The sequence below is a fragment of the Massilia sp. UBA6681 genome (assembly GCF_002454935.1).
In the GTDB taxonomy this organism is placed as follows: domain Bacteria; phylum Pseudomonadota; class Gammaproteobacteria; order Burkholderiales; family Burkholderiaceae_D; genus Telluria; species Telluria varians.
The window spans coordinates 1-55,725 of the sequence record NZ_DKJX01000107.1; the positions used below are offsets into that span (position 1 = coordinate 1).

Annotated in this window: 56 protein-coding genes (1 of these 56 only partly in view); 35 read left to right on the forward strand and 21 right to left on the reverse strand. The window is 66.4% G+C overall.

Features of this window, described 5'->3' with window-relative positions; all coding sequences use genetic code 11:
• The 6 genes from B2R83_RS20050 to B2R83_RS20075 form a co-directional block, all read right to left on the reverse strand.
• Positions 1-273 (reverse strand): SDR family NAD(P)-dependent oxidoreductase (locus B2R83_RS20050; RefSeq protein ID WP_292044351.1); only part of this gene is annotated, 273 nt, incomplete at its 3' end.
• 17 nt (positions 274-290) lie between these two features.
• Positions 291-1,703 carry a glycosyltransferase gene (locus B2R83_RS20055; protein WP_292044354.1) on the reverse strand — a complete coding sequence of 471 codons (1,413 nt, stop codon included), beginning with the start codon at positions 1,701-1,703 and terminating at the stop codon, positions 291-293.
• Positions 1,700-2,671 (reverse strand): glycosyltransferase, encoded by a 972-nt coding sequence (locus tag B2R83_RS20060; RefSeq protein ID WP_292044356.1) that lies wholly within the window; start codon positions 2,669-2,671, stop codon positions 1,700-1,702. Before B2R83_RS20060 ends, B2R83_RS20055 begins: the two co-directional genes overlap by 4 nt.
• A 7-nt stretch (positions 2,672-2,678) precedes the next feature.
• The gene (locus tag B2R83_RS20065; RefSeq protein ID WP_292044358.1) at positions 2,679-3,668 is read right to left on the reverse strand and encodes a glycosyltransferase family 2 protein; all 990 of its coding nucleotides are present in this window, start codon (positions 3,666-3,668) and stop codon (positions 2,679-2,681) included.
• A 206-nt stretch (positions 3,669-3,874) separates the two neighbouring features.
• A complete protein-coding gene (locus B2R83_RS20070; protein WP_292044360.1) occupies positions 3,875-4,192 on the reverse strand; it encodes a hypothetical protein in 318 nt (105 codons plus the stop codon).
• Entirely contained in the window at positions 4,189-4,866 is a 678-nt protein-coding gene (locus B2R83_RS20075) for a hypothetical protein (RefSeq protein WP_292044362.1), read from the reverse strand. Before B2R83_RS20075 ends, B2R83_RS20070 begins: the two co-directional genes overlap by 4 nt.
• 329 nt (positions 4,867-5,195) lie before the next feature.
• Here B2R83_RS20075 and B2R83_RS20080 point away from each other — a divergent pair, with 329 nt between their 5' ends.
• The 5 genes from B2R83_RS20080 (at position 5,196) to B2R83_RS20100 (ending at position 8,953) form a co-directional block, all read left to right on the forward strand.
• On the forward strand, positions 5,196-5,507 hold the full coding sequence (locus B2R83_RS20080) for a KGG domain-containing protein (RefSeq protein ID WP_036206582.1): 312 nt from the start codon (positions 5,196-5,198) through the stop codon (positions 5,505-5,507).
• Positions 5,508-5,684: 177 nt separating this feature from the next.
• Positions 5,685-6,050, forward strand: coding sequence for a hypothetical protein (locus B2R83_RS20085; RefSeq protein ID WP_051996052.1), 366 nt, complete (start codon positions 5,685-5,687; stop codon positions 6,048-6,050).
• Between the two features lie 138 nt (positions 6,051-6,188).
• Positions 6,189-7,310, forward strand: coding sequence for a M14 family metallopeptidase (locus B2R83_RS20090; protein ID WP_209589031.1), 1,122 nt, complete (start codon positions 6,189-6,191; stop codon positions 7,308-7,310).
• 9 nt (positions 7,311-7,319) lie between these two features.
• A complete protein-coding gene (locus B2R83_RS20095) occupies positions 7,320-7,793 on the forward strand; it encodes a CYTH domain-containing protein (protein ID WP_292044366.1) in 474 nt (157 codons plus the stop codon).
• Positions 7,790-8,953, forward strand: a complete 1,164-nt coding sequence (locus tag B2R83_RS20100; RefSeq protein ID WP_292044368.1) for a serine hydrolase domain-containing protein — start codon at positions 7,790-7,792, stop codon at positions 8,951-8,953. The genes B2R83_RS20095 and B2R83_RS20100 overlap by 4 nt, the downstream gene beginning before the upstream one ends.
• A 45-nt stretch (positions 8,954-8,998) precedes the next feature.
• Here the strand turns inward: B2R83_RS20100 and B2R83_RS20105 are convergent, their stop codons facing one another.
• Positions 8,999-9,718 (reverse strand): prolyl oligopeptidase family serine peptidase, encoded by a 720-nt coding sequence (locus B2R83_RS20105; RefSeq protein ID WP_292044370.1) that lies wholly within the window; start codon positions 9,716-9,718, stop codon positions 8,999-9,001.
• A gap of 173 nt (positions 9,719-9,891) precedes the next feature.
• On the reverse strand, positions 9,892-11,145 hold the full coding sequence (locus B2R83_RS20110; protein ID WP_209589035.1) for a DUF2863 family protein: 1,254 nt from the start codon (positions 11,143-11,145) through the stop codon (positions 9,892-9,894).
• A 213-nt stretch (positions 11,146-11,358) separates the two neighbouring features.
• On the opposite strand from B2R83_RS20110, the gene B2R83_RS20115 reads away from it, so the two are divergent.
• Together B2R83_RS20115 and B2R83_RS20120 are read left to right on the forward strand one after the other, a co-directional pair.
• A complete protein-coding gene (locus B2R83_RS20115) occupies positions 11,359-13,701 on the forward strand; it encodes a TonB-dependent receptor (protein WP_292044373.1) in 2,343 nt (780 codons plus the stop codon).
• 89 nt (positions 13,702-13,790) lie between these two features.
• Positions 13,791-14,474, forward strand: coding sequence for a Fe2+-dependent dioxygenase (locus tag B2R83_RS20120; protein WP_292044375.1), 684 nt, complete (start codon positions 13,791-13,793; stop codon positions 14,472-14,474).
• 53 nt (positions 14,475-14,527) lie between these two features.
• Here the strand turns inward: B2R83_RS20120 and B2R83_RS20125 are convergent, their stop codons facing one another.
• The 7 genes from B2R83_RS20125 to B2R83_RS20155 all read right to left on the reverse strand — a co-directional run bounded on the left by B2R83_RS20125 (position 14,528) and on the right by B2R83_RS20155 (position 23,629).
• Positions 14,528-14,674 carry a lmo0937 family membrane protein gene (locus B2R83_RS20125; RefSeq protein WP_292044377.1) on the reverse strand — a complete coding sequence of 49 codons (147 nt, stop codon included), beginning with the start codon at positions 14,672-14,674 and terminating at the stop codon, positions 14,528-14,530.
• Between the two features lie 129 nt (positions 14,675-14,803).
• A complete protein-coding gene (locus tag B2R83_RS20130; RefSeq protein ID WP_292044380.1) occupies positions 14,804-16,897 on the reverse strand; it encodes a hybrid sensor histidine kinase/response regulator in 2,094 nt (697 codons plus the stop codon).
• On the reverse strand, positions 16,897-18,111 hold the full coding sequence (locus B2R83_RS20135) for an ABC transporter substrate-binding protein (protein WP_292044382.1): 1,215 nt from the start codon (positions 18,109-18,111) through the stop codon (positions 16,897-16,899). The genes B2R83_RS20130 and B2R83_RS20135 overlap by 1 nt, the downstream gene beginning before the upstream one ends.
• A gap of 122 nt (positions 18,112-18,233) precedes the next feature.
• Complete coding sequence (gene acnA / locus B2R83_RS20140; protein WP_209589040.1) at positions 18,234-20,942, reverse strand: aconitate hydratase AcnA; 2,709 nt, start codon at positions 20,940-20,942, stop codon at positions 18,234-18,236.
• A 75-nt stretch (positions 20,943-21,017) separates the two neighbouring features.
• Complete coding sequence (locus tag B2R83_RS20145; protein WP_292044384.1) at positions 21,018-21,566, reverse strand: hypothetical protein; 549 nt, start codon at positions 21,564-21,566, stop codon at positions 21,018-21,020.
• A complete protein-coding gene (locus B2R83_RS20150) occupies positions 21,566-22,555 on the reverse strand; it encodes an HpcH/HpaI aldolase/citrate lyase family protein (RefSeq protein WP_036206610.1) in 990 nt (329 codons plus the stop codon). The genes B2R83_RS20145 and B2R83_RS20150 overlap by 1 nt, the downstream gene beginning before the upstream one ends.
• A gap of 84 nt (positions 22,556-22,639) precedes the next feature.
• Positions 22,640-23,629: a malate dehydrogenase gene (locus tag B2R83_RS20155; protein WP_285379355.1), complete on the reverse strand. Its 990-nt coding sequence runs from the start codon at positions 23,627-23,629 to the stop codon at positions 22,640-22,642.
• Positions 23,630-23,887: 258 nt separating this feature from the next.
• Here B2R83_RS20155 and B2R83_RS20160 point away from each other — a divergent pair, with 258 nt between their 5' ends.
• The 14 genes from B2R83_RS20160 to ybgF all read left to right on the forward strand — a co-directional run bounded on the left by B2R83_RS20160 (position 23,888) and on the right by ybgF (position 34,421).
• Positions 23,888-24,652: a GntR family transcriptional regulator gene (locus B2R83_RS20160; RefSeq protein WP_036206616.1), complete on the forward strand. Its 765-nt coding sequence runs from the start codon at positions 23,888-23,890 to the stop codon at positions 24,650-24,652.
• 246 nt (positions 24,653-24,898) lie between these two features.
• On the forward strand, positions 24,899-25,312 hold the full coding sequence (sdhC, locus tag B2R83_RS20165) for a succinate dehydrogenase, cytochrome b556 subunit (protein WP_027866792.1): 414 nt from the start codon (positions 24,899-24,901) through the stop codon (positions 25,310-25,312).
• 2 nt (positions 25,313-25,314) lie between these two features.
• Positions 25,315-25,683: a succinate dehydrogenase, hydrophobic membrane anchor protein gene (gene sdhD / locus B2R83_RS20170; protein WP_036206619.1), complete on the forward strand. Its 369-nt coding sequence runs from the start codon at positions 25,315-25,317 to the stop codon at positions 25,681-25,683.
• A gap of 2 nt (positions 25,684-25,685) precedes the next feature.
• Complete coding sequence (gene sdhA / locus B2R83_RS20175; RefSeq protein WP_292044389.1) at positions 25,686-27,464, forward strand: succinate dehydrogenase flavoprotein subunit; 1,779 nt, start codon at positions 25,686-25,688, stop codon at positions 27,462-27,464.
• 52 nt (positions 27,465-27,516) lie between these two features.
• Positions 27,517-28,227 (forward strand): succinate dehydrogenase iron-sulfur subunit, encoded by a 711-nt coding sequence (locus tag B2R83_RS20180; RefSeq protein ID WP_292044390.1) that lies wholly within the window; start codon positions 27,517-27,519, stop codon positions 28,225-28,227.
• A gap of 231 nt (positions 28,228-28,458) precedes the next feature.
• Positions 28,459-28,749 (forward strand): succinate dehydrogenase assembly factor 2, encoded by a 291-nt coding sequence (locus tag B2R83_RS20185; protein ID WP_292044391.1) that lies wholly within the window; start codon positions 28,459-28,461, stop codon positions 28,747-28,749.
• 63 nt (positions 28,750-28,812) lie between these two features.
• Positions 28,813-30,114: a citrate synthase gene (gltA, locus tag B2R83_RS20190; protein ID WP_027866797.1), complete on the forward strand. Its 1,302-nt coding sequence runs from the start codon at positions 28,813-28,815 to the stop codon at positions 30,112-30,114.
• A gap of 98 nt (positions 30,115-30,212) precedes the next feature.
• On the forward strand, positions 30,213-30,596 hold the full coding sequence (locus tag B2R83_RS20195) for a hypothetical protein (RefSeq protein WP_292044392.1): 384 nt from the start codon (positions 30,213-30,215) through the stop codon (positions 30,594-30,596).
• Between the two features lie 8 nt (positions 30,597-30,604).
• Entirely contained in the window at positions 30,605-31,195 is a 591-nt protein-coding gene (locus tag B2R83_RS20200; protein ID WP_292044393.1) for a GIY-YIG nuclease family protein, read from the forward strand.
• A gap of 25 nt (positions 31,196-31,220) precedes the next feature.
• Positions 31,221-31,628, forward strand: coding sequence for a GFA family protein (locus tag B2R83_RS20205; RefSeq protein ID WP_292044395.1), 408 nt, complete (start codon positions 31,221-31,223; stop codon positions 31,626-31,628).
• Positions 31,629-31,726: 98 nt separating this feature from the next.
• A complete protein-coding gene (locus tag B2R83_RS20210; protein ID WP_292044397.1) occupies positions 31,727-32,605 on the forward strand; it encodes a PhzF family phenazine biosynthesis protein in 879 nt (292 codons plus the stop codon).
• A 39-nt stretch (positions 32,606-32,644) separates the two neighbouring features.
• Positions 32,645-33,178 carry a DinB family protein gene (locus B2R83_RS20215; RefSeq protein ID WP_292044399.1) on the forward strand — a complete coding sequence of 178 codons (534 nt, stop codon included), beginning with the start codon at positions 32,645-32,647 and terminating at the stop codon, positions 33,176-33,178.
• A 126-nt stretch (positions 33,179-33,304) separates the two neighbouring features.
• Positions 33,305-33,667 (forward strand): excalibur calcium-binding domain-containing protein, encoded by a 363-nt coding sequence (locus B2R83_RS20220; RefSeq protein ID WP_292044400.1) that lies wholly within the window; start codon positions 33,305-33,307, stop codon positions 33,665-33,667.
• 31 nt (positions 33,668-33,698) lie between these two features.
• Complete coding sequence (gene ybgF / locus B2R83_RS20225; RefSeq protein WP_292044402.1) at positions 33,699-34,421, forward strand: tol-pal system protein YbgF; 723 nt, start codon at positions 33,699-33,701, stop codon at positions 34,419-34,421.
• Positions 34,422-34,562: 141 nt separating this feature from the next.
• Here the strand turns inward: ybgF and B2R83_RS20230 are convergent, their stop codons facing one another.
• A complete protein-coding gene (locus B2R83_RS20230) occupies positions 34,563-35,807 on the reverse strand; it encodes a b-glycosidase (RefSeq protein WP_292044404.1) in 1,245 nt (414 codons plus the stop codon).
• A gap of 147 nt (positions 35,808-35,954) precedes the next feature.
• Between B2R83_RS20230 and B2R83_RS20235 the strand changes: the two genes are divergently transcribed.
• From B2R83_RS20235 to B2R83_RS20270, 8 genes are all read left to right on the forward strand, one after another.
• A complete protein-coding gene (locus tag B2R83_RS20235; RefSeq protein WP_209589047.1) occupies positions 35,955-36,311 on the forward strand; it encodes a hypothetical protein in 357 nt (118 codons plus the stop codon).
• A 79-nt stretch (positions 36,312-36,390) separates the two neighbouring features.
• A complete protein-coding gene (locus B2R83_RS20240; RefSeq protein WP_292044405.1) occupies positions 36,391-38,367 on the forward strand; it encodes a TonB-dependent receptor in 1,977 nt (658 codons plus the stop codon).
• Positions 38,368-38,439: 72 nt separating this feature from the next.
• A complete protein-coding gene (locus B2R83_RS20245) occupies positions 38,440-38,826 on the forward strand; it encodes a hypothetical protein (protein WP_292044406.1) in 387 nt (128 codons plus the stop codon).
• Positions 38,827-38,902: 76 nt separating this feature from the next.
• Positions 38,903-40,111 carry a TolC family protein gene (locus tag B2R83_RS20250; RefSeq protein ID WP_292044407.1) on the forward strand — a complete coding sequence of 403 codons (1,209 nt, stop codon included), beginning with the start codon at positions 38,903-38,905 and terminating at the stop codon, positions 40,109-40,111.
• Positions 40,108-40,662: a hypothetical protein gene (locus B2R83_RS20255; RefSeq protein ID WP_292044408.1), complete on the forward strand. Its 555-nt coding sequence runs from the start codon at positions 40,108-40,110 to the stop codon at positions 40,660-40,662. Before B2R83_RS20250 ends, B2R83_RS20255 begins: the two co-directional genes overlap by 4 nt.
• Before the next feature lie 2 nt (positions 40,663-40,664).
• Positions 40,665-41,774: an efflux RND transporter periplasmic adaptor subunit gene (locus B2R83_RS20260; protein WP_292044409.1), complete on the forward strand. Its 1,110-nt coding sequence runs from the start codon at positions 40,665-40,667 to the stop codon at positions 41,772-41,774.
• A 7-nt stretch (positions 41,775-41,781) separates the two neighbouring features.
• Positions 41,782-44,880 carry an efflux RND transporter permease subunit gene (locus tag B2R83_RS20265; RefSeq protein WP_292044410.1) on the forward strand — a complete coding sequence of 1,033 codons (3,099 nt, stop codon included), beginning with the start codon at positions 41,782-41,784 and terminating at the stop codon, positions 44,878-44,880.
• 60 nt (positions 44,881-44,940) lie between these two features.
• A complete protein-coding gene (locus B2R83_RS20270) occupies positions 44,941-45,315 on the forward strand; it encodes a hypothetical protein (protein ID WP_292044411.1) in 375 nt (124 codons plus the stop codon).
• A gap of 11 nt (positions 45,316-45,326) precedes the next feature.
• Here the strand turns inward: B2R83_RS20270 and B2R83_RS20275 are convergent, their stop codons facing one another.
• A complete protein-coding gene (locus B2R83_RS20275; protein ID WP_292044412.1) occupies positions 45,327-45,731 on the reverse strand; it encodes a hypothetical protein in 405 nt (134 codons plus the stop codon).
• Positions 45,732-45,873: 142 nt separating this feature from the next.
• Here B2R83_RS20275 and B2R83_RS20280 point away from each other — a divergent pair, with 142 nt between their 5' ends.
• The 5 genes from B2R83_RS20280 to rnk all read left to right on the forward strand — a co-directional run bounded on the left by B2R83_RS20280 (position 45,874) and on the right by rnk (position 51,083).
• Positions 45,874-46,215, forward strand: coding sequence for a TfoX/Sxy family protein (locus B2R83_RS20280; RefSeq protein ID WP_292044415.1), 342 nt, complete (start codon positions 45,874-45,876; stop codon positions 46,213-46,215).
• Positions 46,216-46,439: 224 nt separating this feature from the next.
• Entirely contained in the window at positions 46,440-47,093 is a 654-nt protein-coding gene (paoA, locus tag B2R83_RS20285; protein ID WP_292044417.1) for an aldehyde dehydrogenase iron-sulfur subunit PaoA, read from the forward strand.
• Positions 47,090-48,040, forward strand: coding sequence for an FAD binding domain-containing protein (locus B2R83_RS20290; RefSeq protein WP_292044418.1), 951 nt, complete (start codon positions 47,090-47,092; stop codon positions 48,038-48,040). Before paoA ends, B2R83_RS20290 begins: the two co-directional genes overlap by 4 nt.
• 15 nt (positions 48,041-48,055) lie before the next feature.
• On the forward strand, positions 48,056-50,314 hold the full coding sequence (paoC, locus tag B2R83_RS20295; protein WP_292044421.1) for an aldehyde oxidoreductase molybdenum-binding subunit PaoC: 2,259 nt from the start codon (positions 48,056-48,058) through the stop codon (positions 50,312-50,314).
• Positions 50,315-50,675: 361 nt separating this feature from the next.
• Positions 50,676-51,083, forward strand: coding sequence for a nucleoside diphosphate kinase regulator (gene rnk / locus B2R83_RS20300; protein ID WP_036205760.1), 408 nt, complete (start codon positions 50,676-50,678; stop codon positions 51,081-51,083).
• Here rnk and B2R83_RS20305 read toward each other — a convergent pair.
• The 4 genes from B2R83_RS20305 to B2R83_RS20320 form a co-directional block, all read right to left on the reverse strand.
• On the reverse strand, positions 51,028-51,810 hold the full coding sequence (locus B2R83_RS20305) for a phosphatase PAP2 family protein (protein WP_292044425.1): 783 nt from the start codon (positions 51,808-51,810) through the stop codon (positions 51,028-51,030). The genes rnk and B2R83_RS20305 overlap by 56 nt on opposite strands.
• Entirely contained in the window at positions 51,791-53,440 is a 1,650-nt protein-coding gene (locus B2R83_RS20310) for a phosphoethanolamine transferase (protein WP_292044427.1), read from the reverse strand. Before B2R83_RS20310 ends, B2R83_RS20305 begins: the two co-directional genes overlap by 20 nt.
• 101 nt (positions 53,441-53,541) lie before the next feature.
• Positions 53,542-54,762 (reverse strand): sensor histidine kinase, encoded by a 1,221-nt coding sequence (locus tag B2R83_RS20315; protein WP_292044429.1) that lies wholly within the window; start codon positions 54,760-54,762, stop codon positions 53,542-53,544.
• Positions 54,749-55,462, reverse strand: coding sequence for a response regulator transcription factor (locus B2R83_RS20320; protein ID WP_292044430.1), 714 nt, complete (start codon positions 55,460-55,462; stop codon positions 54,749-54,751). The genes B2R83_RS20315 and B2R83_RS20320 overlap by 14 nt, the downstream gene beginning before the upstream one ends.
• 156 nt (positions 55,463-55,618) lie before the next feature.
• Between B2R83_RS20320 and B2R83_RS20325 the strand changes: the two genes are divergently transcribed.
• A protein-coding gene (locus B2R83_RS20325; protein ID WP_027867179.1) for a nuclear transport factor 2 family protein crosses the window boundary here: on the forward strand, positions 55,619-55,725 show its 5' end (the start). It continues 394 nt past the right edge of the window; 107 of the gene's 501 nt are visible here — the first part of the coding sequence; the start codon lies at positions 55,619-55,621; the stop codon falls past the right edge of the window.

The window sequence follows — 55,725 nt, forward strand, 5'->3', positions numbered from 1 at the left end:
GTCGAGGCGGCCCAGCACGTCGACGGCATGCTCCACCACGCGCGGCGCCACCGTGGGGTCGGCGATGTCGACGCCCAGGGCGTGCGCCTGCACGCCCAGTTCGCGCAGCTGCGCCATGTTGTCGGCCAGGCGCGCGGCCTGCCGGTCGACGCCGAAGATGCTGGCGCCGGAGGCGGCCAGCCGGCGTGCGAGGGCGGCGCCCAGGCCGCTGGCGGCGCCGGTCACCAGTACGACCTTGCCTTGCAGGGAAGGATGCTGCGTCGAGTTACTCATGGGCTCCTCAGGGTGACTTAGTTGGGATAGGCTGCAGCTTCGGCCGCGGGCCGGGTGGCATCGAGCACGTCGGCGTAGATGGTGGCCAGCTGGGTGGCGACGTGGCGCCAGGTGTAGTGTTCGCAGGCGCGGCGGCGCCCGGCCTCGCCCATCGCGCGCGCCAGCTCGGGATGGCGGTGCAGGCGCGCCAGCCGGTCGGCCAGCGCCGCCGGGTCGCGCGAGGGGATCAGGAAGCCGGTCACGCTGTCGTTGACGGTGCTCTTGATGCCGCCCACCTCGGCGCCGATCACGGGACGGGCGCAGGCCATCGCCTCGACCGGAGTAATGCCGAAGGGTTCGTACCAGGGCGTGCTGGCGAAGACGTTGGCGGCGCTGTAGTAGTCGCGCAGCACGGCGCGCGGCTGCTGGCCCGTGAAGCGCACGTGTGTCGCGATGCCGAGGTCGGCCGCGACGCTGCGCAGGCGCGCCAGCTCGAGGCCGTCGCCACTGCTGGCGCCGACCTGGCCGCTGATGTCGCCGCCCACCACCAGCAGCTGGGCGTCGACGCCGTAGCGGTGGCGCAGCATGGCCACCCCCTGGATGACGGTGTCTACGCCCTTGCGCGGCACCATGCGGCCAAGCTGGAGCACGATGAAGCGGCCTTCGTCGAGGCCCAGGCGGGCGCGCGCTTCGAGCATCGGCACCGGCCACAGTTCGTCGGGCGCGAAGCCGCAGGGCGTGATGGAGATGCGCGAGAGCGGTGCGCCGTAGAGCCTTTCCATGTCGTAGCGGTCTTGCGGGCATTCGGCGATGATGCGGTCGGCCGCGCGCATCAGCGCGGCTTCGATGCGCATGCGCTCGGTGGGAAAGGCGTCGGCCGTGCCCTGCGCCAGGCGCCGGACCCTGCCCAGCGCATGGAAGGTGATGACGAAGGGCAGTCCGAGCGCCGCCTTCAGGTGCTGGGCGACCATGCCCGACATGAAGAAGTTGGCGTGCGCGATGTCATAGGCGGCCGGCTGGCGCCGCGCGAAGCGCGTGACGTAGCGCGAGAACGCATCGATGTGCGGTAGCAGCTGTTCCTTCGGCACATGGCGCGGCGGCCCGGCCGGCACGTGGATGACGCGGATGTTTTCCAGCCAGTGCACGACCTGGCGCTGCTCGAGGGCATCGCGGCGCGTGAACACGTCGACCTGGTGCCCGGCGCGCGCCAGTTCGCGTGCGAGCTGGGCCACGTAGACGTTCTGACCGCCGCAGTCGACGCTGCCGGGTGCGGCCAGCGGCGAGGCGTGGTCGCTGATGATGGCGATGCGGCGTGCGCCGGCGCCGTCCGCGGCCAGGGAGGGCGGGGGGAGCGGGTGTCCGTCCACCTGCACCGCCGCCTCGGCCGCCGCTGCCTGTGCCGCTGCCATTGCTGCCACGTTCGCCGCGGCCTGGACTTCATCGAGTTTCATAGATGCTCCTGCCGGGTCGTGCCCAGGCCGGTGACGTAGCGCAGCGCGGCATCCCAGTCGCTGCTGAAGCGGCCGATCGAAAAGCGGTCGCGTGCGGTACGGCGGGCGCCTTCGCCGAGGTGGCGGGCCAGTCCCGGATCGTCGAGCAGGGCCTGCATGTGCCCGAGCAGCGGTTCCAGCGAGGTCGCCGTGTAGCCGGACACGCCGTTCTCGATGACGGTGGCCATTTCGGCGGTGGCGAAGGTGACTACCGGGAGCCCGGCCATCATGGCCTCGATGACGCCCAGGCCAAGGCTCGAATAGCGGATCGGGCTGAACAGGAAGCGGTAGCGCGCCATGAAGGCCGGCAGTTGGGCGTGCTCGATTTCACCGAGCCCGCCGAGTTCCTGCGCGGCCATGCCGACCAGGTCGAGCGGCACCGTTCGGCGCGCCTGCAGGAACAGGTCGGGCCCCATGCGCCGGCCGCGCCGTGCCAGGTGGTTGGTGACCACCAGGCCGCGCGCCAGCTCGCCGCTGTAGTGCAGCTCGTGCGGCGCCGGCACGCCATGCTCGATCACGCGCACGGGCGTGCGCCCGCTGTCCCACATCAGGGCGTTGAACGGGGTGACGTGCACCAGCAGCACGCCCGGATCGTCGACCGGATGGCGTGTGTTGGTGGGATGGGCCAGCGGCGGATCGTGTTCGAGGTAGATGCGCGGCAGCGCCCGCTGTGCCGGCGCCAGGTACTCGTACTGGTCTTTCTCCCACTGGTAGTCGTCCTGGAACAGGATGCAGTCGAATTCGTGGTGGCGCGCGTGCTCGACCGGGAGGTCGTGCACGTTGTCGCGCCAGGGCATGCTGCCGCAACGGCCGCCATAGCCGGGTGGACAGCCCGGCTTGGACAGGACGTAGAAATCGTGCGGCGCGTGCGACAGGTAGTGCAGGTAGCTGCCATGGGTGTGCCAGGTGAGGACCTTCAGTCTGCGCATGGCGGCCTCAGGCGAAACGGACGCGATAGCGCACCGCGCCGGCCAGGCGCCAGAACACGGCCAGCGGCGGCAGCAGCGCCGAGGTGATGACGATGTCGGCCACGTGCGCCGGCGTGTGCGCGACGCCGCGCAGCCGGTGCGCGCACAGGCGGCCGGTGAGCAGCAGCCACCCCGCGAAGGCCAGGCCGGCCAGCAGCGGCAGGCCGGCCAGCAGCCCGGCCACGGCGAGCAGCAGCACGCCGACGATCGCGTAGTGGTCCCAGCGCGGTCGCGCCTCGACTTTCTGGCGGTACAGGGCCGGATGCTTCTTGTAGAGCAGGGCGTCGAACACCGCATGGCGGATCTGCAGCAGGCTCGCACCCCAGGGCGCCGGACGGACCGGGTGGACCACCAGGGCGCGCGGCGCGCGCACGATGGTCACGCCGTGTTCCAGCACGCGGAAATACATGTCCGCGTCGCTGCCGCGCGGCACGCTGAAGCGCTCGTCGAAGCCGTCGAGCCGCTCGAGCGCGGTCTTGCGGAAGAAGCAGCTGGCGCTGGTGAAGTCGGCGGCCTCGTGCCCGTGGGCACTGCGCTGGTATTCGGTGGGACGGGCCGGGACCGGGGTCTGGATGCGCCCGCAGACCACGTCGGCGTCGTCGCGGAAGGCGGCCAGGCCCTCGGCCAGCCAGCCCGGTTCCGGCACCGCGTCGTCGGTGGTGAAGGCAACGATGGGCGCGCGCGCGGCGCGCCAGCCGCGGTTGCGGCTCGATGCCGGCCCGACCGGCCCCGGGTTGGCGACGTAGGACAGGCGCGGGCCGCGCTCGAGCGTGCGGGTGCGCCAGCCGGCGACCAGGTGCAGGGTATTGTGGTTGGGCTCATCGTCGACGACGATGATTTCGACCTGGTGCGGATCGAACTGCTGGCGCATCAGCGCGTCCAGGCAGCGGTCGAGCAGGTCCATGCGGCCACAGGCGGGCACCACCACCGACACCGCGAGCGTTGCGTCTTCCGTCATGATTCGTCTCCGCGTACTCTCGTTGCACGTGCACCGTCACCGCTGCCCAATAAATTCGGCGGACAACGAGACGTGTCGAGTGCGGTTGGAGTCGAGCGGGAACGGACGGGTTCCGTCAGGATCTTGCGGCTTGGAGGTGCATCAATGTTCGGCCCGGATGGGGCCAGCGGAGGGAAGGGGCGGCAGGGCCGCCCCCCGATGGCAGCTTACTGGCGCGAAAAACCGGTGTCGTCGTCCATCTTGCGGTCGCCCGCCAGGCGGTTCGCACCGGCCGGGCTCTTGGGCAGCCCGCCGGCGACGTCGTTCGACTCGTGCACCGGGTTCTTTTCCGCCTTCACGCTCTGGCCCGGCTTCCAGCTCTCGTCCTCGGTGCGCGGGCCGCTGTTGCCGGGGCTGCGCGGCAGGCCGCCGCTCACGTCGTTCGACTTGTGCAGCTCGGCCTTGCCTTCGCTACCCGCGGGCCCGGTCTGCGAACCGTTGCGGTCGGTGCTCGATTGCCGGTTCTGCTCGTTTTGCTGGTTCATTCCTTGCTCCTTTGCTGGTTCACGGGATGCGGCCCGACCGCCATGCCGGTGCCTTCGCCATTGCCGGCCGCGCTTTGCCGGTTGCCGTAGCCGACTTCGGCGGTCGTGCCCTGGGACTGGTAGGTGCCGGGCGCGACGCCGTGGTGGCGTCCGAGTGAGCCGCCCTGCAATTCCGGCTGGGCCGGATCGTGGGGATTCATCGCATGCACATCCTGGCTGTGGCCCTGCTGGTTGGCCGGGTGGGCGCGCAGGTCGGTGCCGGAATGCTTGTCGCGGTGGCCGACCGGCTGCTCCAGCAGGCCCCAGGCGCCAGATCGCTGTTCCATTTGACGCTGGTGGCTGTCGGTGATGCCTTGCTGCGGGCCCGAGCCGCCGGTCTGCTGGCTCTGCATCGAGCCGCCCGGCAGGTCGTCCGGGACGGCACCGGGCAGGGTGGTCTCGTAGTCGGCGCGGCCGCCGTCTTCGGCGGCCACTTCCTGCCGGTCCATGTGCGATGGGTCCTGGTCAGGATGCATTTCGTTCTCGCCGCGGATGGTCCCCTGCTGGCCCAGACCCTGCGGATAGGTATGGTCCAAGGGGCCGTCGGTGGTATTGCCCTTGGCGCCGGGTGTCCATTTTTCGTTCGCGCCGTTATTGGTCTGGTTGTTGACCTCGCTACGCTGGTTCGCGTCCATATCGACTCCTTTCGCTGTGTCGGTGCGGCGCACGCACGCCGTCTTGTAGTGCCATGATGCGCCCGTTCATGCCAATACAGTATAGGAAGGGGTAGGGGGCCTGTGTAGGACGGATACTGAAGGGCTTGTTGACTACTGGAAGTACATTTTCATTAATGCATTTTCTGTCGCGTGAATTCCTACAAAGTCATCTGAAAGCGTCCTATACCAGCATTCATCAGTGCTACCTAAGATGATTTCGCCGGTCACTCATCGGGCTTCGAGTTTGCCCGGCAACAGCCTGCCGCAGGACGCGGCGGTTCATAAAGCGTACAAGGGAGAAGATCATCATGGCCTCAAGCAATCAAGGTAACAAGCAAGGCAGCAATCAGGGCGGCAACAGCCAGAGCAGCGGCACCCGCAACCGCGGTTTCGCTTCGATGGATCCGGCCCGCCAGCGCGAAATCGCCAGCCAGGGCGGCAAGGCCGCCCACGCCAAGGGTACGGCCCACGAGTTCACCTCGGAAGAAGCCCGCCGTGCCGGTAGCATGAGCCACGGCAACCGTCAGTCGGCCAATGCCGGCTCGGGTGGCCCGTCGCGTGCAGCGTCCGCAAAAGGCGGCCGCAACTCGCAAGGCGGCGGCCGCGGGTCGAAAGAGTGATGTCGCGGCTCCCGCAAGTCGGGAGCCAGTGGCAGAACGGATACGGGGAGCGCGAGCTCCCCGTTTTGTTTGTGACACGGCAATGGGATGCGGTAGAATCGCTGCGCCTTTTTCAACCTTTTCCCTAGGAATATCGTCGTGAAACCTGCGGTAATTCGTCAAGTCAAGAGCATGGCCATGTCCTGCGATCGCGTCGGCAACCTGTTGCTGGTCAAGTTTGCCTGCAAGGGCGCCAGCGACGTCCAGCTCTATGTGCCGGCAACCATCGTGTTCTGGCTGCTCAAGCACCTGCCGGTCAATCGTGACCCGAACCTGGTGCCGCCGCCGCCCTGCGCACCGGTGAGCCAGCAGGACTGGGACCATCCCTACACCCCGCGCGCCGAGTTCGTGCAGTGCAAGGAATTGCCCGGCACGCTGCGCATGAACTTCGCGTCGAACGCCAAGGAAGACCTGACCGTGGTGCTGGACCGCAGCAACGTCGAACTGATGCGCCAGATCATGCTGATGTACAGCAAGGACCTGATCGACCTCGACGCGCAGTAATCGCGCTACGGTAGACCACCGGCGCAGCCGGGCAGGGCACGGCAGCGCCGGGCCTCGTCCGCTCGCCTCACGTGGCGCATCGCTGCACGCATCCCTGCAGTATGATGCGCTTCTTTGAACGGACAAAGAGGATTCGCCATGCCCATCAAAATCAGCCAGGCCTTCGACTCCGGCGCCATCGAGGTCGTGCGCGCCGACGGCCCCAAGGCAATCGACCTGAACCTGCGCGCGGATTCGCACGCCGACATCCACCAGTGGTTCCACTTCCGCCTGCAGGGCGCGCGCGGCCAGGCCTGCGCGATCCGCTTCCTGAACGCCGGCCAGGCCACCTACCCGAAGGGCTTCGAGGACTACCAGGTCGCCGCCAGCTACGACACCGAGAACTGGTTCCGCGTGCCGACCAGTTTCGACGGCCAGGTGATGACGATCAACCACACGCCGGAACTCGACAGCATCTACTACGCCTACTTCGAGCCCTACACCTGGGAGCGCCACCTGCGCCTGCTGGGCGAAGTGGCGGAGAACCCGATCGCGCGCGTGCACGACATCGGCACCACGATCGACGGCCGCGACATGAACCTGGTCGTGATCGGCAACCCGCAGGCGGAAAAGAAGATCTGGGTGATCGCGCGCCAGCATCCGGGCGAGACCATGGCCGAGTGGTTCGTGGAAGGCATGATGGATGCGCTGCTGGACAACGCCAACCCTGTGTCGCGCAAGCTGCTTGCCCGCGCCGTGTTCTACATCGTGCCGAACATGAACCCGGACGGCTCGGTGCGCGGCAACCTGCGCACCAATGCGGCCGGCGCCAACCTCAACCGCGAATGGATGACGCCTTCGCTGGAGCGCAGCCCGGAAGTGCTGTGCGTGAAGAACAAGATCCACGAAACGGGCGTCGACATGTTCTTCGACATCCACGGCGACGAAGCGCTGCCGTACAACTTCGTGGCGGGCAGCGAAATGCTGGCCGACTTCACCCCGGAGCGCCTGGACGAGCAGAACGCCTTCATCCAGCGCTACATGGCGGCCAGCCCGGACTTCCAGAACGTCTACGGCTATGCGGCCAGCAAGTACAACGAAGAACTGCTGACCCTGGCCTCGAAGTACATCGGCCACACCTTCAAGTGCCTGTCGCTGACCCTGGAAATGCCTTTCAAGGACAACGCCAACCTGCCCGACCCGCACACCGGCTGGAACGGCGCGCGCAGCGCGGCGCTGGGCGCGGCGATCCTGACGCCGATCCTGCAGACGCTGGACTGAAGGCAGGCCATGGGCGTCGAAATCGAACGCAAGTTCCTGCCCAGCGGCGACGCCTGGCGCCAGCTCGGGGAGCCCGTGCTGCTGCGCCAGGGCTACCTGTGCTCCGACCCGGAGCGCACGGTGCGCGTGCGCATCGAGGGCGAGGAAGGCAGGCTCACCATCAAGAGCAAGGGCAGCGGCGTGCGCCGCGGCGAGTGGGAGTATCCGATTCCTCTGCCCGAGGCGCAGGAGCTGCTCGACACCCTGTGCGAACGCCCGCTGGTCGAAAAATACCGGCGCCGCATCGAGCACGCCGGCTTCACCTGGGAAGTCGACGAATTCCTGGGCGAGAACGCCGGCCTGGTGGTGGCCGAGATCGAGCTGCCCTCCGAGGACACCGTGTTCGCCAGGCCCGACTGGATCGGCCAGGAGGTCAGCGGCGACAAGCGCTACTACAACTCCAGCCTGATCCGTTTTCCATATTCACAGTGGACTCATCCATGATTCGTGTTTCACGTCGCGGCGTGCTCGCCTTGGGCCTCGCCGCGCTGCTGCCGGCGCTCGCCGCTTGCGCCGCAACCGCAACAAGCTCTGCAAGCGCAAGCTATTTCCCGCCCGCCGGCGAGTGGGCCCGCAAGTCGCCCGCCGAGCTCGGCATCGACGCCAAGGCCCTGGCCGCCGCGGTGCAGTTCGCGCAAACGCGCGAGACCACCCGCGCGGTGGATTTCTCGGACCAGGAAGCCACCTTCGGGACGCGCCTGGGCTCGATGCCGACCGAGCGCGCCCGCACCAACGGGCTGGTGATCTACAAGGGCTATGTGGTGGCCGAGTTCGGCGACACCAATTTTGTGGACCCGACCTATTCGGTAGCCAAGAGCATGCTGGCAACGGTTGCCGGCGTCGCCGTGCGCGACGGACGCATCGCGGTCGACGAGCCCGTGGGCAAGCGCGTGCTCGACGGCGGCTATGCCTCGAGCCGCAATGCGCAAGTCACCTGGAAGCAGCACCTGCAGCAGGAAACCGAGTGGGAGGGCAGCCTGTGGGGCAAGAACGCCGACTTCGTCGGCAAGGATGCCTTCGGCGCCGGCGAGCGCAAGCCGCGCGCCCTGCAGGCCCCGGGCAGCTTCTACGAGTACAACGACGTGCGCATCAACCGCTTCGCCTTGTCGCTGCTGCGCGTATTCGACGGGTCGGTGCCGCAGGTGTTCAAGCAACAGGTGATGGACCCGATCGGCGCCTCGAACAGCTGGAAGTGGGTGCCCTACCATAACAGCTATGTCGAACTGAACGGCAAGCAGCTAGCGTCCGTCAGCGGCGGTACGCGCTGGGGCGGCGGCATGTGGATCAATTCCTGGGACATGGCGCGCTTCGGCTACCTGTGGCTGCGCGGCGGCGAGTGGCAGGGCAAGCAGGTGCTGCCGGCGTCCTACGTGAAGGAAGCGCTGACGCCAAGCGCGCATGGTCCGGATTACGGCTACCTGTGGTGGCTGAACACCAAGGGCAAGAACCTGCCGGGTCTGCCGGCGAATGCCTATGCCGCACTGGGCGCGGGCAGCAATACCATCGTCGTGTCGCCCGACCACGACCTGGTGATCGTGTGGCGCTGGCACGCCGGCAACCCGGCCGACTTCGCCAGCAAGGTCATCGCCAGCCTGCCGCGCTGATCCCTTCGCCGGCCTGCTCCCGCAGGCCGGCCGGCCTTGCCGCCATCACGGCCGGCGCTGCTGCGCGAACCACTCGAACAGCCCGGCCTCGCCGTAGGCATGTACCCATGCCTCGATGTGGCCGGCTTCCGGCAGCACCGTGTACTTCACGTTGCCGCCCTGGGCTTTGAGCGCCTCCACCATGCGCGCCGATTCCTGCTCCGGCACCGCGTCGTCCTTCAGCCCATGGAAGGCCCAGACCGGAATGTCCTTCAGCCGTCCGGCCAGGCGCGGTATGCCGCCACCGCAGATCGGGGCGACCGCGGCGAAGTAGTCCGGATAGCGCGAGGCAAAATCCCAGGCGCCGTAGCCGCCCATGCTGATGCCGGTCAGGTAGACCCGCTTGGGGTCGACGTTGTAGCGCTTGAGGACGTCGTCGAGCATCGACTTCAGACGGTAGGAATCCCACCATTCGCCTTCCGCCACCTGCGGCGAGACGACCATGAACGGGAAGTCCGGGTCCTTCTCGACGATGGCCGGCGGGCCCCAGGCCTTTACCTTGTTCAGGTCGGTGCCGCGCTCGCCGGAACCGTGCAGGAAGACGATCAGCGGGACTTTGTCGCCTTTGCTCGAATACGACTTCGGCAGGAAGCTGAGGTAGTTGAACTTGGACTTGATGCTGGTGCTGCGCGCTTGCTGCGGGGATTTCACCGGGGCGGCGAGGGCGAGGCTGGCGGTGCAGAGGGCGAGGGTGGCGAGGGCGAGGCGGACGGCAGGGCGCGGCATTGAGGAAGTCTCCGTATGGTTATTGTTCAGCAGGATGCTGAGACGTAGGGTGGGCGGGTTTCCCGCCCACGCGGTGATAGTTAGGGCAGGAATAGCCGCGCAGGCAGAGTCACCGTGATTTGAACGCGTGGGCGGGAAGACCCGCCCACCCTACAAGAAACCTCACACCGGGCTTAGTGGAAGTGCTCGCTCCCCGGCGGCGTATCTTCCGGCATCTCGGCATGCACCAGCTCGCCCGTCGGGTCGGCGAACAGCGGGCCGCCGCAGTCGTCGCAGTATTCGGCGGGGTAGCGCTCGTTGATGCGCTTGATGTGGGCGATGCCGGCCTCGTTCAGGTGGGCCACGATCTCGTTGATCGGGGTCAGCGGGGCAGGGCCGGTGGCGAACGGGCCTTCCATCGGGGTGCCGTTCTCGTCCTCCTGGCCGTACAGCGGCCAGACGATGCCGTACATGACGTCGCTATCCTGGCGCATGGTGAAGGAGACGCGGTATTCGTCGATCTGGATGTCGGCCGACTCCTCGCCGAAGCCGGCGACCACGGCGCGCAGGTCCGAAGGCTCCACGCCCAGCGTATGGGTCAGGTAGTGGACGGCGGCGCGGATCGAGATCGGGCGGATCAGCTTGTCGGCCTCGCGGCAGGCCACGTAATAGGCTTCCGGCAGCAGCAGCTCGACGCCGCAGCCCGGCAGCAGGCGCGCGATGTTGGCCGTGCCCTGGGCGCGCCATTGTTCCAGCGCCCGGTTGCGCTCCTCGGCGAAACCGATGTGGTGCTGCGGCTCCTGCCAGCGGAACATCGGCGCGCCCTGCGGTGCGACGATCGCCACCAGCAGGTAGCGGGTGTCGGCCAGGAAGGGCGCGGTTTCTTCCACGCGCGCGGCCGGCTTGACCGTGCCGCCCTTGTGCGCCGCGGCCGCCAGCTTGTGCGTCAGCGCATAGGTTTCGGCATGGGTACGCGGCAGCTGGTCGATCGAGTACAGCGTGGGCGCCATCGCGATGCGGGTGCCTTCGGCCAGCAGGTGGGCCGAGAAGTGCGCCTGCAGCGTGCTCAGCATCTCGGCCGGGATATTGCCCGAAGCGATGTTGAAGCGGGTCCAGGCGAGCACCGGCGCGGCCACCAGCAGGGCCTGCCAGGTGACGTCGCCGCCGTCCTGCTGCTCGACCATGCTGGCCGATTCGCTCACGGCCTCGACCGCATCCATCAGCACGTCGTAGGAGGCGAGATCGTCCTTGAACAGGGCGTTCAGCGCGGCATCGATGCTGTCCTGGTGGTTGGTCTTGAGCAGCTTCTGCAGTTGCGTGTCCAGTTGGTGCTCCCAGGTCCGTTCTTCAACGCGGCTGGCGGCCTGCATGATGGCTTGCGCAATGCTGACGAGACGCTGGCTTTCGGCGGAGAGTTTGGGGGTTGAATCTTTGGAAGGACGACGCATGGCGCTAGGGGTCTCTCTTTTCAAATAATGGTCAAGGTCATGATAAACCCATATCTCCGGTATTGTAGTTGATTCGGCCACATGCCATGAACACAAGGCCTGTCGGGGAAAGGAAACGCGCTGCTTGCAAAAATCTCAAATGGAAAGGATAATGCGAATCGTTCTCATTAACGTTTGCTTTAAGGCCTGGTGCCTTCCTTGACCAAAAATAACATGACCACGATCACTCCGCAGGCAAGCAACACCTTCATCAAGAGCAAGAAACACTCCCGTCCTTCCGCTCCCGTCATGTCGGCTCCGGCACTCGCCGTGCTCGCCACGCTGGCCATGCCGCTGGCCGTGCACGCCAGCCCGGAGGCTGCCCCGGAACTGGCGGCGGACGCCACCCTGCCGAAGGTCCTGGTAACCGGCGGCCACGACCGCGCCGTGCAGGGCCCGGCAAAATCGAGCTCGGACAAGTTCACCGCGCCGCTGCTCGACACCCCGAAGTCCGTCACCGTCGTAACCTCGGAAACCATTTCGCAGACCGGCGCCGTGTCGCTCACCGACGCGCTGCGCACCGTCCCGGGCATCACCATCGGCGCTTCCGAAGGCGGCAACCCGGTGGGCGACAACCTGTTCATCCGCGGCTACAACGCCCAGACCGATACCTACATCGACGGCGTGCGCGATTCCGGCTCGCAGTCGCGCGAGATCTTCGCGATCGAGCAGGTCGAAGTGGTCAAGGGCCCGAACTCGGCGCTGGGCGGCCGTTCCTCGGCCGGCGGCGGCATCAACATCGTCACCAAGACCGCCAAGGACAGCAACTTCAGCAACGCCACCGTGGGTCTGGGCAGCGACAAGTACGGCCGCGCCACCGCCGACATCAACCGCGTCATCGGCGAGAACACGGGCTTCCGCCTGAACGCCATGGTCCACAATAACGACGTCGCCGGCCGCGACGTCGTAGGCGGCGAGCGCTGGGGCATCGCGCCCACCGTCACCTTCGGCCTGAACGGCCCGACCCGCGCGATTCTGAGCTACTACCACATGCAGAGCAGCGAGATCCCGGATACCGGCATCCCGTTCGACAACCCGGTCAGCAGCGGCCCGGACGTCGCCAAGAACGGCGGCGGCACCCCGTTCACGGTGGACCGCGAAGCCTTCTACGGCCTCAAGAACCGCGATTTCCGCGACACCGAGACCGACGTCGCCACCGTCGACCTGCGCCACGAATTCAGCCCGAACCTGGCGATCCGCAACGTCACCCGCTGGGGCAGGACCGGCCAGGACTACGTCTACACCCAGCCGGACGACTCGAAGGGCAACACCGTCCGCTACGGCACCGTCTGGCGCCGCGCCAACACCCGCCTGGTCGACACCCGGACCCTGGCCAACGCGACCAGCCTGACCGGCAGCCTCCAGACCGCCGGCGTCAAGCACAGCTTCAACGTCGGCGTCGAGTTCTCGCGCGAGAACACCGACCGCGGCACCTATGTGTTCACTCCGGGCACCAACAACCCGCTGACCAATACCTCGACCTGCCCGACCGCGGGCGCCGCCACCCTGTACAACTGCACCACCCTGGTCAACCCGAACCCGTACGACCCGTGGCTGTACACCCGCAGCGTGTCGGCGGCCAGGACCGACGTCGTGACCCGCACCCGCGCCGTGTACGGCTTCGACACCATCGAGTTCAGCCCGCAGTGGCTGCTGAACCTGGGCGCGCGCTGGGACGACTTCTCGAGCTCCCTCTACACCTCGCCGGCCACCGCGGGCGGCGCGGCCACCCGTGCCCGCGTCGAATCGAGCTTCGATACCTACCAGGCCGGCCTGGTGTACAAGCCGAAGGCGAACGGCAGCATCTACCTGTCGTGGGCGACCTCGGCCACCCCGCCGGGCAATGACGGCGGCGACGGCCTCGATGCCCTGAGCGTGGCGGTCCAGAACCTGCAGCCGCAGACCAGCCGCAGCATCGAGCTGGGCACCAAGTGGGAAGTGCTGCCGGGCGGCCGCCTGTCGGTGAGCGCCGCGGTGTTCAAGAACGACATGGACAATGCCCGCGTCACCGCACCGGACGGCACCAGCCAGAACGTGGGCCGCAAGGAGATGAAGGGCGTCGAGTTCGGCCTGTCGGGCCGCATCACGAACGCCTGGACCGTGTTCGGCGGCTACACCTGGCTGGACGGCATCGTCGCCGACAACGGCTTCGCCAACACCGGCACGACCGCGAACCCGGTCTGGACCCCGTCGCCCTTCAACGGCAACGCCTTCCCGACCACGCCGAAGCACAGCGCCTCGCTGTGGACCACCTATGCGGTGAGCCGCGCCCTGACGATCGGCGGCGGCGCCAACTTCGTGGACCGCCAGTTCGCCAACGTGAACAACACCAAGTATTCGCCGAGCTATACCCGCTTCGACGCGATGGCGACCTACGTGCTGAACCCGAACGTGTCCTTCCAGCTGAACATCCAGAACCTGACGGACAAGCTGTACTTCGACCGCGTCTCGTCGCCGCACTACGCCGGCGTGGGCCCGGGCCGCTCGGCCACCCTGACGGCCAACCTCAAGTTCTGATACCGGGCAACACCACCCCCGCCGGGCAACCGGACTTTGCCCTCCTGATATGATCGGGAGGGCTTTTTTCTTTGACGAGGACTCACATCATGATGCTGCACATCCCGGGCGTACTCACGCGCGAGCAGGTCGCTGCGATCCGTGCCCGCATGGAGGGGGCGCCGGAATGGGTGGACGGACGGGAAAGCGTCGGCTCGCAGGGCGCCCAGGTCAAGCGCAACCGCCAGCTCAAGGAAGGATCGCCCTTGGCGGTGGAGCTGGGGCAGGCGGTGAGCCAGGCGCTCATGAACAATCCGCTGTTCTTTTCAAGCGTGCTGCCCTTGCGGATCCTGGCGCCTTACTTCAACGCCTACGGCGGGGGAGAGCACTACGGCCTGCACGTGGACGGGGCGATCCGGCCCCAGCGCGGCGGCTTGCCGCCGCTGCGCGCGGACGTGTCGACCACTGTTTTCTTGAGTGACCCGGACGATTACGAGGGCGGCGAGCTGGTGGTAGTCGATGCCTATGGCACGCATGAAGTGAAGCTGCCGGCGGGCGACGCCATCGTGTATCCGTCAGGGAGCGTGCACCAGGTGCTGCCGGTGACGCGCGGGGAACGGGTGGCGTCCTTCCTCTGGACCCAGAGCATGGTGCGCGACGACGGGCAGCGGGCCATGCTGTTCGAGCTGGACACCAACATCCAGAAGCTGCGGGCGGCGCATGGCGAGACCGAGGCCGTCGTCGGCATCACGGGGCACTATCACAACCTGCTCAGGATGTGGGCCGAGATGTAGGGATGGCCGGAATCCCGGGGGATTCCGGCTCCGTCATCTCAGGATGTCACGCGTCAAAGCACTTTTCTGCCGGTGAACAGGCGAATCAGGATGACGACGGCGGCGGCGACGAGAAGAAGGTGAACCAGTCCGCCGGCTACCGAAGTAACCATGCCGAGCACCCACAGAACGAGAAGGATGATTGCAATGGTATAGAGCATGTTGGCCTCCGCTTGGAATGAGGGGGCAGACCTGCGTGCTGTCTGCTTTCCCGATAAGCCATCATCCTCCTGCTCGCCTGTTCTCTCGGTGCGTGGACGAACAGAACGCTTACTTCAATAAATTTCTTCTCAAGCGTGCCGGCCTGCGATGGTCGCGAGCAGTTCTTCCGCCACGACGGGCTTGACCAGGTGGGCAGCGAAGCCGGCCTGCAGCGACATGCGGCGATCCTGTTCCTGGCCGTAGCCGCTGACGGCGACCAGCAGGGCGCCCGCGCTGCGCGCTTGCCGCTGCAGGGCCTGGGCAAGCTCGTGCCCGCTCATGTCCGGCAAGCCGATATCGAGCAGGATGACGTCGAAGTCCTCGCGCCCGGCCGCCGCCAGCCCGGCCTGTGCCGAATGCTCGGTCGTGAGCACGTGCCCGGCGCTCTGGAGCAGCAGGGCCAGGGTGTTGGCGGCGTCGACGTTGTCGTCCACGACCAGGATGCGGCGGGACTGCGCGGTGGCCGAGCCTGCCGCAATCGCGGTGGCGGTCGCGCTGGCGGTGCCTTGAGCGGCCGGCAGCAGCGGCAGGCGAACGATGAAGGTGCTGCCCTGGTCGGCGCCGTCGCTGCGGGCTTCGACCGCGCCGCCGTGCAGCTCGACCAGCTTCTTCACCAGCGCCAGGCCGAGGCCAAGCCCGCCCTGCGCACGGTCAGGCGTGCGCTGCCCCTGGGTGAACAGGTCGAACACGACCGGCAACAGCTCCGGCCCGATGCCGATCCCGTTGTCCTGCACCTCGAGGACCGCGCTCCCCTCGTGCCGGCGCAGCGCGACGCGCAGCTGGCCGCCCTCGGGCGTGTATTTGGCGGCGTTGCTGAGCAGGTTGGCCGCGACCTGGATCAGGCGGGTGCGGTCGCCGCTGACCAGCAGCGGGTCGGGTGAACCGTCCAGCGTCAGGCGGTGCCCGCGGGCGTTGATCACCGGTGTGACCTGCTCGACCGCTTCGCGCAGCACGTCGCCGAGCTCCACCACGGCCTTGTCGATCGTGGCCAGGCCGCGCGTGACGCGCGACACGTCCAGCAGGTCGTCGACCAGGTGGGTCATGTGCGTCACCTGGCGGGAGATGACTTCGCTCGCCTGCCTGACCCGGGGCTCGCCCGCGAACAGCATGCGCAGGAGCTGGGCGGCGCTGCTGATCGGCGCGAGCGGATTGCGCAGTTCGTGCGCCAGCATCGCCAGGAACTCGTCCTTGCGCCGGTGCTCCTGCTGCAGGTGCTCCTGCTGTTCGTGGAGGCGGTCGAGCATCTGGTTGATCGAGCGCGCCAGGGTGACCGTTTCGCTGCTGCCGGCCAGTTCGGCGCGGTGCTCGGTGATGCCTTCTTCGCCGAACCTGCCGGCGAAGCGCTCGAGCTTGCGCAGGTCCTGGGTCAGGCCGAGGGACAGGCGCGAGCCAAGCAGGAACACCCCGAGGGCGATCAGCGCGGCGATTGAGCCGATCAGGCCGTACTGGGACCAGGACTCCTCCAGGATGTCGTCGAGCCCGGAGGCGTCCACGCGCAGCTTCAGGCCCAGGTGCGCAAGCTGGGCTGGCACCGCCACCGGTACCTCCAGGATATGCTCCGCCGGCGCCGCCGCGGCCTGGCCCTTCCAGGTCAAGGTCGACGACGGGTTCGGGTGCAGGTCCTGCATCCGGACCTTGTAGACCAGGGCCCCCTCGGGGGTATTGGTGCGCGAGTAGCGCAGCAGGCTGACGCCGACCAGCTCCGCGCCTTGCGGCTGCACGAAGATGGCCGCCTGGTCCACGCCGCGGTCGATGCGGTCGCGCAGCCAGGCCAGCTGCTCCTGGTCGAAGCGCTCGAGGCCATTGCCGGCCACCATCTTGCCCTCGAAATCGGTGAACATGACCTGGACCGGGATGCCCGCGATCTGGCGCAGGCCGCCGAGGAAGGGCGCCAGGTAGGTTTCCTTGCCCGCGCTGTCGACCAGGCCGGTCGCCAGGATCGGGCTGTCCGCCACTTCGCCCATGCGCGTGACCAGGGTCCTGATGGTATTGCCGACGCTTCTGGCGTTGAACGCCGCTTCGCGCTGCTGCAGCAGCGCGACCGCGGCATCATGCTGGCGATTGACCAGCCAGAACGAGGCTGCCGCCACCATCAGCACGGCCACGCCGGCCAGGATCGCGGAGGCGAAGGCAAAACGCTGCGTCAGGCTCGCAGTGCGGGACGTCGACCACAGCGCCATCATCAGTCGTCGGTCGGCACGATCACGCCGTCCGCACGGTAGCGCGCGATCAGGAGTTCGCGCGCGCTCAGCGCCTCATGGCGGGTCGGGGTGAAAGCCGGGGCGTAGTTCTTCACCAGGCCGCGATAGGGGCGCAGCTTTTCCAGGGCATCGCGCACGGCCTTCCTGTCGGTGCTTCCGGCCTGGTCGATCGCCTTGGCCAGGATGTGCATCAGGTCGTAGGCGTGGGCCACGCCCACCGGCCCCTGGATGTCCTCGATCCTGCGCACCTTCGAGACGGTGGCGGCGTTGCGCATGAAGCGCTCGAGCTGCTTCGGGTCGGCCTTGAAGAAGGAGAAGGTCTGGATAACGGAAAAGTCCACGAGGTTCAGGGCAGGCCCGGCCTGCCGCACGAATTCGCCCCCGGTGACGCCCCAGTGGCTCAGGATCGGCATGCGCTCGGCCTTGGGCAGCGCGGCCACTTCGCGCACCAGCACGGCCGCCTCGTCGTCGTTGGCGACCAGCACGACCACCTGGGCGCCGGCGCTGCGCAGGGCGTTGTACTTGGCCACCAGGGTCTGGTCGCGCCAGTTGTACCAAGCGGTCTGCACGATCTTGATGTCCTTGTTTGCTTCGGCAAACTTCTCGGCCGCAGCCAGGTTGCTCCGTCCCCAGGAGGTATTGGTCAGCAGCAGTCCGACCTTGCGCAAGCCGCGCTTGTGGGCCGTCTGCAGCAGCTTGGGCATGGCCAGGCTGTCGCGCAGCGACAGGCGGTACACGTAATTCGGCTTCATGCCGTTGTCGATGATTCCGTCGGCCGAGGACCATGTCGCCATGAACAGGGTCTTGGTCGCTTTCAGGGTCGGCAATTCTTCGATGATGACGGGACTGAAGCGGCCGCCGAACACGGCGACCAGGTCGGGCATGCGGGCGAATTCCTCGATATTGCGGATGCCGCGCGCCGGGATCGAGCGGTGATCCTTGGTGACCAGCTCGATCGGCCTGCCTTTCAATACGCCGCCGGCGCGGTTGATCTCGGCGATGGCGGTGCGCATGCCCAGCTCGACGGCCTGGGCCGAGGTGCTGTTGTCCAGCCCGAATTCGGCATCGAGGCCGACGCGCACCGGCTGCGGCTGCGCGCTCGCGCTGGCGCAGAGGAAGCTCAAGACGAAGAGGACGATAGTGGCGATCTTGCCTGGGAAAGCCTTGCTCGAATGGAAAACGATGGGGTTCGGCATATTGACTGCGAAAAATTCGGTTCAGCATTGTAAACGTGAACCGCTTTTGACGGACAAAAGGCCGGAACCCGTGCGGGCTCCGGCCTTTTTTTGTCAGCAGCCCGCTGGCGCGGGCCCGTCAATTACGCAGCCAGCAGCTGGCGCAGCACGAACGGCAGGATGCCGCCATGCTTGTAGTAGTCGACTTCGATCGGGGTGTCGATACGCAGCAGCACTTGGACTTCCTGCGATTCGCCGCCTTCGCGGTGGATCACCAGGGTCGCCAGTTGTTGCGGCTTGATCTCGCCTTCCAGGCCCTTCAGGTCGTAGGTTTCCTTGCCGGTGATGCCCAGGCTTTCGACGCTGTCGTTGCCGATGAACTGCAGCGGCAGCACGCCCATGCCCACTAGGTTCGAGCGGTGGATACGCTCGAACGAACGGCAGATCACGGCCTTCACGCCCAGCAGCTGGGTGCCCTTGGCTGCCCAGTCGCGCGACGAACCGGTGCCGTACTCTTCGCCGCCGAAGATCATGGTCGGGGTGCCTTCGGCGATGTACTTCATCGCCGCGTCGTAGATCGACAGCTGTTCGCCCGACGGCTGGTGGATGGTGATGCCGCCTTCGACCGCCGAACCGTCCGCCTTCGGCGGGATCATCTTGTTCTTGATACGCACGTTGGCGAAGGTGCCGCGCATCATGATCTCGTGGTTGCCGCGGCGCGAGCCGTAGGAGTTGAAGTCCGCCTTCAGGACGCCGTGGTCCTTCAGCCACTTGCCTGCAGGGCCGTCTTCCTTGATCGAGCCGGCCGGGGAGATGTGGTCGGTGGTGATCGAGTCGCCGAACACGCCCAGTGCGCGCGCACCCTGGATGCCGGTGGCGGCTGCCTTTGGGGTCATCTCGAAGTCGCTGAAGAACGGCGGCTCGGCGATGTAGGTCGACTCAGGCCAGTTGTAGACCTGGCCTTCGGTCGACGACACGCGCTGCCACAGTTCGCCCGGGTTGCCCTTCACGTCGGCGTAGTTCTTGCGGAAGACGTCCGAGTTCATCGCGAAGCGCATCAGTTCGCCCACTTCCTGCGAAGTCGGCCACACGTCGCCCAGGTAGACGTCGACGCCGTTCTGGTCCTTGCCCAGCGGCTCGCTCATCAGGTCCTTGGTCATGTTGCCGGCGATCGCGTAGGCGACGACCAGCGGCGGCGAGGCCAGGAAGTTCGAACGGATGTTCGGGTGGATACGTGCTTCGAAGTTGCGGTTGCCCGACAGGACGGCCGAGGCGACGATGTCGTTCTCGACGATCGCGGCGTTCAGTTCCGGGGTCAGGTCGCCGGCGTTACCGATACAGGTGGTGCAGCCGTAGGCGGTCACGCCGAAGCCCAGCTTGTCCAGGTAAGGCAGCAGGCCGGCGGCGGTCAGGTACTCGGTGACCACGCGCGAGCCAGGAGCCAGCGAGGACTTGATGTGCGGCGCCACGGTCAGGCCGCGCTCGACCGCCTTCTTGGCCAGCAGGCCGGCAGCCAGCAGCACGCTCGGGTTCGAGGTGTTGGTGCACGAGGTGATCGCGGCGATCAGGACGTCGCCGTTCTTCACGCGCACGCCGTTGGTGGTCTCGTAGACCTTGTGCAGCTCGTCCGGCGACTTGTTGAAGCCGTTCTGGGTGGTCGGCTTGCTGAACAGTTCGGTGAAGGTGTTCTTCACGTGACCCAGTTCGATACGGTCTTGCGGGCGCTTCGGGCCGGCCAGCGACGGGGTGACGGTCGACAGGTCGAGTTCCAGCACGCGGGTGTAGTCGATCTCGCCGGCTTGCGGGATGCCGAACATGCCCTGGGCCTTGAAGTAGCCTTCGAATGCGGCCAGTTCTTCTTCGGTACGGCCGGTGCCGCGGAAGTAGTCGACGGTCGCTTCGTCCACCGGGAAGAAGCCCATGGTCGCGCCGTATTCCGGGGCCATGTTGGCGATGGTGGCGCGGTCGGTGGTCGACAGCGAGCGGGTGCCGGCGCCGAAGAACTCGACGAACTTGCCCACGACTTTTTCTTTACGCAGCAGTTCGGTGATGGTCAGCACCAGGTCGGTCGCGGTGCAGCCTTCGCGCAGCTTGCCGGTCAGGTTGACGCCGATGACGTCCGGGGTCAGGAAGTAGACCGGCTGGCCCAGCATGCCTGCCTCGGCTTCGATGCCGCCCACGCCCCAGCCGACCACGCCGACGCCGTTGATCATGGTGGTGTGCGAGTCGGTGCCCACCAGGGTGTCCGGGTAGAACACGTCGCCTTGCTTCATGACGCCGCGCGCCAGGTATTCCAGGTTGACCTGGTGGACGATGCCGAAGCCCGGCGGCACGACGCCGAAGGTGTCGAAGGCCTGCATGCCCCACTTCATGAACTGGTAGCGCTCGTTGTTGCGCTGGAATTCCAGCTTCATGTTCAAGTCCAGCGCGCCCGGCTCACGGAAGTGGTCGATGGTGACCGAGTGGTCGACCACCAGGTCGACCGGCACCAGCGGCTCGATCTTCTTCGGATCGGCGCCGGTCTTGGCGGCGACGTTGCGCATGGCGGCCAGGTCGGCCAGCAGCGGCACGCCGGTGAAGTCCTGCAGCACGACGCGGGCCACGACGAAGGGGATCTCTTCGGTGCGCTCGGCGGTCGGGCCCCAGTTGGCCAGCTGCTTGATGTGCTCTTCGGTGACCTTCTTGCCGTCGCAGTTACGCAGGACGGACTCGAGGACGATACGGATCGACACCGGCAGGCGCGACAGGTTCACACCGAGGGCTTCGCCCAGTGCCGGCAGCGAATAGTACTGGCCGTTCTGGCCGGCGCCGACCGGGAATTCCTTCAGCGTGTTCAGGGTGTTGCGAGACATAATCTCTCCTTCAGTGGGGATATGTTGTTATTCCGGTACTGCTATACAGGTGATCCGACGGGGTTCAGCCGCGGATCAGCCATTCTTTTCGGCAGGCAGCGCCGCGACCACCGGCGCCGCCTGCTCGGCGTTCTTGCATTCGTTGGCCAGCTGGCGGTTCAGCTTCGAATCCAGCAGCATGCCCTTGGCCGGGATGCCGATCCAGATCAGGCCCCAGTGCGGGTTCTCGAAGCGCTGGGCGCCGGTGGTGGTGCCCACGCGGCTCAGGCGGTGCAGGCGTTTCTTCCAGCGCAGGGCGATGTGCGCATTGTCCGTCGCGTTCGTGTAGATCGTGATCTTGTTGCCGAGTTCGCAAGCATAGTCGGTGACGACCGTGTCAGTGATGTCCGGTTCGTCGATGACATCGGCGCCATAGACCGGGGCGGCGGCGGCGGCAGCGCCGGCTGCTGCGGCGCCGGCAGCCACTTTCTTGGCCTTCGACGCTGGCTTGGCCTTCGCCTTGGCCTTCAGGACCTTTTCGGCCTTCGGGTGTTTTTCGGGGGCGGCGGCTGCGCTGGTGCAGACGCCGGCGGCCGCGAACGCGAATGCGCCGGCGGCAAGGATGCGGGAGAGGAGGGTGGCCATTAGTTGGAATCCGTGAGGTTGACGATTGCCGCAGCGGCTTCCGGCAACGCCAGGCCAGCCAGTTTTGCGCGCTGCAACACGGTCCAATAATATCGGTAGCTCGCGCGGTCGTGCAAGCGGCCGTGTTGCGCGATCGGCCCCCATTGCGCCGCCATGGCTTCGGTCAAGATATTGGTGGCTTCGTTCACTTCCGACAGGCGCGGGGTGAAGGCCTTCAGGATCGGCTTGATCTGGTCCGGATGGATGCTCCACATCCGGGTGAAACCGAATTCGGCGCCGGCGCGCTGGGCGTCGTTGGCGACCACCGCGCTGTCCTTGATGTCGGTGGTGACATTGTGCGAGGCCACCTTGCCGTGCGCATGGCAGGCCGCCACCATCTCCAGCTTGGCGCGCACCACCAGCGGGTGCGTGAACTGGCCGGGCGTGCGCATGGCGCTGGCCGGCACCGCGCCGTAGTGGGCCGAGACGAAATCCATGATGCCGAAGGACAGGCACTCGACCTGGGGCAGGGCGGCGATGTCGTAGGCTTCGCGCAGGGCGCAATGGGTCTCGATCAGCACGTGCACGGGAAGATCGTTGCGGCCGGCCTTGACGGCATGTTCGTTGATCAGGTCGATGGCGCGGATCACCTCGTCGGCGCTTTCGACCTTGGGCAGCACCACGTAGGCGAGGCGCTCGGCCGCGCTGCCGACGATGGTGGCGACGTCGTTGGCGAAGTGCGCGCTGCCGGTGTCGTGCAGGCGCACGCCGATGCGGTTGAAACGGTTGTCGCTGCTGTTGACGAGGCTCGCCACCAGCGTGGCGTGCGCCGCTTCGCTACCCGCGACGGCGCCATCTTCGCAGTCGAAGGTGATGTCGAAGACCGGCCCAAGCTCTTGTTGCAGGGCCATCGATTTGCGCATCAACTTCTCCGAGCCGGCGTAGTGATCGCAGGCGGGGAGGAGGAGCGGCTGGCGTTTGCCCTGGAATAAAACCTCGGAAGGATGCATGGTATGTCTTGAAACGATTCGGCCATGCCGGCGGGCCGGCATGGCACGGTTGGCGCGGCCGGATGGCCACGCCGTTTTTCTTGCTTAGGCGAGCAGGTGAGCGACGCCGGCTTTCTCTTCTTCGAGCTCTTTCAGCGTCAGGTTGATGCGTTCCTGCGAGAAGGCGTCGATGTCCAGGCCCTGGACGATGGTGTATTCGCCGTTTTCGGTGGTCACCGGGAAGCCGAACATGGTGCCTTCCGGGATGCCGTACGAGCCGTCCGACGGGATGCCCATGGTGGTCCACTTGCCGTTGGTGCCCAGCACCCAGTCGCGCACGTGGTCGATCGCTGCGTTGGCGGCCGAAGCAGCCGACGATGCGCCGCGGGCGTCGATGATGGCGGCGCCGCGCTTGCCGACGGTCGGCAGGAAGGTGTCGCGGTTCCAGACGTCGTCGTTGATCGCTTCCTTGACCGAAGCGCCGTCGATGGTGGCGAAGCGGTAGTCGGCGTACATGGTCGGCGAGTGATTGCCCCACACGACCATCTTCTCGATCGAGCCGACCGGCTTGTTCAGCTTGGCGGCAACCTGCGACAGGGCGCGGTTGTGGTCCAGGCGCAGCATGGCGGTGAAGTTCTTGGCCGGCAGGTTCGGGGCCGACTTCATGGCGATGTAGGCGTTGGTGTTGGCCGGGTTGCCGACCACCAGCACTTTCACGTCACGCGAAGCGACGGCGTCCAGGGCCTTGCCCTGCACGGTGAAGATCTGGGCGTTGGCTTCCAGCAGGTCCTTGCGCTCCATGCCCGGGCCGCGCGGACGGGCGCCGACCAGCAGGGCCACGTCGGCGTCCTTGAAGGCGGTCATCGGGTCGGCGTGGGCGGTCATGCCGGCCAGCAGCGGGAATGCGCAGTCGTCGATTTCCATCATGACGCCCTTGAGCGCCTTCTGTGCCTTCTCGTTGTCGATCTCGAGCAGCTGCAGGATGACCGGCTGGTCCTTGCCCAGCATGTCGCCGTTGGCGATGCGGAACAGCAGGGAATAGCCGATCTGGCCGGCCGCGCCGGTAACGGCGACGCGCATTGGGGTTTTAGCCATGATGAATCTCCAAAAAGGGAATGAAAACGGTCGAGCCGAGGGTGCGAGTTTGGGGAAACTGCAATGATACCAAAAGCGCACCGTGTCAATAGGATATCGCGCGCATGGTCGAAGGCAGGCGCGGAGGTCCAGGCCGGCCACGAGTTTATGCCTCGACTGTTCTATCTGTCAATTCATATCATATGTCTTATATAAGACACATGTCTTGCGAGTCATATACTGGACGTAGGGGGGTGTTTTGTGGTGAAATCGTGGTCTATGAATCCCCTCCAGTCCAACAGCAGCGATGCGCCAGGCAGTGACGCATCGCCGTCGTTCCGCCCGCTGTACCAGCAGATCAAGGCCCTGATCACGCAAAGTTTGCAGTCGGGCGAGTGGAAGCCGGGCGAGTTGATGCCGAGCGAAGTCGAGCTGGCGGGGCGCTTCAAGGTCAGCCAGGGCACGGTGCGCAAGGCCATCGACGAGCTGGCGGCCGAGAACCTGGTAGTGCGCCGCCAGGGCAAGGGCACCTTCGTCGCCACCCATGCCGAGGAGCGCGCCCACTTTCGCTTCCTGCGCCTGATGCCCGACGAGGGCGTTCCCCACCATCCCGAGAGCCGCTTCATCGCCGTGCTGCGCATCCGCGCCACGGCCGAGGTCGCGCGCCTGCTCGAGCTGAAGTCGGGCGACGCCGTGGTCTACATCAAGCGCGTGCAGTCCTTCGACGGGGTGCCGACCATCCTGGAAGAGCTGTGGCTGCCGGGCCAGCTGTTCAAGGGCCTGACGGCGGAGCGCCTGATGGAGTACAAGGGGCCGATGTACGGACTGTTCGAGTCCGAATTCGGCACCCGCATGATCCGGGCGACCGAGAAGATCCGCGCGGTGGCGGCGGATGCGGCCGCCGCGGAGCACCTGAAAGTGCCGGAAGGCACGCCGCTGCTGTGCGCGGACCGGGTGTCGTTCAGTTACGGAGACAAGCCGGTGGAGTTGCGGCGCGGAATTTATTCGACCGCTCGCCACCATTACCAGAACGAGTTGTCATAAGAGATAACCGTGGGGGCGCCGCAGAATCGGCGCCAACTGTGGTGGACCAAGCGGCCCTCTGCAGCGATCGCTTCTAGCGATTAAAATAAGTTGGTTTTGCGTACGCGACGAACAGTGCCCGGTTCGCCGCAGGGATGCCCCGGTTATCCACCCCTGGATGCTTGGTGCCCCGTCACAAAATCGGCGAGAATGAAGGGTTCATTAAAAAACTGTCGTCATAGAGGGAGGTGTTTCATGTCCGAAGCCGTGAGAGAAGCTGCAAAAAAAGGGCGGCCGGAGTTCCGCAACGTTGGCATTGGTGATATCACAGGTAAATATCGCATGCCGCCATCGGCCATCGTGTCGATCCTGCACCGCGTCAGCGGCGCCGGTCTGTTCCTGTTCCTGCCGTTCCTGCTGTACCTGCTGCAGGAAAGCCTGATGTCGGAGATCTCGTTCGAGCACTTCCGTGGCGTCGTGAGCAATCCGTTCGCGAAAATCATCATTCTGGGCCTGTCCTGGGCTTACCTGCACCACTTCGTCGCCGGCGTGCGCCACCTGTTCATGGATAACCACCTGGCCCTGGACAAGGATGCTGCACAGAAGACCGCGCGCTGGGTGCTGATCATCAGCCTGGTGCTGACCGCGCTGGTCGCCCTGAAACTGTTCGGAGTGTTTTAATCATGGCAAACAAGAATAATATCGGACCGCGCCGCCTCGTCGTCGGCGCCCACTACGGCGTCAAGGACTGGCTGGCGCAGCGCGTCACCGCCATCGTCATGGCCGTGTTCACGGTCGTCCTGCTGGTCTCCTTCCTGACCGGCCAGAATTTCACGTATGAAGGCTGGGCCGGCCTGTTCGCCCGCCAGTGGTTCAAGCTGTTCGCGCTGGTGACCTTCCTGGGCCTGTTCTACCACGCCTGGGTCGGCATCCGTGACATCTGGATGGACTACATCAAATCGGCAGGCCTGCGTCTGTTCCTGATGCTGGCGACGATCTTCTGGCTGCTCGCCTGCGCCGCCTGGACCGTGCAAATTCTCTGGAGTGTGTAATCGTGGCAGCAATCAAAACTGCAATCCCTACCCGCCGCTTTGACGCGGTCATCGTTGGCGCCGGTGGTTCCGGCATGCGCGCATCGCTGCAACTGGCCGAAGCCGGCCTGAACGTCGCGGTGCTGTCGAAAGTGTTCCCGACCCGTTCGCACACCGTGGCTGCCCAGGGCGGCATCGGTGCTTCGCTGGGCAACATGAGCGAAGACGACTGGTACTGGCACATGTTCGACACCGTCAAGGGTGGCGATTACCTGGGCGACCAGGATGCAATCGAATTCATGTGCCGCGAAGCCCCGAAGGTCGTGTACGAACTCGAACACTTCGGCATGCCTTTCGACCGCAACCCGGACGGCACCATCTACCAGCGTCCGTTCGGCGGCCATACCGCGAACTTCGGCGAGAAGCCGGTCCAGCGCGCCTGCGCCGCGGCCGACCGTACCGGCCACGCGCTGCTGCACACCCTGTACCAGCGTAACGTCCGTGCCCGCACCCACTTCTTCGTCGAGTGGATGGCCCTCGACCTGATCCGCGACGCCGACGGCGACGTGCTCGGCGTGCTGGCCCTGGAAATGGAAACCGGCGACGTGATGATCCTGGAAGCGAAGACCACCATCTTCGCCACCGGCGGCGCAGGCCGCATCTTCGCCGCATCGACCAACGCCTTCATCAACACCGGCGACGGCATGGGCATGGCGGCACGCGCCGGCCTGCCGCTGCAGGACATGGAGTTCTGGCAGTTCCACCCGACCGGCGTGTCCGGCGCGGGCGTCCTCATCACCGAGGGCGTGCGCGGCGAGGGCGGTATCCTGATCAACTCGAACGGCGAACGCTTCATGGAGCGCTATGCGCCGACCCTGAAGGACCTGGCGCCGCGCGACTTCGTCTCGCGTTCGATGGACCAGGAGATCAAGGAAGGCCGCGGCTGCGGTCCGAACAAGGATCACGTGCTGCTGGACCTGCGCCACATCGGCAAGGACACCATCGAGAAGCGCCTGCCGTCGATCCTGGAAATCGGCCACAAGTTCGCCAACGTCGACGCCACCAAGGAACCGATCCCGGTTGTCCCGACCATCCACTACCAGATGGGCGGCATCCCGACCAACATCCACGGCCAGGTCGTCGCACCTGACGGCCTTGGGGGCCAGAAGATCGTCAACGGCCTGTACGCGATCGGCGAATGCGCCTGCGTCTCGGTCCACGGCGCCAACCGCCTCGGCACCAACTCGCTGCTCGACCTGGTGGTCTTCGGCCGCGCGGCCGGCAACCACGTGGTCGCATCGAACCTGAAGCAGAAGGTCAACAAGCCGCTGCCGAAGGACGCCGCCGACTTCGGCATGGACCGCCTCAACCGCCTCGAGACCTCGACCGGCGGCGAAAAAGTGCAGGGCGTCGCCAACGACATCCGCGCCACCATGCAGAAATACTGCGGCGTGTTCCGTACCCAGGAACTGCTGGAGACGGGCGTCAAGGAAATCATGAAGCTGGATGAGCGCCGCAAGCACGTCTCGTTCAAGGACAAGTCGAAGGTGTTCAACACCGCCCGCGTGGAAGCGCTGGAACTCGACAACCTGATCGAGACCGCCAAGGCGACCATCGTGTCGGCAGCGGCGCGTCCGGAATCGCGCGGCGCCCACGCCCACAGCGACTTCCCGAACCGCGACGACGAGAACTGGATGAAGCACACCCTGTGGTTCTCGCAGAACAACCGTCTCGAGTACAAACCGGTCGTGCAGAAGCCGCTCACCGTCGACACCTTCAAGCCGAAGGCCCGTACTTTCTAATTTTTCGAAGGGCCGCGTTTTTAGATCGCGGCCCGATAAGACAGGTAAAAACATGGCACGCACCGTCCAACTGAAGATCTACCGCTACGATCCTGACAAGGATGCCAAGCCTTACATGCAAGACGTCACCGTCGAGCTGAAAGACACCGACAAGATGCTGCTCGACGCGCTGCAGCGCATCAAGTCCGACGTCGATGATTCGCTGGCGCTGCGCCGCTCCTGCCGCGAAGGCGTGTGCGGTTCGGACGCGATGAACATCAACGGCAAGAACGGCCTGGCCTGCACCACCAACCTGAACGAGCTGACCCAGCCGATTGTGCTGCGTCCTCTGCCGGGCCTGCCGGTGGTGCGCGACCTGATCGTCGACATGACCAACTTCTTCAAGCAGTACCACTCGATCAAGCCCTTCCTGATCAACGACTCGATCAAGCCGGAGAAAGAGCGCCTGCAGTCGCCGGAAGAGCGCGAAGAGCTCGACGGCCTGTACGAGTGCATCCTGTGCGCCTGCTGCTCGACCTCGTGCCCGTCGTTCTGGTGGAACCCGGACAAGTTCGTCGGCCCGGCCGGCCTGCTGCAGGCCTACCGCTTCATCGCCGACTCGCGCGACGAAGCCACCAACGAGCGCCTGGACAACCTGGAAGACCCGTACCGCCTGTTCCGCTGCCACTCGATCATGAACTGCACGGACGTGTGCCCGAAGGGCCTGAATCCGAACAAGGCGATCGGCAAGATCAAGGAACTGCTGGTCCGCCGCGCGATTTAAGGCGCGTTTCGACCCGCATACCTGCGTACCGCGTGGGCGGACAAGCCGCCCACCCTACGAGATCCACGATACCTGTAGGGTGGGCGGGGTAATTTCGGGCAATGTCCGGAATTACAAACGCCCACGCGGTACATTGCAGGCATCAAGCAATAATTCGCAGCATCGTTCAGTTAAAGATGCCGCAAATACAGTAAAAGTACCGTACTGCCTTATCCTGGCATGCGGAGTATGATGTTGACCCAACAACGGACTCAAGTGAAAACGCATCAATCCGACCCCGCGAACCGCGCCCGCCTGCGCTGGCGCTCCCGCCGCGGCCTGCTCGAGAACGATTTGATCCTCACGCGCTTCCTCGATGCGCATGAAGAAGAATTGAGCGACGAGGACGTCGATGCGCTGACCCGCTTGCTGGACCTGGCGGACAACCCGCTGATGGACCTGCTGCTGGGCCGTTCCGAGCCTGAAGGCGAGGTCGACCAGCCGCACGTGCGCGCCTTGCTGGCGCGCCTGCGGCAGGCGTAGTTCGAGACCTACAGCCAGAATTCGTATTTGTTTTTAGATCCACTCCCACAAGAAGGAAGTGCCATGAATATCTCTGATACCAAAGCCACCCTGTCGTTCTCCGACGGCAGCCCGTCGGTCGACATGCCGATCTACAAAGGCACCATCGGCCCGGACGTCATCGACATCCGCAAGCTGTACGGCCAGACCGGCAAGTTCACCTACGACCCTGGCTTCATGTCGACTGCCTCGTGCAACTCGAGCATCACCTACATCGACGGTGACAAGGGCGAACTGCTGTACCGCGGTTACCCGATCGAGCAGCTGGCCGTCAACTGCGACTTCCTGGAAACCTGCTACCTGCTGCTGAACGGCGAACTGCCGAACGCCGAACAGAAGGCCAAGTTCGACGACACCGTGACCCGTCACACGATGATTCACGAGCAGATGAACTTCTTCTTCCGCGGCTTCCGCCGCGACGCGCACCCGATGTCGGTCCTGGTCGGCACCGTCGGCGCGCTGGCCTCGTTCTACCACGACTCGCTCGACATCAACGATCCGAAGCAGCGCGAGATCTCGGCGATCCGCCTGATCGCCAAGCTGCCGACCCTGGTCGCGATGGCATACAAGTACTCGGTCGGCCAGCCGTTCATGTACCCGCGCAACGACCTGTCGTACAGCGCGAACTTCATGCACATGATGTTCGCCAACCCGTGCGAAGAGTACAAGGTCAACGACGTGCTGGTGCGCGCCCTGGACCGCATCCTGATCCTGCACGCCGACCACGAGCAGAACGCATCGACCTCGACCGTCCGCCTGGCCGGTTCGTCGGGCGCCAACCCGTTCGCCTGTATCGCTGCCGGTATCGCCTGCCTGTGGGGCCCGGCGCACGGCGGCGCCAACGAAGCCGCACTGACCATGCTGAAGGAAATCGGCTCGGTCGAGAACATCCCGGCCTTCATCGAGAAGGTCAAGGACAAGAACTCGGGCGTGAAGCTGATGGGCTTCGGTCACCGCGTCTACAAGAACTTCGACCCGCGCGCCAAGCTGATGCGCGAAACCTGCCACGAAGTGCTGAACGAGCTGGGCCTGCAGGACGACCCGCTGTTCAAGCTGGCGATGGAACTGGAAAAGATTGCGCTGAACGACGAATACTTTGTCTCGCGCAAGCTGTACCCGAACGTCGACTTCTACTCGGGCATCGTGCAGTCGGCCCTGGGCATCCCGGTCTCGCTGTTCACCGGTATCTTCGCGATGGCCCGTACCATCGGCTGGATCGCTCAGTGGAACGAAATGATCGCCGATCCGGAGCAGAAGATCGGTCGTCCGCGTCAGCTGTTCGTGGGTTCGCCGGTGCGTGATGTGCCGGGGATCGACAAGCGTTAATTCGTAAGCGACTCAACAGGAAAGCGGACTTCGGTCCGCTTTTCTTTTTGTGCCTTGCGAATGAATCCTCTGCCTGCTAACCCGTAGCTGGATGCGATATGATTGACAAAGAAGTAAAAAGACACTTGGATGAGGAGTACGGGATGACAATCGAGAGCGCACTCGAACGACTGGGCTGGCAGCTTGAGAAAACGAATAAATGGATAGCGGTAAGGGATGAGCGAGATGCGTTCCGAAGCGCATTTTCCACCGATCGGGTCGGCAAGTTGATCGGGTCCATGTTCTACGTTGTACCAAAAGATCTTCAAGCAGCTGTCGAACGTCAAATACTTATACTCGGTCTCCCGGTTGAGCGGCTTGCCTCAACGAGCGGCCGGGACAGGGAATATTGCGGTTTTGAGTCTGCAGGGCAGCAAGACGCAACGCTGCGTGCCTTCACCGAATGGCTCCATGGCGAGGTTCAAAAGCGAGTGCAGAAATGAGCCTGCGATTGAAGACGATCGCCGTCCTTCAGCAACGAGGGGAGCCGGTTACCTACCGAGAGCTTATCGACCTGCTGTGGGAGGCGCATTCGGATCTGAAACAGCATCTGGTTCAGCTGTATCAGTCTGAACAAAAAGCCCGGAAGGAAATGCGTATTCGCTTGGGCACGTTAGTGAAGGAATACCCGGACGTGTTCTCAGCCGCCATGAGCGATGGTTTCGTCCTGGTCGGCCTATCAGCTGGTCCGGACGAGTTGGACGACACCGATTTGGATGAAGCCGATCTTGCCGGGGATGAGGGAAAACCTGCTGTTTATTGGTATACCTTTCCTGCGTACCAATCCGCTAATAGTTCGTTTCCGATCAAGATTGGGCGTGGGATCGATCCGCTTGCCCGGATCAAAGCGCAGGTAACCGCGATGCCTGAGCAGCCAACGATTCTGGGGACGTACGAGCATCATGATCCAATCAGCCTGGAGCGCGCTCTGCATAGCGTCCTGATTCTGCGAGGAAAACGGAAGACGGATGCTCCCGGTGCAGAGTGGTTCATGACGACACCGGACGAGATCTCGGCCTTGATCCGAATGGTACTGGGATAAGCACTTGTAAAAGATAGGGGGCGGCATGATCAAGCAAGTCGGGCTAACAGTCATCCAGCCAAGGCATCGGGCGAACTGCCACTGTGGTGCAGTAGAACTCGAGCTCAGCCTCCCCAACGGTATCGAAAACCCGCGTCGCTGTGACTGCTCGATCTGCCGTCGAAAGGGCGCTATCGTCGCATCGGTTCCACTATCCGGCATCCGCATCGTGAAGGGCCACGAGGTGCTGAAGCTATACCAATTCAACACGATGACGGCGAAGCACTATTTTTGCTCCATCTGCGGCATCTACACGCACCACCAGCGGCGCTCCAACCCCGAACAATACGGGTACAACGTTGGCTGCCTCGAGGGAGTGAATCCTTTCGATCTTCGGGACATCCCGACCAATGATGGCGTCAACCACCCAGCCGACCGGACGCGATCACGATAACTGGTTTAGCGAGCTAGACCTGCACCTGGCTGCCCGGCTCACTCAAGCCCTTACGGTACACTCATTCGCACGCTTCATCATCAGTCAGGGGAGCCAGCATGACACGCCTACCGATCAAGACCGTCGACGTCTTCACCACTGTCCCGTTCAAGGGCAACCCGGTCGCCGTCGTGCAGGACGCCGCCAGCCTGTCGACCGGCCAGATGCAGCAGATCGCCCACTGGACCAACCTGTCCGAAACCACCTTTGTGCTGCCGCCGACGCAGCAGGGCGCCGACTACCAAGTCCGCATCTTCACGCCCGGCGGCGAGCTGCCGTTCGCAGGCCATCCGACGATCGGCACCGCGCATGCATTGATGGAAGCGGGCACCGTCCAGGCAAAGAACGGCATCCTGGTGCAGCAATGCGCCGCCGGACTGGTGAGCTTGACGGTCGAGCAGGAAGGGCAGGGCGCGCCCTGGATCTCGTTCGAGCTGCCCACGCCGAGCCTGACGGCGCTGGATGCCGCCCAGGCCGCCCAGCTGGAATCCATCCTCGGCGCAGACCTGGAAGTGAACGTCGTACCCTACCTGGTCGACGTCGGTGCGCGCTGGGTGATTGCCCAGCTGACGGGCGCGCGCGCGGTGCTGGCCTGCGAACCGGACCTGCAACGCATGAAGGCGCAGGACATCAAGGAGCGGCACACTGGCGTGGTCATCTTCGGTGCCCACGATCCGGGCAGTCCGGCGGGCATCGAAGTGCGCGCTTTTGCCCCGGCCCATGGCGTCAACGAGGATCCGGTGTGCGGCAGCGGCACCGGCGCCGTGGCGGCCTACCTGCGCCACACGGGGCAGCTCGGAACCTTCGGAAGCGAACTGCTGGCCACCCAGGGTGAAATGGTCGGACGCGCCGGCGTGCTCCGGCTCGCGATCTCGGACAAGGCGATCCGCGTCGGCGGCCATGCGCTCACTTGTATCGACGGCCTGCTATCCGTATGATCGCCGCTCCGAAACCGAACAAGCAGGAGACAGACAGGCATGCCGACCCGCGACGATATCGTCTTATTGGCGTCCTATAACGCGGTCATGAACGGCAGGCTGTATGCCGCCGCTGCGAGCTTGCCGAAGGACGTGCTGCTTGCCGACCGGGGCGCCTTCTTCGGCTCGATCATGGGCACCCTGAATCACATCGTTGCTGGAGACACCATCTGGCTGCGCCGCTTCATGGGGCATCCCTCGGCCTTCGCTTCCTTGCAAGCGATGGCCGACATGCCCGCGCCCACCGGCCTGGCCTACCGCTACAGCGACGACCTGCCTGTGCTGCACCAGCACCGCGTGCGGCTCGATGCGATCATCACGGCCTTCGCGGCAGAGGTGTCGGACCGTGACCTGGCCCAGCCTCTCTCGTACCGGAACGCACGCGGCGACAACCGGAAGCATTTCGGCAGCCTGCTGCTGCACTTCTTTAACCACCAAACCCATCACCGCGGCCAGGCCAGCACCCTGTTGTCGCAATCGGGCGTCGATATCGGCGTGACCGATTTGCTCGAATGGCTACCCGATCAGCATTAATGCCATTCCGTCCTCGGCTATTTCTTGCGCGAAACCCCATCACTCACTAATATCGAATCGGGTCACCAGGTATTCATGAGACTTGGTCGGGATGTTCGAGCGATTCGGATAGGGTGGAATGTGCAGATGAAGCCAATTCTTCGGCTGTTGGTCGCGCTGGGCGCTTCGGTATTCTCCCTTGGGGCCAGTGCCCATGGCGGCGGCCTGAATGCAGACGGTTGCCACGTCAACCGCAAGACCGGTGACTACCATTGCCACCGCAGCCCTGCAAGGCAGCCGATCGCCGCATCCTATGCCTCCGCCCAGGGCCTGGCGCCGCTGAAGACAGGCTCGCAGGGAGGCATGCGCAGCAGCGGTGCTTTTAAAAACTGCACGGAAGCGCGGGCGGCAGGCGCCGCGCCGGTACGCATCGGGGAGCCCGGCTATGGTCCCCACCTCGACCGCGACGGCGATGGCATCGGATGCGAGCCTTACCGTGGGCGGCGCTAGCCTTCGCCGGCGCGCCGCCGCAGCCCTTCTCTTGTTCGCTTGCCTGCCCCTGCATGCCGGGGCCGGACTGCTCGACGACGACGAAGCCCGCAAGGCCATCGTGGCGCTGGGCGCGAAGGTCGACACCAAGCTGCGCGACATCGATACGCAGATGCGCGATCTCCACGCGCGCATCGATACCAAGGGCGACAAGACGCTTGGCCTGGACATGCTGAACCAGCACGAGCAGACCATGCGCGAGCTGGCGAACCTGCGCGGGCAGATCGAGCTGCTGACCAACGAGATCGCCAACGCCCGGAAAAGCCAGAAAGACCTGTACGCCGATCTCGACGCGCGTGTCAGGAAGTTCGAATCGCGCCAGGAAGCAGCCGACGCGCTGTCGGCAGAAAAGCAATCCTACGAGACGGTGATGAACGCCCTCAAGGCGGGGGATTACAAGGAGGCCGCCGCCGGCCTGCAAGCTTTTCTGCGCCGCTTCCCGGATTCCGACCATGCTGCCGATGCCCGCTTCTGGCTAGGCAATGCCTATTTTTCCGTGGGCGACTACAGGAAGGCCATCGCGGCGCATCTGGACATGGTGGCGCGCCATGCCGACAGTGCCAACGCGCCGGAAGCGATGCTCAACATCGCCGCCAGCTTCTCCCAGTTGAACGACAAGAAGAACGCCAGGCAATCGCTGCAGCGGGTGATCGCGGCCCATGCAGGCTCGCCCGCGGCGAATGTCGCCAGGCAGCAACTGGCGCAGTTGAAGTAGCAACATCGGGGTCAGGTCTGACATTCAGACACGACCTCTGCTGTAATCCACGCTTCCACCGCGCTTCCAACTTCGGCTTGTTCGACCTTTACTGTTGAGTTTGTGTCCGAATGTCAGACCTGACCCCCAGGTGAACGAACTTCAAGCCCAGTCCTTGTCCGGCTGCACGTTGAGCCGCTGCGCCGCATCGACCACATCCTGCAGCTCCACCGGGTCGCTGAACGGATCCTCGTCCAGGCTGGTCACCCGGTTCAGCTCCTTCTGCCAGCGTCGCAGTTCCTCGACATAGGCCTGGTTCGGCACCCGCTTCAAGTCGCCGCACCCGTCGAGCACGTCGCAGATGCCGTTGCCGACCCACTCGCCGGTATGCCAGTCCGGCATGTCCACCGCCGGGAACAGGCAGACGCCCTGCAGGTCCATGCCGCGCCGCACCGCGGCCAGCGATTCTCCCATCACGTCGCGCAGCCAGTCCGGGCGCCCGTGTCCCAGGCCGCTGGTCTCGCCGATGATCATCGGCCTGCGGTAGCGCTGCCAGACGGTGTCGAGCATGTCGCACAGCGGCGCGATGCGCTCGTCGCCGGGTTCAAGAGGGGCGTGCGGGCCGCTCTCGCGGTATTCCATCTGGCCGAAGGAATACACGTTGGTGCCGACGATATCGAGGATCTCGGGCGAGCCGCCGAACTCCGGATGCTCGCGCCCGCAGATGATGTCCCAGGCCAGGAAGCTGTCGACATGGGTTTCGTAGCGCGCCGCTTCCTCCTGGTCGGGGCGGTCGCGCGGCGCCACCACCCGCACCAGCGGGTCGATGTGCACCATGCGCGCCTGCGGATTGACGTCGCGGATCGCCTTGACGCCGGCAATCGCCGCGCGGCACAGCGCCTCCAACAGGCGCGCCCGGTCCTCGCGGCTGCAGCGGTAGGGCGCGGCCCACCCCCATTCGCCGGCGCAAAAGGAAAAGAAGGTGATTTCGTTGATGGGCGTGAAGAAATGCGGACCGCGCAGCTTCGGCATCACGTATTCGGCGCAAGCGCGGCAATAGCGGGCGAAGCGCTCGGTGAAGGCGCTTGAGAACGGATCGAGGTCGTCCGGATAGCCGTAGTGGCACAGGTCCCAGATCGGCGTGATCTTCGAGGCGTTCATCGCCTCGATGTAGGGATCGATCATGGAAAAATCGTAGGCGCCGCCCCGGTCCACCAGCGGCCAGGGAATGCCTTCGCGCGCGACGGCGATGCCGAGGCTGGACAGGATGCGGTAATCCTCGGCGGCATGCCGGTCATGGCCGGTCTCGGCGACCAGGTTGCGCCGTACGCCATCCTTCCAGAGGAAATTCGAGCATTCGAAGCCGGACAGGAAGAAAGTGGGGAAGATGCCGGGATGCCGTGCCATGTGATCTCCTCGCTGAACGTGTTTACGCACGAGAACCTAGCACGCAATGCGCAGGCCGGTCGCCGCCCACGCTGTCAGCCGGCCCGCCATCCAGTTATAATGCCGTCCTTCAGCGCCACGTTCCACTTCGGCTCTTCGTACAGACAGATGGTCGCCAGCCTTCCACGCATCCGCTCCACCCGCTACCTCGTCGCATTCCTGCTGACGCTGGCGATGGTGTTTGCGCACTGGCAGGGGCTGGCGCACCGGATCGCGCATGCCACGCAGTATGCGTCCGTCGCGCTCGATACCGCCGTCAACGGTTCCGCGGCCTCGCACCAGAACACCGTCCCGCATTCCTGCATCGCCTTCGACGCCGCCACGGTCGCTCCCGCGCTGGATACCCCGGCCTGCACGATCGCCATCCTGCCCGCCGGCCGGGTACTCGCCCTGTGGACCGCCTTCGATTCCTGGCGTGCGCCGTTTACGCCTTACTTCTCTTCCCGCGCTCCTCCCGTCGCCTGATGTCCTGAACCGCTCGATGCGCCTGCGCCGCCCGTTTCGCGCAGGCGTGTCCGTCCGTTTTCGTTGTGAGGAATTCATCATGCACGTCCAGCGTACCATCCTGGCGAGCGCGGTATTGGCCGCACTCGCACCATTCTCGTTTGCCCAGACCACCGGCGAGCCCGTCGCGACCGTCGTCGTGACCGCCAGCCCCTTCAATGCCGCCGAAGGCGACCAGATCCTCACGCCGGCCAAGGTGCTGGCCGGCGACGAACTGCGCAGCAAGCTGGGAAGCTCGCTCGGCGACACCCTGAGCAATGAACTGGGCGTGTCGGCCTCGGCCTTCGGCGCCGGCGCCTCGCGCCCGATCATCCGCGGCCTGGAAGGCAACCGCGTCAAGGTGCTGGAAAACGGCATGTCGGTGTCCGACTTGTCCGGCCTGTCGAACGATCACGCCGTCACCGGCGAAGCGGCCACCGCGCGCCAGATCGAGATCCTGCGCGGCCCGGCGGCGCTGCTGTACGGCTCGGGCGCGATCGGCGGCCTGGTCAACGTCGTCAACGAACGCATCCCGATCGAGCTGCACGAGAAGCCGAGCGGCGTGCTGGAAAGCCGCTACAGAAGCGTCGACCACGGCCGCGCCGTGTCCTTCTCCGGCGACGCGGCGAGCGGCAAGGTCGCGCTGCACGTCGACGGCAGCGGACGCGACGCCGGCGACTATCACATCCCGGATGCGCCGGAGGGCGACACGCTGCCCAATTCTGCCCTGCGTCAGCACACCCTGGGCGCAGGCGCCTCGTATGTCGGAGAGCGCGGCTACTTCGGCGCCTCGGTCAGCTCGCTCAAGAAACATTACGGCATCCCGGGCGGCGAGGGCGCCAGGATCGACCTCGACCAGACCCGCTACGACCTCGACGGCCAGTTGAACGCGCCCATGGCGGGCTTCGAGAAGCTGCGCTTCAAGGCCGGCTATTCCGACTACGGCCACGTGGAGTTGAATAGCGAGGGCGGTCCGGAGACCATCTTCTCGAACCGTTCGACGGAAACACGCCTGGAGCTGACCCACAAGCCGCTCAAGGGCTGGGAAGGCAGCTTCGGCATCCAGACCGAGCACACCCGTTTTTCCGGCTTGAGCGCCGACAGCGGCGAGTCGGCGACGGTGCCGGTAACGGTGTCCGATACCCACGCCGCCTTCCTGGTCGAGCAGCGCCAGTTCGGCAAGACGCGCGTCAACGCCGGCGTGCGGGTCGAATCGGTGAAACGCGAGCCGGAAGGAGCCGCGCCGCGCCGCAGCTTTGACCTGCTGTCCTATTCGGCGGGCGCGATCTGGCCCCTGGCACGGGACTACACGGTCGGCGTGACCGCCTCGGTGGCGCAGCGTGCGCCGGGCACCGACGAGCTGTATTCGGGCGGCCCGCACGAATCGACCCTGACCTACGACATCGGCAACCCGAATTTCAAGAAGGAGACCTCGCGCAACCTGGAGATCTCGCTGCGCAAGGTCATCGGCCTGGTACGCTGGCAGGCGAACCTGTTCGAGAACCGCGTGCGCGACTTCATCTACGGCGAGGTCAACGACACCCTGCTGGACGACGAGGGCAACCCGGGCGACGAGCTGCGCGAGCGCATCTTCCGCCAGGCCGACGCCACGATCCGCGGCATGGAAGCCGAGATCAGCTACAACCGGCACCCGCATACGCAAGGCCTGTCGCTGCGCGCCTTCGGCGACCTGTCGCGCGGTTCGCTGGACGATGCGGGCAGCCTGCCGCTGCAGCCGGCCAAGCGCATCGGTCTTGAGGCAGGCTACCGCAAGGGTGCGCTGCGCGGCGGCGTGTCGGTGCTGCGCGCGCTCAAGCAGGAGCGCCTGGCCTCTTTCGAGACGACGCCGACTCCGGCCTACACCCAGCTGGACGCCAACCTGTCGTACACCCAGCGTTTGCGCAATGCGGACCTGACCTGGTTCATCATCGGCAAGAACCTGCTCGACGAGGACATCCGCATCTCGACCTCGGTCCTGAAGGATGTGGCGCCGCTGGCGGGACGGAACATCACCGTGGGCGTGCGCGGGGCGTTCTGATCGGCGTTTGCGGCCGGCACGATCCGGCCGGCCGGCACGCTGCTATAATCGGCGCATTCCCGAGGTGACCTCTTGCGCCGGTTCATTACCATCCTTTTGCTGCTCAGCCTTCCCCTGTATGGTTTCGCCATGCAGGGCGGCTTGCCGCAGGCCTACGGCGCCGGCGCGCTCGCGCACGCGGTGGCGCACGACGAGAACATCCTCCATCACCACCACGAAGACGACGGCTCGGTGCACTATGACGCCTCCGAAAAGTCGCTCGCCCATGCGCAGGACCACCACTCCTGCGCGCAACCAGCCGACCTGCTCCTTCCCGCGCTCATCGTGCCGCCCGAGCAGCTGCTGTCCAGCGTGGTCGTTCCCGCTGCCCAGTCGCTGCCGGAACCCTTCCTGGATGGGCCACGAAAACCACCCCGCCACGCCCCCGGCCACGCCGCCGGGGGAATGACGCACGCCTGACAGAACCCTTGGCGCGAGCTCCTCGCGCCCGTGCGCTTCCCTTCGGTCGATTTCGATACTCACCGATGGAGAACACATGTGCACCCGCCGCCTGTCCCTTTACCTTGTCGGTACCGCACTCGCCCTGCCATGCTGGGCGCTTGCGGCACCGCCAGTCACACTCAAACACGCCGTCGACAGCGCCTGGCAGCGCGTGCCCGACGCGCGCACGATCGAAGCACGCCAGCTTGAAGCCGCCGCGGCACGCGCGGGCGCCGCTTCCTGGCTCGCCACGGCGCCCACGCTCGGCCTGTCCCAGCGACGCGACGAGAGCGGATCGGAACGCGCCCAGCGCGAATCCGAGATGTCGGTCTCGTCCTCGTTCTGGCTCCCTGGCCAGAAGTCGGCCCGCGAAACGCTGGCCGCGCGCACGACGATCGAGGCAAACGCCCACCTGCTTGCAACCCGCCTGGCCGTGGCCGGGCTGGTGCGCGACCGGATGTGGGAAGCGGCTTCCGCCCAGGTCACGCTGGACGAAAAACAGGACCACCTGCACCACCTCAAAGGACTCGCCGACGAGGTAGGGCGGCGCGTGAAAGCCGGTGACCTGGCGCGCAGCGATGGACTGCTGGCTGACCAGGAAGTGCTGGCTGCACGCATCGAGGTCGGCAAGGCCCGCACCGCCGCCGCCGAGGCGCTGGCGCGCTTCCAGGTCCTGACCGGGTTGCCGGAACTGCCGGCGCTGGAGCCGGAGCCCCTGCGCGAAGCGGAGGCGCCTGCCAATACCCGCCTGCTTGCTGCCCAGGCGTCCGAGCAGCGCGCACGCGCGGCCCTGCGCCTGGCTGAAGCGAACCGTTCCGCGCCGCCCACCATCGCCCTGTCGGTGCGTCGCGAAGACGAACGCGGCTTGCGCGAACCGACACGCAGCCTCGGCGTGGCGCTGCAGATTCCGTTTGGGAGCGCCGCGCGGAACCGCAGCGTCGAGGCCCAGGCCCAGACCGCGATCGCCACCGCGGCCGCCGAAGCGGCCGAGGCGCAAGCCGCCAGCGCGGCCGAGCTCGCCATCGCCCGCGCACGCCTGGCGAATGCCGGCACGGCCCTGAACGATGCCGTCGCACGCGCCAAGGCCCTGCACGAACACACCGCGCTGTTCGAGAACGCCTTTCGCCAGGGCGAGCGCGGCCTGGCGGACCTGCTGCGCTCGCGCGCACTGACCCATGAAGCCGACGTCGCCGTGGCCCAGCAACAAGTCGCAGTCGGGCACGCCCATGCGCAACTCAATCAAGCATTAGGAATCCTTCCATGAAAATCCTGACCCTGTTCTTCGCCGCCATGCTGGCCATGTCGCCGGCACTGGCCGGGCCCGGCGCGCACGGACCGAACGGCGAACACCTCGACGCCCCGACGGCCGCCGCGGGCGCCGTGCTGCCGCGCGTCGAGACCTTTACCGAAGCCTTCGAGCTGGTAGGCCAGCTTACGAAAGGCGAACTGTCGATCATGATCGACCGCTTTGATACCAACGAGCCGGTCCTGAACGGCGTGCTGGAAGTCCAGTACAAGAACCTCAAGGCGAAAGCCAGCTTCCACGCCGACATGGGCGACTACGCGGTCGACGATCCGGCCTTGCTCGCCGCGATCTCCAAACCGGGCGCCCATCCGCTGCTGTTCACCCTGGTCGCGGGGGAGGAGAGCGACCTGCTGGAAGGGACCCTCCAGGTGACGCAAGCGCTTGATGAACTCGACCACGATCACGAACACTGGGCGTGGAGCCCGTGGCTGCTGGCGGCTGTCGCCGCCGTCGTCCTCCTCGCCACCGCATTCGTCGTGCGCCGCATGCGCCAACGCCAGGGAGCCTGAACATGAAACATCGCATTGCTATCGGCCTGCTCGCCGGCCTCTTCACGACTTCCCTGCTGGCCTCGCCGGGCGCGCACGGCCCCAATGGCGAACATCTCGACGAGAAGGCAGGCGGCACGCCGAGCGGCCTGGCGCGCCTGCCGGACGGCAGCGTCAACGTGCCCAAGCTGGCGCAGCGCCGCATGGGCGTGCGCACCCTGATGGTGAGGGAAGGCGAGCACGCGCGCACCGTCCAGCTCAACGGCCGCGCCGCCATCGACCCGAACGCGGGCGGCCGGGTGCAGGCGCCGTTCGCGGGACAGATCGCGCCGGGGCCGAAGGGCCTGCCGGTGCCTGGACAGCGCGTCGTGAAAGGGCAGGTGCTGGCGCGCCTGCGCCCGATCGGCGACGCCATCGAGCGCGGCAACCAGGCGGCCGAACTGGCCGGCCTGCGCGCCAACCGCACGCTGTTGGAACAGCGGCTCAAGCGCCTGGAATCGCTGGACGGCGTGGTGCCGGCCAAGGAAGTCGAGGCGGCCCGCGCCGAACTGGCGGCCAACGCCGGCCGCGAGCGCGCGGTGGCCAGGTCGATCGGCGGCGTGGAAAACCTCGTCGCACCGAGCAGCGGCATCATCGCCAGCGCCGCGGTGCTGAACGGCCAGATGGTGGACATGCGCGAGGTGCTGTTCGAGATCGTCGATCCGCAGCAGATGCTGGTCGAAGCCCTGGCGACGGACGCCGCGCTGGCGGGCAGGATCGGCAGCGCCAGCCTGCTCGACGTGGCCGATGTCCAGCTGACGCTGCTGGGAGGAGGGCGCAGCCTGCGCGAAGGCGCGGTGCCGCTGAACTTCCGGGCGCAGGGTAAGGCCCTCGACCTGGCGGTGGGACAACCGGTGACGGTACTGGCCAGGCTGAACACGACTGTGAAGGGCGTCGCCCTGCCCGCGTCGGCGCTGGCGCGCAACCAGGCCAACGAGACCGTGGTGTGGATCAAGTCCGGGGCCCAGCGCTTCATCGCGCTGCCGGTGGAGGCGACGCCGCTCGATGCCGGCACCGTGATCGTGACCCGCGGGCTGAGCCCCGACAACCGGGTCGTGGTCAAGGGCACCTCCCTGATCAACCAGATCCGGTAGGCGGCCTATGTTCAACGCTATCGTACGTTTCAGCCTGCGCAACCGCCTGTTCGTGCTGGCGGCGGCGCTGCTGCTGATGGTCTACGGGGCCTACACGGCCTCGCGCACTCCGGTGGACGTGTTCCCCGACCTGAACAAGCCGGTCGTCACCGTGCTGACCGAGGCCGGCGGCATGGCGCCCGAGGAAGTCGAGCAGCTGGTGTCCTTCCCGATCGAGACCTCGCTCAACGGCATGTCGGGCGTGACCCGGGTGCGCTCGGTGTCGGGCGTCGGCCTGTCCATCGTCTATGCCGAATTCGATTGGGGCACCGACGTCTACCGCAACCGCCAGCAGGTAGCGGAGCGCCTGGGCCTGGTGAAGGAAGGGCTGCCCGGCGATATCTCGCCGATGATGGGGCCGGTGTCGTCGATCATGGGCGAGATCATGCTGATCGCGCTGCCCATCGACGTGGCCCGGACCGATCCCATGAAGGCGCGCGAGTATGCCGACTTCGTGCTGCGTCCGCGCCTGCTGTCGATTCCGGGCGTGTCGCAGGTGATCCCGATCGGCGGCGAAGTACGCCAGCTGCGCGTGCAGCCCGACACTGCGCGCATGGCGCAGTTCGGGGTCTCGCTCGCGCAGGTAACGGATGCGCTGCGCGGCTTCGCCGCCAACACCAGCGGCGGCTTCATCGACCTGAACAACCGCGAGTACCTGATCCGCAACCTCGGGCGCACCACCCGCCTGGAAGACGTCAAGGGCCTGGCGGTGGCCTACCGCAACGGCACGCCGGTGCTGCTCGAGCAGGTCGCCAGCGTCGCCTACGCGCCGGCCTTCAAGCGCGGCGACGCCGGCATGAACGGCAAGCCGGCGGTGATCGTCAGCGTGCAGAAGCAGCCGATTGGGGACACGGTGCGCCTGACCCGCGACATCGAGGGCGCGCTGGCGGAGCTCAAGCAGGGCCTGCCGGCCGGGATCTCGCAGCCCGTGGTGCTGTTCCGCCAGGCGAACTTCATCGAGGCCGGCGTCGGCAACGTGGTGGAAGCCTTGCGCGACGGCGCCATCCTGGTGGCGATCGTGCTGTTCGCCTTCCTGCTGAGCGCGCGCACTACCCTGATCTCGCTGGTGGCGATCCCGCTGTCGCTGGCGGTGACGGCGCTGGTCTTCCACCTGCTGGGCCAGTCGATCAACGTGATGACCCTGGGCGGCCTGGCGATCGCGATCGGCGAGCTGGTGGACGATGCGGTGGTCGACGTCGAGAACATCCTGCGCCGCCTGAAGGAGCGCGACAAGACGGGGCACTCCGTGCTGGAGACGATCTGGCACGCCTCGGTGGAAGTGCGTTCCGGGATCGTCTACGCGACCGTGATCGTGGTGCTGGTGTCGATTCCGCTATTCGCGCTGCCGGGCATCGAGGGACGCCTGTTCGCGCCGCTCGGCATCGCCTACATCGTCTCGATCCTGGCCTCGATGCTGGTGTCGATGACGGTCACGCCGGTGCTGTCCTATTACCTGCTGCCGAAGATGAAGCGCCTGCATCGCGGCGACAGCCCGATCGTGCGCCGCCTGAAGGCCTGGGATACGGCGCTGCTCCACTGGTCGCTGCCGCGCACCCGCCCCGTGCTGGGTGCTGCAGCGGTGCTGGTGCTGGTGGCGGTCGCCTCGGTGCCTTTCTTCCCGCGTGCCTTCCTGCCGGCCTTCAACGAAGGCTCGCTGGTGATGGGCATGAGCTTCACGCCGGGCACCTCGCTGGCGGAGGCGAACCGCATGGGGACCCTGGCCGAGACCCTGATCGCGCAGGTGCCGGAAGTCGCCAAGGTCGGGCGCCGCACCGGCCGTGCCGAACTGGACGAGCATGCCGAGGGCGTGCACTCGTCCGAGATCGAGATCGACCTGAAGCCTTCGAAGCGCAGCCGCGAGGAGGTCATGGCGAGCATCCGCAACCAGCTCGCAGGCATCCCGGCCTCGATGGCGATCGGCCAGCCGATCTCGCACCGCCTGGATCACCTGCTGTCCGGCGTGCGCGCGCAGATCGCGGTGAAGATCTACGGCGACGACATCGACACCCTGCGCGGCCTGGCCGAAGACTTGCGCGGGCGCGTGGCCGGCATTCCGGGCCTGGTCGACCTGTCGGTCGAGCGCCAGGTCCTGATCCCGCAGGTGAAGCTGCGCATCGACTACCGCAAGGCGGCCCAGCACGGCCTGGCCGCGGGCGAGGTGCTGCAGGCGCTGCAGTCGCTGTCGGAAGGCACGCGCGTCACCCAGGTGATCGACGGCGCGCGCCGCTACGACCTGGTGCTGCGCCTGGCCGACGCCGACCGCTCGCCGCAGGACCTGGGGCGCATCATGCTCGGCACACCGGCGGGCCCGATTCCGCTGTCGAGCGTGGCCACGGTGGAAGAGGGCGATGGCCCCAACCAGATCGGACGCGAGAACGGGCGCCGCCGCATCGTCGTGTATGCGAACACGGACGGCTCCAACATGTCGCACATCATCGAGGACGTGCGCCAGGCGGTGGATAGAACCCGGCTGCCGGGCGGCTACTTCGTCAGCGTGGAAGGGCAGTTCCAGGCGCAGGAGCAGTCGCAGCGCCTGATCGCGGCCCTGGCGCTCGGCTCGCTGCTCATGATCTTCCTGGTGCTGTATTCGCGCTACCGCTCATCAAGACTGGCGCTCATCATCATGGGGAACATCCCGTTCGCCCTGGTCGGCAGCGTGATCGCGATGTGGATCGCGGGCGTGTCGCTGTCGGTGGCCTCGATGGTCGGCTTCATCACGCTGGCCGGCATCGCCACGCGCAACGGCATCCTCAAGATCAGCCACTACATCAACCTGTGCAAGTTCGAGGGCGAGTCCTTTGGATGGCCGATGATCGTGCGCGGCTCGATCGAGCGCCTGACGCCGGTCCTGATGACGGCGCTGGTGGCCGCCTTCGCGCTCACCCCGCTGCTGCTGGCGGCGGATGCGCCGGGCAAGGAGATCCTGCATCCGGTGGCGGTGGTGATCTTCGGTGGCCTGATCAGCTCCACCTTGCTCGATACGCTGCTGACGCCGCTCATCTTCTGGAAGCTCGGACGGCGTCCCCTGGAGCGCCTGCTGGCGGAGAAGGGCGGCGATAGCTATTGATTCACGGGCCCGGTGGCGGCGCCCATCCCGAGCCGCCACATGCTTTTCTGGAGCAGGAACATGAAGAAGATCTTTGCAGTAGCAGCATGCGTGGCCGGCCTCGTCCTGTCCGGCCAGGCCCTCGCACACGGCGCCAAGCCGAAGCACGGCGGCATCGTGCAGACCGCGGGCGACCTGTCCTTCGAGCTGGTCGCCAGGGATGGCGCTACCACCATCTACGTCGACGACCATGGCAAGGACAAGCCGACCGCGGGCGCGAGCGGCACCATGACCGTCTTGACGGGCACGCAGAAGACCGAGCTGCCGCTGGCATCGGGCGGCGACAACACGCTGGTGGTGAAGGGCCAGGCCCTACTCGAAAAGGGCAGCAAGGCCGTGGCGTCCGTGAGCTTCGCGGACAAGAAGACCGTCAGCGTGCGCTTCTCGGTCAAGTAAGTTCGCCAGGCTCAGCGGGTCCAGTTGCACTTGCCGCGCAGGATGGCGGCGCCCCAGAAGGGCAGGGCAGCCAGGCCACCGAAGCCGAAGTTCCAGTTCTTGGTGCTGAAGCCGGACGGCTGGTGTCTGGTCGCGTTCGGGCCCAGGCAGTGCGGCTTCTCCGCTTCGGAGAACTTGCGTGCGAATGCCTGGTAGGCCCCGCCGCTCAATACCGTACCGCCGGCCCGCATGGAGTCGGGCGGCATCTCATCCAGGACGGCGCGCACCGCTGCCTTGATCGCCTCGTCGCTCGGACGTGCGCTCGGCGGCGGTGCCGGCTGCGTTCCGGACGCGCCGAGGGGATCGGCGTGCGCGGGCCCGGGCACCGGCAGCGCATCCGCATGGGCGAGCAGTAGAGGGCAGGCAGCAAGAGGCACGAGGAGGCGCAGGAGCCAGGCGTTCATCGGTCGTTTCGCGGAGTGGATGAGCCGCCGACTTTACCCGAACGCCTTGTCAGATTCTTAAGCATGCATGAACGCCTGGATTATTATGTGAGACGGATAATCAAGAGGAGCGCACATGGGCACTGAACGCAGTTTCGTCGACTACGTTACCGAGGTCGCGGGGCTGGGCAGCCGGCTGACGCACAAGAAGATGTTCGGCGAATACGCCCTGTACCTGGACGGCAAGGTGGTCGCCTTCGCCTGCGACAACAGCCTGTTCATCAAGCCGTCGCAGGCGGTGACGGTGCTGGCGCCGGACCTGCCGCAGGGGGCGCCGTACCCGGGCGCCAAGGACTATCCGATCGCCGACGAACTGCTCGACGATCCCGAGGCGCTGCGCCGCCTGATCGAGGAGACCGCGGCCCTGATGCCGCTGCCTAAGGCGAAGAAAGCAGCAGCCGCGCGGCGCGCTTCCTGAGGTCTTATTACCGGACGTACTGATAAGTGCCCCGGATTCATGAATTCCATTCATAAGCCCTTGCATTTTTCAGATGCAGTGCGGCCCTCCCACGCCCCTACAATGCCAGGGCTGCACACCTGAACGAACTGCACGCCTCAAAAATTAAAAAAGCGCTATGTTCTTGCATGCGCATTTTCATCAAATTGCCCGTCCAGCCAGCCCTCCTCAAGAAAGGAAGTACGATGCCCGACTTCGATCCCAACCGGCGCCAGCTGCTCAAGGCGTCGACCGCCGCCGTCGGCGGCGTCGCGGTAGCCTCCCAGCTCGCGGCGCCCGCCCAGGCCGCACCCGCCGCCGCCCAGCCGCCTGCCTCCACCACGCCCACGACCGTGAGCGTGCGGCTGAAGGTCAACGGCATCGAGCACCAGTTGATGGTCGATCCGCGCACCACGCTGCTGGACGCCCTGCGCGACCGCCTGCACCTCACCGGCAGCAAGAAGGGCTGCGACCAGGGCCAGTGCGGCGCCTGCACGGTGCTGGTGGACGGCCGCCGCACGACCTCCTGCCTGACCCTGGCCGTGATGCAGGAAGGCCACGAGATCACCACCATCGAAGGCCTCGGCACCCCGACCAACCTGCATCCGCTGCAGCGCGCCTTCATCAAGCACGATGGCTACCAGTGCGGCTTCTGCACCCCGGGCCAGATCTGCTCCGCCGTCGGCATGCTGGAAGAGATCCGGGCCGGCGCGCCGAGCCACGTCACGGCCGACCTGAACGCAAGCCCGCAGCCGAGCGAGATGGAGTTCCGCGAGCGCATGAGCGGCAATATCTGCCGCTGTGGCGCCTATTCGAACATCCAGGAAGCGATTGCCGAAGTGGCGGGGGCCAAGCGATGAAAGCCTTTACCTACGAACGGGCCAAGACCCCGCAGGAAGCCGCGGCCGCCGCGGCGCGCATCCCGAATGCGCGCTTCGTTGCCGGCGGCACCAACCTGCTGGACCTGATGAAGCTCCAGATCGAGACGCCGGCCCACCTCATCGACGTCAACGACCTGGCGCTCGACCGCATCGAGCCGGCGCCGAATGGCGGCCTGCGCATCGGTGCGCTGGTGCGCAATTCGGACCTGGCGGCCGACCTGCGGGTGCGCCGCGACTACGGCGTGCTCACCCGCGCGCTGGTGGCGGGGGCTTCGGGCCAGCTGCGCAACCAGGCCACCACCGCCGGCAACCTGCTGCAGCGCACCCGCTGCCCCTATTTCTACGACACCAACGTCCCCTGCAACAAGCGCAAACCCGGTAGCGGCTGCAGCGCCATCGGCGGCTTCACCCGCCTGCATGCGATCGTCGGCCAGAGCGATGCCTGCATCGCGACCCACCCGAGCGACATGGCGGTGGCCATGCGCGTGCTGGACGCCCAGGTCGAGACCATCGACCCGAGCGGCGCCACGCGCGTGATCCCGATCGCCGACTTCCACCGCCTGCCGGGCAACACCCCTCACGTCGACCACAACCTGAAGCCCGGTGAACTGATCACGGCGGTAACGCTGCCGCCGCCGGTCGGCGGGGTGCAGAGCTATCGCAAGGTGCGCGACCGCGCGTCCTATGCCTTCGCGATCGTCTCGGTGGCCACCATCCTGCAGCGCGACGGCAGCGGCCGGGTGGCGCTGGGCGGCGTCGCCCACAAGCCCTGGCGCGTGGAAGCGGCCGAAGCCGCGTTCCCGCAAGGAGCGCAGGCGGTGGCGGGCGGCGTGCTTGCCGGGGCGCGCACGACCCAGGACAACGCATTCAAGGTGCCGCTGGTCGAACGCACCCTGGCCGCCGCGATCGCGGATGCCAAAGCCTAAGCAAAAGGGACAGCCATGAAATTCAACGAACCAGCCACCAGCAACCCGATCGACCAGCTCAAGGTGGTGGGCCAGCCGATCGACCGCATCGACGGCCCGCTCAAGACCACCGGCACCGCGCCCTACGCGCTCGACCGCCACGACGTGGTGCCCAACCAGGCGCACGGCTACGTGATCGGCTCGGCCATTCCCACCGGACGGATCGTCTCGATGGACCTGTCGGCGGCCAAGACCGCGCCGGGCGTGATCGCCATCGTCACCGCCCAGAACGCCGGCAAGCTCACCAAGGGCAACTTCAACACCGCCATGCTGCTGGGCGGACCGCGCGTCGAGCACTACCACCAGGCCGTGGCGCTGGTGGTGGCCGAGACCTTCGAGCAGGCGCGCGACGCCGCTTCGCTGGTGCGCATCAAGTACGAGCGCGACAAGGGCGACTTCGACCTGCGGGCGGTGCAGAACAAGGCCATCGCGCCGAAGTCGGAAGCCGCCGAGACCAGGATCGGCAACTTCACGGGCGCTTTTGCCTCCAGCCCGGTGAAGCTCGACGCCGAGTACCACACCGCGCACGAATCGCACATGATGATGGAGCCGCACGCCAGCGTGGCCGCCTGGGACGGCGACCAGCTCACCGTGTGGACCTCGAACCAGATGATCGCCTGGGCCAAGGGCGACCTGGCCAAGACCCTCGGCATCCCGAAGGACAAGGTGCGCGTGCTGTCGCCCTACATCGGCGGCGGCTTCGGCTCCAAATTGTTCCTGCGCGCCGACGTGGTGCTGGCGGCGCTGGGCGCCAAGGCCGCGCGCCGGCCGGTGCGCGTGCCCTTGCAGCGCGCGCTCATCCCGAACAACACCACGCACCGCTCGGCGACCGTGCAGCGCATCCGCATCGGCGCGACCCGCGAAGGGAAGATCACCGCCATCGGCCACGAAAGCTGGTCCGGCAACCTCAAGGACGGCTCGCCGGAGAACGCGGCCACGCAAACCCGCTCGCTGTACGCGGGCGAGCACCGCATGACCTCCAACCGGGTGGCCGCGATGGACCTGCCGGAAGCGAACGCGATGCGCGCGCCGGGCGAGGCGCCGGGCATGGCGGCGCTCGAGATCGCGATGGACGAGATGGCGGAAAAGCTGGGCATGGACCCGGTGCAGTTCCGCATCCTGAACGACACCCAGGTGGTGCCGGACAATCCGGAAAAGCCCGCGTCTGCGGACCCGCAGTCGAAGAAGCCGGAGAAGGAAAAGCACATTGCGAATCCGCCGTTCTCCAAGCGCCAGTTCGTCCAGTGCCTGCAGCTGGGTGCCGAGCGCGTCGGCTGGGAGCGCAGGGCGACGAAACCCGGCACGCTGCGCGAAGGCCGCTGGCTGGTGGGCATGGGCGTGGCCGGCGCCTTCCGCGACAGCCTGCTGACCAAGTCGGCGGCGCGGGTGCGCCTGGACCGGCGCGGCATGCTGACGGTGGAAACCGACATGACCGACATCGGCACCGGCAGCTACACCATCATCGCGCAGACGGCCAGCGAGATGATGGGCGTGCCGCTGGAACGGGTGCGGGTGCGCCTGGGCGACTCCAGCCTGCCGGCATCCTGCGGCTCGGGCGGGCAGTGGGGCGGGCACAATTCGACGGCGGGCGTGTACGCCGCCTGCCTCAAGCTGCGCGAGGCGGTGGCGCGCCAGGCCGGCTTCGAGCCGGAGCGCGCCATCTTCGCCGACGGCCTGGTGCGCATGGGCGAGCGCAGCCTGCCGCTGTCCGAGGCGGTGGCCGGGCGCGAGCTGGTCGGCGAGGACTTGATCGAGTATGGCGACATCGACAAGCGCTACCAGCTGTCCACCTTCGGCGCGCACTTCGTCGAGGTGGGTGTCGACGCGGTGACCTGCGAAGTGCGCATCCGCCGCATGCTGGCGGTGTGCGCGGCCGGGCGCATCCTCAACCCGAAGACGGCGCGCAGCCAGGTGATCGGCGCGATGACGATGGGCGCGGGGGCGGCGCTGATGGAGGAACTGGCCGTGGACAAGCGGCTCGGCTACTTCGTCAACCACGACCTGGCGGGCTACGAGGTGCCGGTGCAAGCCGACATCCCGCACCAGGAGGTGATCTTCCTGGACGAGGTCGACTCGATGTCGACGCCCATGAAGGCCAAGGGCATCGCCGAGCTGGGTATCTGCGGCGTGGCGGCGGCCGTGGCCAATGCCGTGTATAACGCCACCGGGGTGCGGGTGCGCGAGTATCCGATCACGCTCGACAAGCTGATCACCAAGATGCCCTTGTCGATATGATCTGGCACGGTGGGTTTCATGCATGGCGTTGACGAATCCCCCACAAGGGCTATACTGGCCCCTGTACAATTCTTATTGCCCATGAACCCACCACGCTTTACATCGCCGCGCAATAGCGCCTGCCAGCAGGGCAGGGGCTTTGCCGCGTCCGTCGAGCGTGACTGCGCCGCCGTCTCCCGAGCGGTGCAGCAGTCGTCCCGCAACCTCGCCTGGCTCGTCCGGGCTCGGTGAGGACCCCTGCACGCGCTTCTCCGTCCTCCCGAGCCGCCCCGATCCGCCCAGCCCGCCATTTTTCGTGGCCGGCACCTCACATCACATCGATATTCGCCCGCCATGCCGCGGGCAAGCACAGGAGTACACAATGAAACCGACCATCCTCGTCTCATGGCTGGACATGGACCGCCTCGACCGCATGCTGGACGCCGTTCCGGCCGCCCAACTCGCCGCGCGCGACGCGCTGCTCGATGAACTGGGCCGGGCCGCGCTCGCCGAGCCCTGGGAAATGCCGCCCGACGTCGTCACCATGAACTCGCGCGTGCGTTTTTCCTTCGACGGCGCCGAGGAAGAAGTGACCATGACGCTGACCTATCCGAAAGACATGGCCGGCAATCCCGATCAGCTGTCGATCCTGACCCCGGTCGGCACCGCCCTGCTGGGCCTGAAGGTCGGCGATTCCATCAGCTGGGAGCGTCCCGACGGCGCCATGTTCGAGCTCAGCGTGCGCGGCATCGAGTACCAGCCGGAGCGCGACGGACAGTACCACCGCTAGGCTGCAGCAGCATCACCAGGGCCAGCACGATGGCGCAGGCGATCCAGGCCGACCACAGGGTGTGGGTGAGGAAGTGGGCGCCACGCATCTGCTGCATCCAGCCCAGCACCAAGCCCGGCGCCAGCGCCAGGCAGGCGGCGCGCCATGCCCCGCGGCGCGGCCCCGGCAGCCACCACACCACCAGCGATACCAGCCACAGCGCGCTCGACGCGTGGCCGGCCGGCATGCAATGGCCGGGCAGGATCCCTACCGGCAGCGCCTCGAACAGGCGGACATAGGGCTCGTTGCCGCCGTAGCGCGCCAGGTCCCAGGGACAGTGCGCGCTGCTGGCCTGCTTGAGCAGGCTGGTCGCGAGCGGCACCAGCACGGCGGAGCAGGCGATCACGCGCAGCCGCAGCCGCGCCAGGGGCCGGTCCAGCGGCGCCTGCGGCCTGAACGCATCGATGATCGCCAGCGCCACGAAGCATGCCGCCAGCAGCGCCAGTCCCGCCTTGAGTATCTCGTGGCCGAAGGTCGCGGTGAGCCATGCGTCGCGCCATGGGAAGCTGGCGGTGGCGCGGCTGTACAGCCAGTCCGCCAGGATCAGGTCGACGTCGGTCCATTGCCCCAGTGCGGCGAGCAGCGGCGCCATTAGCACCAGCGCGGCGGCAAGCCGCCGGCAGCTGCGCATTTCCAGCAAGACTCCCGCGTGCTGCTCCGCCGCTCCCTCAATTGCGGATGCAGGCATGGAACAGGTCGAGTTTCGGATTCAGGACGGCGGTTTCGACATTCAGCATGCCGAGCACCGAGTGGAACACGTTGTCGTGCGAGAGCGGCTGGTCGCGGCGCGCCTGCAGGCAGGCGCGGTCGATCCGGAAGCGCTGGCTGAAGCCTTCCGACATCCACAGCATCATCGGCACATGGGTCTGTTCCTTCGGCGCGAACAGCCAGGGAGCGCCGTGCAGGTACATATTGCCTTCGCCGAGCGACTCGCCATGGTCGGAAAAATACAGCATCGCCGTGTCGACGTCGGCCTCGAGCGCGGCCTGGCGCAGCAGGTCGATGGTCTGGGCCAGGAAGCTGTCGGTGTAGAGGATGGTGTTGTCGTAGGCGGCGACGATGGAATCGCGGGTGCAGCTTTCGAACTCGCTGGTCTGGCACACCGGCCCGAAGCGGCCGAAGCCGGCCGGATAACGCCTGGCATACTCCGGCCCGTGGCTGCCCTTCTGGTGCAGGACGATGACCAGGTCCTTGCCGCTCTGGCGGATCAGTTCCGGCAAGCCCGCGAGCAGGCCTTCGTCGTAGCATTCGCCGCCGGCGCAGTAGGGCTTGCCGGGCGCCGGCGTTGCCACGTCGACGAATTCGACGCGCTCGCACACGCCCTTGCAGCCGGAATTGTTGTCGCGCCAGAGCACGCGGAAACCCGCATGCGACAGCACGTCGAGCAGGCCCTCCTGGTGCCTGGCGACGCTGTCGTCATAGCGCTCGCGCGGCAGCGCCGAGAACACGCAGGGCACCGACACCGCGGTCGCGGTGCCGCAGGACTCGACCCGTGCAAAGTTGATCAGGCCCTCTTCGCGCGCCAGCCGCGGATTGGTCTGGCGTGCATAGCCGTTGAGCGAGAAACTGGCTGCGCGGGCGGTCTCGCCGACCACGATCACGGTGACCGTGCGGCGCGCCTGGCCGGCCCAGCGGCTGCCCTTGGCCGCGTCGCGGCCGATCGGCTGCAGCGGCATCTGCTTGCTCCAGCGGTTGCGCAGGTAGCCGCCCGCCGCCTGCACCACGTTGGTGGGCGTGAGCAGGTAGCGCAGCTCGCGGTGCTCGCGCACCACCGGCGCCAGGGTCTTGAACAGCAGGACCAGCAGCAGCGCGGCCGCGGCGAGCGCCGCCGCGCCGAGACCGAGGCGGCGGCCGATGCCGCGCAGGCCGCGTGGAAAGGCCAGCTGCGCCCGCGCCACCAGCAGCGCCGGCAGTCCGCCGGTCAGCAGGACGAAGGCCGCCAGGCGCCAGCTCATCAGCTCGCCGGCTTCGCGCGGGTCGGTCTCGAACAGGCTCTGGATGATGGACTTGTCGATCACGACCCCGTACTCGTTGATGAACCAGGCCGAGGCCGACGCAGTGAGGATGCAGGCGACCAGCGCCGGCTTGGCGACGTAGCGGAAGCTGAACGGGGTCAGGAGGGCGTAGAACAGCAGCACCACGATCGCGAAGCTGCCGGCCAGCAGCGGCAGCCGCGCCAGCGAGAAGCCGCCGACGGCGTGGATGAAATTCGACCAGAAATTGATGTTGGCGGCGCTGGCAAGAAGCAGGGCGACGCCGAAGACGAGCAGGTTGGCGCTGATGCGCCGGGGAGGTGTGTTGTGCACTTCGTATTGCATTCGAACCGCGCGGCCGGGATGGCCACGTCATGCTTGCAGGATACGAGGCGCGGCGTGAATCGCCGCTCAAGCGGGCGTTAAGGCTGCGTGAACCTCCGGGCTCAGGCGGTAGGGAAGCTGATCGTGAAGCGGCTGCCGCCCTCCTGGCGTGCTTCGTAGGCGAAGCCGGCGCCGAGAAAATCGCAGATGCGCCGGGCCAGCGCCAGCCCCAGCCCGGTGCCGCCCGATCCGCTCGAGGGCGCGCCGCCGCTGCCGAGGGTGGCCACCACGGCGGGCGGCAGACCGGGACCGGTGTCCTCGACCACCACCCGGCCCGGCAGCAGGCGCACCAGCACCTCGCCCCGGTCGGTGTACTGGCAGGCGTTGCGCACCAGGTTGCCGATGGCGGCCGCGACCAGTTCGCGCGGGGCGCGCACGGCAAGTAGCGGGCCGTCGAGGAAGCGCAGCGCAACCGGCTTGCCGGCCACCAGCACGCGGTACTTCTCGACTTCGTCCTCGGCCACGGCGTGCACGTCGACCGGCGCCAGCGTGCCGAGCTCGGGCGCGCGCGCCAGCAGCAGGAGCACGGTGACCGATTCGGCCGCCTCGCGCGCGGCGCGGTAGATGCGCTCGGCCGGGGCGCGCACGGCGGGCGCGGCTTCCTGCATCAGGATCTCGGCTGCGCCCATGATCACAGTGAGCGGACTGCGCAGTTCGTGGCTGACGTCGCCGGTGAAGTAGCGTTCGCGGTCGAGGAAGGCGCGCAGTTCGGCGGTGTGGGCCTCCAGCGCGCGCGCCAGCACGCCCAGTTCGTCCTTGCGTGCGGTGAGTTCCGGAGGCGCCCCGCCGCGCCGCACCGACTGCGCCAGCGCGTGGATCGGTGCGACCACGCGGGCGCCGAAAAAGCCGCCGAGGAGCGAAGCCAGCAGCACGAAGACGACGAGTACCGCGGCGAACATCGAGTACACCACCAGCTCGATCTTGTCATAGTCGCTTTCATGGTCGGCCAGCACCCAGCTGCCGCGCGCGTCCTGTCCGGCCAGCACATGCAGGCGAGTGGCGCCGACGTCGATGATGTGCACGCCGTCGGACAGTCCGCGCAAGGGGGGCGGAATTTCCTCGTTACGGTGAAAGCGCAGCCCGGCAGGCATGTCGACGTCCAGGCCGGCCGCCTGGCGCGGGGCGGCCCAGGCCACGGCCGCTTCCAGGCGCTTGTCGACCAGTTGCACTTCGATGCCCTCCACCGCGATCGCGGCGATGACCGCGAAGAAGCATGAGGCGCCGAGGCCGAACAGGACGAAGGCGACGACGATGCGCCGTTTCAGGGAATCAGCGGGGCGCATCGCGCTGCGCAGCGGCCTGGGAATCGCCCTGCACCAGCTTGTAGCCGACGCCGGCCACCGTCTGCAGCATCGGCGTGGCGAAGGGCTTGTCGATCGCCTGGCGCAGCGCATGGATGTGGGTGCGCAGGGCGTCGCTGTCGGGCCGGTCCTCGCCCCACACGGCCTGCTCCAGGGTCTCGCGGGTGACGATGCGCGGCGCGCCGGCGAGCAGGCAGCGCAGCAGCGTGTAGCCGGTGCGGGTCAGTTGCACCGGCACGCCGGCGCGCGCGGCTTCCTGCGTGTCGGGATCGAAGCTCAGCTCGCCGAAGCGCATGGTCGCGTGCACCGCATGGGCGGCGCACGAGCGGCGCACCAGGGCTTTCAGGCGCACTTCGAGCTCCACCAGCGAGAAAGGCTTGACCAGGTAGTCGTCGGCGCCGCTGTCGAAGCCGGCCACCTTGTCGGGCAGGCTGTCGCGCGCGGTCAGCATCAGCACCGGCGTGGCCTTGCCGAGCTCCGTGCGCAGCTTCTGGCACAGCTCCAGCCCGTTCAGGCCGGGCAGCATGACGTCGAGGACGATCACGTCGTAATCGTTCTCGGAGGCGAGCGCCAGCCCGCCGTAGCCGTTGCGGGCGGAATCGAGCTGGTGGCCCTTCGGCTCCAGGAAACCGTACAGGTTGGCGAGGATGTCGGGGTGGTCTTCGACGATGAGGATGCGCATGCGCTTATTCTAGTGGAGTAGAGCGGGCTCAGCGTAGCGTTGCGGGCGTTAAGATCGCGTTAAAGAGGAGCTTCCGGCAGTGACGCTGCCTGGAAACGTTGGCAAATGCGCATCTTTGGATTATCGTTGGCGCGTTCACTGCCAACGAAAGAGACCATGAAACGATTCCTCGCCGCCGCCTTCCTGTTCCTGGGCCTGATCGGCATCGCCCGTGCCGAGACCGACGCCCAGCTCACCAAGCAGGTCAATGCCTTCGTCGACGC

Excerpts from the sequence above, each read along its gene's own strand:
- B2R83_RS20055 (WP_292044354.1), bottom strand. The coding sequence starts at position 1,703 with ATGAAACTCGATGAAGTCCAGGCCGCGGCGAACGTGGCAGCAATGGCA.
- B2R83_RS20060 (WP_292044356.1), bottom strand. The coding sequence starts at position 2,671 with ATGCGCAGACTGAAGGTCCTCACCTGGCACACCCATGGCAGCTACCTG.
- B2R83_RS20065 (WP_292044358.1), bottom strand. The coding sequence starts at position 3,668 with ATGACGGAAGACGCAACGCTCGCGGTGTCGGTGGTGGTGCCCGCCTGT.
- B2R83_RS20070 (WP_292044360.1), bottom strand. The coding sequence starts at position 4,192 with ATGAACCAGCAAAACGAGCAGAACCGGCAATCGAGCACCGACCGCAAC.
- B2R83_RS20075 (WP_292044362.1), bottom strand. The coding sequence starts at position 4,866 with ATGGACGCGAACCAGCGTAGCGAGGTCAACAACCAGACCAATAACGGC.
- B2R83_RS20080 (WP_036206582.1), top strand. The coding sequence starts at position 5,196 with ATGGCCTCAAGCAATCAAGGTAACAAGCAAGGCAGCAATCAGGGCGGC.
- B2R83_RS20085 (WP_051996052.1), top strand. The coding sequence starts at position 5,685 with ATGTCCTGCGATCGCGTCGGCAACCTGTTGCTGGTCAAGTTTGCCTGC.
- B2R83_RS20090 (WP_209589031.1), top strand. The coding sequence starts at position 6,189 with ATGCCCATCAAAATCAGCCAGGCCTTCGACTCCGGCGCCATCGAGGTC.
- B2R83_RS20095 (WP_292044366.1), top strand. The coding sequence starts at position 7,320 with ATGGGCGTCGAAATCGAACGCAAGTTCCTGCCCAGCGGCGACGCCTGG.
- B2R83_RS20100 (WP_292044368.1), top strand. The coding sequence starts at position 7,790 with ATGATTCGTGTTTCACGTCGCGGCGTGCTCGCCTTGGGCCTCGCCGCG.
- B2R83_RS20105 (WP_292044370.1), bottom strand. The coding sequence starts at position 9,718 with ATGCCGCGCCCTGCCGTCCGCCTCGCCCTCGCCACCCTCGCCCTCTGC.
- B2R83_RS20110 (WP_209589035.1), bottom strand. The coding sequence starts at position 11,145 with ATGCGTCGTCCTTCCAAAGATTCAACCCCCAAACTCTCCGCCGAAAGC.
- B2R83_RS20115 (WP_292044373.1), top strand. The coding sequence starts at position 11,359 with ATGACCACGATCACTCCGCAGGCAAGCAACACCTTCATCAAGAGCAAG.
- B2R83_RS20120 (WP_292044375.1), top strand. The coding sequence starts at position 13,791 with ATGATGCTGCACATCCCGGGCGTACTCACGCGCGAGCAGGTCGCTGCG.
- B2R83_RS20125 (WP_292044377.1), bottom strand. The coding sequence starts at position 14,674 with ATGCTCTATACCATTGCAATCATCCTTCTCGTTCTGTGGGTGCTCGGC.
- B2R83_RS20130 (WP_292044380.1), bottom strand. The coding sequence starts at position 16,897 with ATGATGGCGCTGTGGTCGACGTCCCGCACTGCGAGCCTGACGCAGCGT.
- B2R83_RS20135 (WP_292044382.1), bottom strand. The coding sequence starts at position 18,111 with ATGCCGAACCCCATCGTTTTCCATTCGAGCAAGGCTTTCCCAGGCAAG.
- acnA (WP_209589040.1), bottom strand. The coding sequence starts at position 20,942 with ATGTCTCGCAACACCCTGAACACGCTGAAGGAATTCCCGGTCGGCGCC.
- B2R83_RS20145 (WP_292044384.1), bottom strand. The coding sequence starts at position 21,566 with ATGGCCACCCTCCTCTCCCGCATCCTTGCCGCCGGCGCATTCGCGTTC.
- B2R83_RS20150 (WP_036206610.1), bottom strand. The coding sequence starts at position 22,555 with ATGCATCCTTCCGAGGTTTTATTCCAGGGCAAACGCCAGCCGCTCCTC.
- B2R83_RS20155 (WP_285379355.1), bottom strand. The coding sequence starts at position 23,629 with ATGGCTAAAACCCCAATGCGCGTCGCCGTTACCGGCGCGGCCGGCCAG.
- B2R83_RS20160 (WP_036206616.1), top strand. The coding sequence starts at position 23,888 with ATGAATCCCCTCCAGTCCAACAGCAGCGATGCGCCAGGCAGTGACGCA.
- sdhD (WP_036206619.1), top strand. The coding sequence starts at position 25,315 with ATGGCAAACAAGAATAATATCGGACCGCGCCGCCTCGTCGTCGGCGCC.
- B2R83_RS20180 (WP_292044390.1), top strand. The coding sequence starts at position 27,517 with ATGGCACGCACCGTCCAACTGAAGATCTACCGCTACGATCCTGACAAG.
- B2R83_RS20185 (WP_292044391.1), top strand. The coding sequence starts at position 28,459 with ATGTTGACCCAACAACGGACTCAAGTGAAAACGCATCAATCCGACCCC.
- gltA (WP_027866797.1), top strand. The coding sequence starts at position 28,813 with ATGAATATCTCTGATACCAAAGCCACCCTGTCGTTCTCCGACGGCAGC.
- B2R83_RS20195 (WP_292044392.1), top strand. The coding sequence starts at position 30,213 with ATGATTGACAAAGAAGTAAAAAGACACTTGGATGAGGAGTACGGGATG.
- B2R83_RS20205 (WP_292044395.1), top strand. The coding sequence starts at position 31,221 with ATGATCAAGCAAGTCGGGCTAACAGTCATCCAGCCAAGGCATCGGGCG.
- B2R83_RS20210 (WP_292044397.1), top strand. The coding sequence starts at position 31,727 with ATGACACGCCTACCGATCAAGACCGTCGACGTCTTCACCACTGTCCCG.
- B2R83_RS20215 (WP_292044399.1), top strand. The coding sequence starts at position 32,645 with ATGCCGACCCGCGACGATATCGTCTTATTGGCGTCCTATAACGCGGTC.
- B2R83_RS20220 (WP_292044400.1), top strand. The coding sequence starts at position 33,305 with ATGAAGCCAATTCTTCGGCTGTTGGTCGCGCTGGGCGCTTCGGTATTC.
- B2R83_RS20230 (WP_292044404.1), bottom strand. The coding sequence starts at position 35,807 with ATGGCACGGCATCCCGGCATCTTCCCCACTTTCTTCCTGTCCGGCTTC.
- B2R83_RS20235 (WP_209589047.1), top strand. The coding sequence starts at position 35,955 with ATGGTCGCCAGCCTTCCACGCATCCGCTCCACCCGCTACCTCGTCGCA.
- B2R83_RS20240 (WP_292044405.1), top strand. The coding sequence starts at position 36,391 with ATGCACGTCCAGCGTACCATCCTGGCGAGCGCGGTATTGGCCGCACTC.
- B2R83_RS20250 (WP_292044407.1), top strand. The coding sequence starts at position 38,903 with ATGTGCACCCGCCGCCTGTCCCTTTACCTTGTCGGTACCGCACTCGCC.
- B2R83_RS20255 (WP_292044408.1), top strand. The coding sequence starts at position 40,108 with ATGAAAATCCTGACCCTGTTCTTCGCCGCCATGCTGGCCATGTCGCCG.
- B2R83_RS20260 (WP_292044409.1), top strand. The coding sequence starts at position 40,665 with ATGAAACATCGCATTGCTATCGGCCTGCTCGCCGGCCTCTTCACGACT.
- B2R83_RS20265 (WP_292044410.1), top strand. The coding sequence starts at position 41,782 with ATGTTCAACGCTATCGTACGTTTCAGCCTGCGCAACCGCCTGTTCGTG.
- B2R83_RS20270 (WP_292044411.1), top strand. The coding sequence starts at position 44,941 with ATGAAGAAGATCTTTGCAGTAGCAGCATGCGTGGCCGGCCTCGTCCTG.
- B2R83_RS20280 (WP_292044415.1), top strand. The coding sequence starts at position 45,874 with ATGGGCACTGAACGCAGTTTCGTCGACTACGTTACCGAGGTCGCGGGG.
- paoA (WP_292044417.1), top strand. The coding sequence starts at position 46,440 with ATGCCCGACTTCGATCCCAACCGGCGCCAGCTGCTCAAGGCGTCGACC.
- B2R83_RS20290 (WP_292044418.1), top strand. The coding sequence starts at position 47,090 with ATGAAAGCCTTTACCTACGAACGGGCCAAGACCCCGCAGGAAGCCGCG.
- paoC (WP_292044421.1), top strand. The coding sequence starts at position 48,056 with ATGAAATTCAACGAACCAGCCACCAGCAACCCGATCGACCAGCTCAAG.
- rnk (WP_036205760.1), top strand. The coding sequence starts at position 50,676 with ATGAAACCGACCATCCTCGTCTCATGGCTGGACATGGACCGCCTCGAC.
- B2R83_RS20305 (WP_292044425.1), bottom strand. The coding sequence starts at position 51,810 with ATGCCTGCATCCGCAATTGAGGGAGCGGCGGAGCAGCACGCGGGAGTC.
- B2R83_RS20310 (WP_292044427.1), bottom strand. The coding sequence starts at position 53,440 with ATGCAATACGAAGTGCACAACACACCTCCCCGGCGCATCAGCGCCAAC.
- B2R83_RS20315 (WP_292044429.1), bottom strand. The coding sequence starts at position 54,762 with ATGCGCCCCGCTGATTCCCTGAAACGGCGCATCGTCGTCGCCTTCGTC.
- B2R83_RS20320 (WP_292044430.1), bottom strand. The coding sequence starts at position 55,462 with ATGCGCATCCTCATCGTCGAAGACCACCCCGACATCCTCGCCAACCTG.